General features: G+C 57.5%; 46 protein-coding genes and 1 pseudogene (2 of these 47 running past the window's edge). 27 read left to right on the top strand and 20 right to left on the bottom strand.

The genetic code is table 11. The features are described 5' to 3' along the window. Window positions 1-221, bottom strand: the start of a protein-coding gene (gene artP, locus AB8W27_RS13395; RefSeq protein WP_007768702.1) for an arginine ABC transporter ATP-binding protein ArtP. Its footprint begins 508 nt before the window's first position; only the first 221 of its 729 coding nucleotides appear in the window; its start codon is at window positions 219-221; its stop codon lies beyond the left edge, outside the window. A 203-nt stretch (window positions 222-424) separates the two neighbouring features. Then, the gene (locus AB8W27_RS13390) at window positions 425-952 is read right to left on the bottom strand and encodes a lipoprotein (RefSeq protein ID WP_007768704.1); all 528 of its coding nucleotides are present in this window, start codon (window positions 950-952) and stop codon (window positions 425-427) included. 128 nt (window positions 953-1,080) lie between these two features. Here AB8W27_RS13390 and AB8W27_RS13385 point away from each other — a divergent pair, with 128 nt between their 5' ends. Both AB8W27_RS13385 and AB8W27_RS13380 read left to right on the top strand, forming a co-directional pair. Beyond that, window positions 1,081-1,404 carry a heavy metal-binding domain-containing protein gene (locus tag AB8W27_RS13385; protein WP_004386731.1) on the top strand — a complete coding sequence of 108 codons (324 nt, stop codon included), beginning with the start codon at window positions 1,081-1,083 and terminating at the stop codon, window positions 1,402-1,404. Further along, window positions 1,401-2,231, top strand: a complete 831-nt coding sequence (locus tag AB8W27_RS13380) for an N-acetylmuramoyl-L-alanine amidase (protein ID WP_041923382.1) — start codon at window positions 1,401-1,403, stop codon at window positions 2,229-2,231. Before AB8W27_RS13385 ends, AB8W27_RS13380 begins: the two co-directional genes overlap by 4 nt. A 64-nt stretch (window positions 2,232-2,295) precedes the next feature. Here AB8W27_RS13380 and AB8W27_RS13375 read toward each other — a convergent pair whose 3' ends face one another. The 6 genes from AB8W27_RS13375 to AB8W27_RS13350 all read right to left on the bottom strand — a co-directional run bounded on the left by AB8W27_RS13375 (window position 2,296) and on the right by AB8W27_RS13350 (window position 10,137). Further along, window positions 2,296-3,312, bottom strand: a complete 1,017-nt coding sequence (locus AB8W27_RS13375; protein WP_041923383.1) for an NAD(P)-dependent oxidoreductase — start codon at window positions 3,310-3,312, stop codon at window positions 2,296-2,298. Between the two features lie 129 nt (window positions 3,313-3,441). Beyond that, a complete protein-coding gene (ltaE, locus tag AB8W27_RS13370; RefSeq protein WP_015740688.1) occupies window positions 3,442-4,449 on the bottom strand; it encodes a low-specificity L-threonine aldolase in 1,008 nt (335 codons plus the stop codon). 34 nt (window positions 4,450-4,483) lie between these two features. After that, window positions 4,484-6,202, bottom strand: coding sequence for a ubiquinone-dependent pyruvate dehydrogenase (poxB, locus tag AB8W27_RS13365; RefSeq protein ID WP_041923384.1), 1,719 nt, complete (start codon window positions 6,200-6,202; stop codon window positions 4,484-4,486). 263 nt (window positions 6,203-6,465) lie between these two features. Next, on the bottom strand, window positions 6,466-7,434 hold the full coding sequence (gene hcr, locus AB8W27_RS13360; RefSeq protein WP_015740690.1) for an NADH oxidoreductase: 969 nt from the start codon (window positions 7,432-7,434) through the stop codon (window positions 6,466-6,468). Window positions 7,435-7,444: 10 nt separating this feature from the next. Beyond that, on the bottom strand, window positions 7,445-9,097 hold the full coding sequence (hcp, locus tag AB8W27_RS13355; RefSeq protein WP_015740691.1) for a hydroxylamine reductase: 1,653 nt from the start codon (window positions 9,095-9,097) through the stop codon (window positions 7,445-7,447). A 140-nt stretch (window positions 9,098-9,237) separates the two neighbouring features. After that, a complete protein-coding gene (locus tag AB8W27_RS13350; RefSeq protein WP_007768724.1) occupies window positions 9,238-10,137 on the bottom strand; it encodes a lysine exporter LysO family protein in 900 nt (299 codons plus the stop codon). 278 nt (window positions 10,138-10,415) lie between these two features. Between AB8W27_RS13350 and AB8W27_RS13345 the strand changes: the two genes are divergently transcribed. Beyond that, window positions 10,416-12,074 carry an ATP-dependent endonuclease gene (locus AB8W27_RS13345; protein ID WP_015740692.1) on the top strand — a complete coding sequence of 553 codons (1,659 nt, stop codon included), beginning with the start codon at window positions 10,416-10,418 and terminating at the stop codon, window positions 12,072-12,074. Between the two features lie 199 nt (window positions 12,075-12,273). On the opposite strand, the gene AB8W27_RS13340 is transcribed toward AB8W27_RS13345, so the two are convergent. Next, window positions 12,274-13,227: a VirK/YbjX family protein gene (locus tag AB8W27_RS13340; RefSeq protein ID WP_041923385.1), complete on the bottom strand. Its 954-nt coding sequence runs from the start codon at window positions 13,225-13,227 to the stop codon at window positions 12,274-12,276. Window positions 13,228-13,387: 160 nt separating this feature from the next. Here AB8W27_RS13340 and macA point away from each other — a divergent pair, with 160 nt between their 5' ends. Next, window positions 13,388-14,500 carry a macrolide transporter subunit MacA gene (gene macA / locus AB8W27_RS13335; protein WP_015740694.1) on the top strand — a complete coding sequence of 371 codons (1,113 nt, stop codon included), beginning with the start codon at window positions 13,388-13,390 and terminating at the stop codon, window positions 14,498-14,500. Beyond that, entirely contained in the window at window positions 14,497-16,440 is a 1,944-nt protein-coding gene (gene macB, locus AB8W27_RS13330; RefSeq protein ID WP_015740695.1) for a macrolide ABC transporter ATP-binding protein/permease MacB, read from the top strand. The genes macA and macB overlap by 4 nt, the downstream gene beginning before the upstream one ends. Window positions 16,441-16,504: 64 nt before the next feature. Here the strand turns inward: macB and cspD are convergent, their stop codons facing one another. Beyond that, a complete protein-coding gene (gene cspD, locus AB8W27_RS13325) occupies window positions 16,505-16,735 on the bottom strand; it encodes a cold shock-like protein CspD (protein WP_007768736.1) in 231 nt (76 codons plus the stop codon). A 325-nt stretch (window positions 16,736-17,060) separates the two neighbouring features. Between cspD and clpS the strand changes: the two genes are divergently transcribed. Both clpS and clpA read left to right on the top strand, forming a co-directional pair. After that, on the top strand, window positions 17,061-17,381 hold the full coding sequence (gene clpS / locus AB8W27_RS13320) for an ATP-dependent Clp protease adapter ClpS (protein ID WP_004387936.1): 321 nt from the start codon (window positions 17,061-17,063) through the stop codon (window positions 17,379-17,381). Window positions 17,382-17,409: 28 nt separating this feature from the next. Then, window positions 17,410-19,683: an ATP-dependent Clp protease ATP-binding subunit ClpA gene (gene clpA, locus AB8W27_RS13315; RefSeq protein ID WP_007768740.1), complete on the top strand. Its 2,274-nt coding sequence runs from the start codon at window positions 17,410-17,412 to the stop codon at window positions 19,681-19,683. Window positions 19,684-19,856: 173 nt separating this feature from the next. On the opposite strand, the gene infA is transcribed toward clpA, so the two are convergent. The 5 genes from infA to trxB form a co-directional block, all read right to left on the bottom strand. Continuing rightward, window positions 19,857-20,075, bottom strand: a complete 219-nt coding sequence (gene infA / locus AB8W27_RS13310) for a translation initiation factor IF-1 (RefSeq protein ID WP_001040187.1) — start codon at window positions 20,073-20,075, stop codon at window positions 19,857-19,859. A gap of 275 nt (window positions 20,076-20,350) precedes the next feature. Further along, the gene (gene aat, locus AB8W27_RS13305) at window positions 20,351-21,055 is read right to left on the bottom strand and encodes a leucyl/phenylalanyl-tRNA--protein transferase (RefSeq protein WP_041923386.1); all 705 of its coding nucleotides are present in this window, start codon (window positions 21,053-21,055) and stop codon (window positions 20,351-20,353) included. 37 nt (window positions 21,056-21,092) lie between these two features. Then, a complete protein-coding gene (cydC, locus tag AB8W27_RS13300; protein WP_015740700.1) occupies window positions 21,093-22,826 on the bottom strand; it encodes a cysteine/glutathione ABC transporter ATP-binding protein/permease CydC in 1,734 nt (577 codons plus the stop codon). Then, a complete protein-coding gene (gene cydD / locus AB8W27_RS13295) occupies window positions 22,827-24,593 on the bottom strand; it encodes a cysteine/glutathione ABC transporter permease/ATP-binding protein CydD (RefSeq protein ID WP_015740701.1) in 1,767 nt (588 codons plus the stop codon). It abuts the gene before it with no gap. A gap of 115 nt (window positions 24,594-24,708) precedes the next feature. Beyond that, window positions 24,709-25,677: a thioredoxin-disulfide reductase gene (gene trxB, locus AB8W27_RS13290; RefSeq protein WP_015740702.1), complete on the bottom strand. Its 969-nt coding sequence runs from the start codon at window positions 25,675-25,677 to the stop codon at window positions 24,709-24,711. Between the two features lie 469 nt (window positions 25,678-26,146). Between trxB and lrp the strand changes: the two genes are divergently transcribed. The 6 genes from lrp (at window position 26,147) to AB8W27_RS13260 (ending at window position 35,833) form a co-directional block, all read left to right on the top strand. Further along, window positions 26,147-26,641: a leucine-responsive transcriptional regulator Lrp gene (lrp, locus tag AB8W27_RS13285; protein ID WP_002439523.1), complete on the top strand. Its 495-nt coding sequence runs from the start codon at window positions 26,147-26,149 to the stop codon at window positions 26,639-26,641. Between the two features lie 119 nt (window positions 26,642-26,760). Beyond that, window positions 26,761-30,840 (top strand): DNA translocase FtsK, encoded by a 4,080-nt coding sequence (gene ftsK, locus AB8W27_RS13280; protein WP_041923387.1) that lies wholly within the window; start codon window positions 26,761-26,763, stop codon window positions 30,838-30,840. Between the two features lie 189 nt (window positions 30,841-31,029). Beyond that, entirely contained in the window at window positions 31,030-31,644 is a 615-nt protein-coding gene (gene lolA, locus AB8W27_RS13275; RefSeq protein ID WP_015740705.1) for an outer membrane lipoprotein chaperone LolA, read from the top strand. A 12-nt stretch (window positions 31,645-31,656) separates the two neighbouring features. Then, a complete protein-coding gene (gene rarA / locus AB8W27_RS13270; RefSeq protein ID WP_015740706.1) occupies window positions 31,657-33,000 on the top strand; it encodes a replication-associated recombination protein RarA in 1,344 nt (447 codons plus the stop codon). A gap of 96 nt (window positions 33,001-33,096) precedes the next feature. Further along, window positions 33,097-34,389 (top strand): serine--tRNA ligase, encoded by a 1,293-nt coding sequence (serS, locus tag AB8W27_RS13265; RefSeq protein WP_015740707.1) that lies wholly within the window; start codon window positions 33,097-33,099, stop codon window positions 34,387-34,389. A 295-nt stretch (window positions 34,390-34,684) separates the two neighbouring features. After that, a complete protein-coding gene (locus tag AB8W27_RS13260; RefSeq protein WP_015740708.1) occupies window positions 34,685-35,833 on the top strand; it encodes an MFS transporter in 1,149 nt (382 codons plus the stop codon). 33 nt (window positions 35,834-35,866) lie between these two features. On the opposite strand, the gene pflA is transcribed toward AB8W27_RS13260, so the two are convergent. The 4 genes and pseudogenes from pflA to ycaO form a co-directional block, all read right to left on the bottom strand. Beyond that, window positions 35,867-36,607, bottom strand: coding sequence for a pyruvate formate lyase 1-activating protein (gene pflA, locus AB8W27_RS13255; RefSeq protein ID WP_007768776.1), 741 nt, complete (start codon window positions 36,605-36,607; stop codon window positions 35,867-35,869). A 195-nt stretch (window positions 36,608-36,802) separates the two neighbouring features. Continuing rightward, complete coding sequence (gene pflB / locus AB8W27_RS13250; RefSeq protein ID WP_015740709.1) at window positions 36,803-39,085, bottom strand: formate C-acetyltransferase; 2,283 nt, start codon at window positions 39,083-39,085, stop codon at window positions 36,803-36,805. Between the two features lie 51 nt (window positions 39,086-39,136). Next, window positions 39,137-39,993: pseudogene (gene focA, locus AB8W27_RS13245) on the bottom strand (formate transporter FocA). A 404-nt stretch (window positions 39,994-40,397) separates the two neighbouring features. After that, window positions 40,398-42,161, bottom strand: coding sequence for a 30S ribosomal protein S12 methylthiotransferase accessory factor YcaO (gene ycaO, locus AB8W27_RS13240; RefSeq protein WP_015740712.1), 1,764 nt, complete (start codon window positions 42,159-42,161; stop codon window positions 40,398-40,400). Between the two features lie 141 nt (window positions 42,162-42,302). On the opposite strand from ycaO, the gene AB8W27_RS13235 reads away from it, so the two are divergent. From AB8W27_RS13235 to kdsB, 13 genes are all read left to right on the top strand, one after another. Further along, window positions 42,303-42,995 carry a DUF421 domain-containing protein gene (locus tag AB8W27_RS13235; RefSeq protein ID WP_041924142.1) on the top strand — a complete coding sequence of 231 codons (693 nt, stop codon included), beginning with the start codon at window positions 42,303-42,305 and terminating at the stop codon, window positions 42,993-42,995. Between the two features lie 162 nt (window positions 42,996-43,157). Then, the gene (serC, locus tag AB8W27_RS13230; RefSeq protein ID WP_015740714.1) at window positions 43,158-44,243 is read left to right on the top strand and encodes a 3-phosphoserine/phosphohydroxythreonine transaminase; all 1,086 of its coding nucleotides are present in this window, start codon (window positions 43,158-43,160) and stop codon (window positions 44,241-44,243) included. A 67-nt stretch (window positions 44,244-44,310) separates the two neighbouring features. Next, complete coding sequence (gene aroA / locus AB8W27_RS13225) at window positions 44,311-45,597, top strand: 3-phosphoshikimate 1-carboxyvinyltransferase (RefSeq protein ID WP_015740715.1); 1,287 nt, start codon at window positions 44,311-44,313, stop codon at window positions 45,595-45,597. Window positions 45,598-45,740: 143 nt separating this feature from the next. Further along, window positions 45,741-46,508: a M48 family metallopeptidase gene (locus tag AB8W27_RS13220; RefSeq protein WP_007768798.1), complete on the top strand. Its 768-nt coding sequence runs from the start codon at window positions 45,741-45,743 to the stop codon at window positions 46,506-46,508. Window positions 46,509-46,682: 174 nt separating this feature from the next. Further along, window positions 46,683-47,369, top strand: coding sequence for a (d)CMP kinase (gene cmk, locus AB8W27_RS13215; protein WP_015740716.1), 687 nt, complete (start codon window positions 46,683-46,685; stop codon window positions 47,367-47,369). 116 nt (window positions 47,370-47,485) lie between these two features. Continuing rightward, the gene (rpsA, locus tag AB8W27_RS13210) at window positions 47,486-49,159 is read left to right on the top strand and encodes a 30S ribosomal protein S1 (protein ID WP_007768803.1); all 1,674 of its coding nucleotides are present in this window, start codon (window positions 47,486-47,488) and stop codon (window positions 49,157-49,159) included. A gap of 114 nt (window positions 49,160-49,273) precedes the next feature. Continuing rightward, on the top strand, window positions 49,274-49,558 hold the full coding sequence (gene ihfB, locus AB8W27_RS13205; RefSeq protein ID WP_004387353.1) for an integration host factor subunit beta: 285 nt from the start codon (window positions 49,274-49,276) through the stop codon (window positions 49,556-49,558). 205 nt (window positions 49,559-49,763) lie between these two features. Continuing rightward, a complete protein-coding gene (locus AB8W27_RS13200; protein WP_015740717.1) occupies window positions 49,764-52,022 on the top strand; it encodes a ComEC family protein in 2,259 nt (752 codons plus the stop codon). Window positions 52,023-52,058: 36 nt separating this feature from the next. After that, a complete protein-coding gene (msbA, locus tag AB8W27_RS13195; RefSeq protein WP_015740718.1) occupies window positions 52,059-53,807 on the top strand; it encodes a lipid A ABC transporter ATP-binding protein/permease MsbA in 1,749 nt (582 codons plus the stop codon). Continuing rightward, the gene (gene lpxK / locus AB8W27_RS13190; RefSeq protein ID WP_015740719.1) at window positions 53,804-54,781 is read left to right on the top strand and encodes a tetraacyldisaccharide 4'-kinase; all 978 of its coding nucleotides are present in this window, start codon (window positions 53,804-53,806) and stop codon (window positions 54,779-54,781) included. Before msbA ends, lpxK begins: the two co-directional genes overlap by 4 nt. 34 nt (window positions 54,782-54,815) lie before the next feature. Further along, window positions 54,816-56,075: a winged helix-turn-helix domain-containing protein gene (locus AB8W27_RS13185; RefSeq protein WP_015740720.1), complete on the top strand. Its 1,260-nt coding sequence runs from the start codon at window positions 54,816-54,818 to the stop codon at window positions 56,073-56,075. A gap of 25 nt (window positions 56,076-56,100) precedes the next feature. Further along, the gene (gene ycaR / locus AB8W27_RS13180; protein WP_007707496.1) at window positions 56,101-56,283 is read left to right on the top strand and encodes a protein YcaR; all 183 of its coding nucleotides are present in this window, start codon (window positions 56,101-56,103) and stop codon (window positions 56,281-56,283) included. After that, window positions 56,280-57,026: a 3-deoxy-manno-octulosonate cytidylyltransferase gene (gene kdsB, locus AB8W27_RS13175; protein WP_015740721.1), complete on the top strand. Its 747-nt coding sequence runs from the start codon at window positions 56,280-56,282 to the stop codon at window positions 57,024-57,026. Before ycaR ends, kdsB begins: the two co-directional genes overlap by 4 nt. Window positions 57,027-57,051: 25 nt before the next feature. On the opposite strand, the gene AB8W27_RS13170 is transcribed toward kdsB, so the two are convergent. Then, entirely contained in the window at window positions 57,052-57,543 is a 492-nt protein-coding gene (locus AB8W27_RS13170; protein WP_007768824.1) for an Lrp/AsnC family transcriptional regulator, read from the bottom strand. A 126-nt stretch (window positions 57,544-57,669) separates the two neighbouring features. Here AB8W27_RS13170 and AB8W27_RS13165 point away from each other — a divergent pair, with 126 nt between their 5' ends. Next, window positions 57,670-57,671: a 2-nt sliver of a DUF2000 domain-containing protein gene (locus tag AB8W27_RS13165; protein ID WP_041923389.1), read on the top strand. The gene runs 421 nt beyond the window's last position; just 2 of its 423 coding nucleotides fall inside the window; only part of the start codon is in view: it crosses the right edge, with 2 bases visible at window positions 57,670-57,671; the stop codon falls past the right edge of the window.

Here is a 57,671-nt window from a genome sequence, read left to right as displayed (position 1 = left end):
TCGCCCGGCGCCTTCGCGAAATCAAACTGGTTGCCCGCAATGCTGAGCTGCCCGGAACGCGGCATCTCCAGCAAATTGAGTACCCGCAGCAGCGAGCTCTTACCCGCGCCGCTTGGGCCAAGCAACACCAGCGTTTCGCCCTCGGGGCAGCTGAGCGTGATGTCAAACAGCGCCTGATGCGCGCCGTAGAAGCAGTTTATGCCGTTTAGTTGAATACTCATGCGTAGCAGTTGAATAGCAATTGAGACCGCGAATAGTACCGTTGGCAGAATAGTTATGCAATATTAGTGCGTTAAAACTTAATATTCTCCACGTTTACGGCACAAAACCAGCACGATATAGCGGAGTGGGGGTGGGGCAAGAATAAATGTCGGCCAGATGGCGCTAAGCCAGACGGTTTATCGCACGCGCCACCCCGTCTCGCTTAGTGGCGCTCCAGCGACTGGCGCAGCGTGCCCGCAGGCGCGTGTACGGTGCCGCCAAGGTAGCGCACATCGTCCACCGTCCAGCACTGGCCTTCGCGCACCATCAGCACTTCATCCAGCCAGGCGGTGTCGCCGCGGCGCTGCTCGACGCGCAGCGGAATATTGCGCGCGTCCGTGTTCGGAATACGCGAGGCGCTGGCGACGCGCACGCTGTCAGGCGTTTCAGTGCGGCTTGAGAACGGATCGGTGCGTAAGAATCCGTTCCCGGGGTGGTTCTCACGGTTCGATTTGTCCAGCAGCTGATAGAGCGAATCGCTTAAATAGGGGCGCAGAGACGTCAGGTTCGTCAGTCCCTGGCTGCGCTGTTCGATGCGATGCTGGTAGAACTGTTCCGCCACGGTATCAGGGCCGCCTTCCACGCACGGGCCGCTGCGCGAGCCGATATCCTTAAAGGCGGGCGTGACGGTCGTACAGGCGCTCAGCAGCAGGGCGCACGGAATAACCAGAGTCAGAACTGAATGGCGCATTTTTTATTTCCTTATTCCGATAAGCAGGACTACGTTTCTTGTCACAGGACTTTTTTAGCATAGCGTATCGCGACCGAATTGCGTCTGGTATCGTCTGCTAACGCATTGATAGCCAAAAGGAGAGAACCATGCAGTTTTCCACCACGCCAACCCTGGAAGGACAAGTCATTGTTGAGTATTGCGGCGTCGTCACCGGCGAGGCGATCCTCGGCGCGAATATCTTTCGCGATTTCTTCGCGGGCATCCGCGACATCGTCGGGGGCCGTTCGGGCGCGTATGAAAAAGAGCTGCGCAAGGCGCGTGAAATCGCGTTTCGCGAGCTGGGCGACCAGGCGGCGTCGCTTGGCGCTGATGCCGTCGTTGGGATTGACATCGATTATGAAACCGTCGGCAAAGACGGCAGCATGCTGATGGTAAGCGTTTCCGGCACGGCGGTGAAAACCCGTCGATGAGGCTGCGTTGCTGGCCGCTATTACTGGCGGCATTGCTCGCGGGCTGCGCGGGCGAAAAAGGGATTGTCGATCGCGGCGACTATCAGGTGGATACGCGCCGCGCGGCGCAGGCGGCGTATCCGCGCATCAAAGTGCTGGTAATCCACTACACCGCCGATGATTTTGACACTTCACTTGCCACGCTGACTGACCGTCACGTCAGCTCGCACTATCTGATCCCGGCGAACCCGCCGCAGAAAAGCGGCAAACCGGTTATCTGGCAACTGGTGCCGGAGCGCGAACTGGCGTGGCATGCGGGCGTCAGCTTCTGGCGCGGGGCCACGCGTTTAAACGACACCTCCGTGGGCATTGAACTGGAAAACTACGGCTACCGGAAAATCGACGGCCAGAAGCAGTACTTCCCGTTCAGCCCGCCGCAGATAGCGGTGCTGAGCCATCTGGCGCGCGACATCATCCGGCGCTACCAGATAGCCCCGCAGAACGTCGTGGCGCATGCGGATATCGCGCCGCAGCGTAAAGACGATCCGGGGCCGCTGTTCCCCTGGCGGGCGCTGGCGGCGCAGGGCATCGGCGCATGGCCGGATGAACAGCGCGTGGCGTTTTATCTCGCCGGGCGTAACCCTTATGCGCCGGTCGATGAAACGACGCTGCTGGATCTGCTGACGCGCTACGGCTATGAGGTGACGCCGCAGATGAGCGAGGCGCAGCGCACACGCGTGATTCAGGCGTTCCAGATGCACTTCCGGCCCGCGCGCTACGACGGCCTGCCGGACGCGCAAAGCGAGGCCATCGCCGAGGCGCTGCTGGAGAAATATGGTCAGGGGTAAAATTACCAGGGTTAAACATGAAAAACGCCGCATAATGCGGCGTTAATTTTTGGCGGGTAGGGCGTTACCCGCGATGCAGCGTACCGTGGTCGCGCAGCCAGTACGCGGTGCGTTCGATGCCTTCATCCAGCGACACCACCGGTTTATAGCCCAGTTCGCTTTCGGCGCGGCTGATATCCAGCGTGAAATCGAAATTCAGCTTGGAGACGCCGTAATGCGTCAGCGCCGGCTCTTTGTGCGAATGTTTGCCGAGCCGCTCCAGGCTTCTTGCCATGATATCCAGCATCGGATAGGGCACCGAGCGGATACGGCACGACATCCCCAGTTCATCAATCAGCTTCTGCACGATGCTTTTCAGCGGGCGCGCTTCGCCGTTGGTGATGTTATAAGCGCGGCCTGACGGCAGGGCGTCACAGGCGCTGCTGCTGGCAAGCCACATCGCGTGCACCGCGTTTTCGTGATAGGTCATATCGACCAGCGCTTCGCCGCCGCGCGGCAGCAGTACGCTGCCATAGTGGCGCATCATCTGCACCAGGCGCGGGAAAAAGACTTTATCATGCGGCCCGAACAGGCTTTGCGGACGCAGAATGGTAAAGCGCGTCTGCGGGTTGGCCTGGGCCAGCAGCTGGATAACCTCTTCGCTGGCGGCTTTGCTGCGCGCAAAAGCGTTGGCCAGCCGGTGCGGACGGAAATCTTCGCGGATATCGCGATGGTGGTGATAATCGAAATAGAGCGCGGGCGAGGAGATATGCACGAAATTGCGCACGCCCCAGGCGACAGCCCATTCGCCGAGACGGCGGGTGGCGCGCACGTTAGCGAGATCGAACGCCTCCTGCGGGCCCCAGGGCGAGGTAAAGCTGGAACAGTGCCAGAGGGTATCGATACCGGCCAGCATCGCTTTCGCCTGCGACGAGACCAGCTCGGTTAAATCGGCCTGGATAAACTCCGCGCCCATTTTCTCAAGCAGTCTGCCCATCGCCTCGTTGCGCCCGGTGGCTCTGACCTGAACGCCCTGATGACGTAAATATTCGACCGCGTTTCGGCCTAAACCGCTGGTGGCGCCCGTGACCAGTACCTTCATATCGATCCACTGTGCTGTAACGTTTAGCCGCGCATTCTTCCGTGAAATCAGCGCTGATGCAATGGGAACAACGTAACAATGCGCGTTAGCGCAGCTGAATATTCCCCTCGCCGCAGCGCTGAAAACGCGTTATGCCGCCTGCTGTAAGAATTCCCGCCAGTACGCCACGAGGGTTTCAAGCTGCGCGCGGTTGACGTCAAGATGCATGACCAGGCGCGTCACCGGGGCGGCGCTAATCAGCACGTCGCGCGATTTCATGAACGCGCCAAGGGCGGCCACCTGCGCCGGCGGCACGCTGATAAACAGCATATTGGTGTCGTGGCGGCGCACGTCGGCGCCCGCATCGCGCAGCGCCGCCGCAAGCCAGGCGGCGTTATCGTGGTCTTCTTGCAGTCGCGCGACATTATGCTCCAGCGCATACAGCCCCGCTGCCGCGAGAATACCCGCCTGGCGCATACCGCCGCCGGTCATTTTTCGCCAGCGTGTCGCGCGCTTAATATAGTCATGGCTGCCGAGCAGCAACGAGCCTACCGGCGCGCCAAGCCCTTTAGAGAGACAAATCGTGAAGGTGTCGCAATACTGCGCGATATCTTTCAGCTCGCAGCCATAGGCCACTACGGCGTTGAAGATACGCGCGCCATCCACGTGCAGCGCCAGACCGCGCTCGCGGGTAAAGTTCCACGCCTGCTGTAAGTAGTCGCGCGGCAGCACTTTGCCGTTATGGGTATTTTCAAGGCTCAGCAGACGGGTGCGGGCGAAGTGAACATCGTCGGGTTTGATTTTCGCCGCCACTTTATCCAGCGGCAGCGTGCCGTCGCCGTTGGCTTCAATCGGCTGCGGCTGAATGCTGCCCAGCACCGCCGCGCCGCCCGCTTCGTACAGATAATTATGCGCGAGCTGGCCGACGATATACTCTTCGCCGCGTTCGCAGTGGCTCAGCAGCGCCACCAGGTTGGCCTGGGTGCCTGTCGGCAAAAACAGCGCCGCCTCTTTACCGCTTAAACGCGCGGCATAGTCCTGAAGCGCGTTGACGGTCGGGTCGTCGCCATAAACATCATCCCCGGTGGGGGCTGCCATCATGCGCTCCAGCATTGCTTTGCCGGGGCGCGTGACGGTATCGCTGCGTAAATCGATCACGGCATATCCTTTTCAGTGAACAGAAACGTCTCTTTTACCGGAACCAGTTGGTTTTCGCCAGATCGATAACTTCATCCCCACGGCCATTAATGATGGCGCGCAGCATATAAAGGCTGAAACCTTTGGCCTGCTCCATCTTGATTTGCGGCGGCATCGCCAGCTCTTCTTTGGCGACGGTGACATCCACCACCACCGGGCCGTCGGTGCTGAAGGCGCGCGAAAGGGCGTCGTCCAGCTCGCTCGCTTTCTCGACGCGAATGCCCGGAATGCCGCAGGCTTCCGCGATGCGCGCGTAGTTGGTGTCATGCAGATCGGTGCCGTCGGTCAGATAGCCGCCCGCTTTCATTTCCATCGCCACAAAGCCCAGCACGCTGTTATTAAAGACGATGACTTTAACCGGCAGCTTCAGTTGCACCAGCGAAAGCAGATCGCCCATCAGCATGCTAAAGCCGCCGTCGCCGCACATCGCCACCACCTGACGCCCCGGCGCGCTGGCCTGAGCGCCTATCGCCTGCGGCATGGCGTTCGCCATGGAGCCATGGTTAAACGAGCCGAGCAGGCGGCGTTGACCGTTCATCTCCAGATAACGCGCGGCCCATACCGTTGGCGTGCCGACATCGCAGGTGAAAATAGCGTCCGGCGCGGCGAAGTGGCTAATCTGACGGGCCAGATATTGCGGATGCAGGGCTTTTTCGCCCGGCTGCGCCAGATCATCCAGCCCCTTGCGCGCGTCGCGGTAATCTTCCAGCGCTTTATCCAGGAAGTGGCGGTCAGTTTTCTCTTCCAGCAGCGGCAGCAGGGCGGCGAGCGTGGCTTTCACATCGCCCACCAGCGCCATATCTACTTTGCAGTGCGCGCCGATGCTGCCGGGGTTGATATCTATCTGAATGATTTTGGCGTGAGCCGGGTAGAACGCGCGGTAGGGGAAGCGGGTGCCAAGGAGGATCAGCGTGTCGGCGTTCATCATGGTGTGGTAGCCGGAGGAGAAGCCGATTAGCCCGGTCATGCCCACATCGTACGGGTTGTCGTACTCGACATGCTCTTTGCCGCGCAGGGCGTGGACGATGGGCGCTTTCAGCGTGCGGGCGAATTCCAGTAGCTCCTGATGCGCGCCCGCGCAGCCGCTGCCGCACATCAGCGCGATGTTATCGGAGTAGCGCAGCAGCTGGGCGAGCTTTTTCAGTTCGTCCTGCGGCGGCACGATGACCGGCTGCGGCGCGTGATACCAGCCGGGGCTGGCCTCTTCCGGCGCGGGTTTCAGCGCCACGTCGCCGGGCAGGACAATCACCGAGACGCCGCGCTCCAGCACCGCTTTACGCAGCGCGATGGCCAGCACCTGCGGGATCTGCTCCGGGCTCGACACCAGCTCGCAATAGTGGCTGCATTCGCGAAACAGTTCCTGCGGGTGCGTCTCCTGGAAATAGCCGCTGCCGATTTCACTGGAGGGAATGTGCGCGGCGATAGCCAGCACGGGGACATTGTTGCGGTGGCAGTCAAACAGGCCGTTGATAAGGTGCAGGTTCCCAGGCCCGCAGGAGCCCGCGCAGACCGCCAGTTCGCCGGTCAGCTGCGCTTCCGCGCCTGCCGCGAACGCCGCGACCTCTTCATGGCGGGTGGACATCCACTCGATAGTGCCCATGCGGTTTAAGCTGTCGCTAAGGCCATTGAGCGAGTCACCCGTCACCCCCCAGATGCGTTTCACGCCCGCCTGCTCCAGGGTTTTTGCGATATAGGACGCCACGGTATGTTTCATTTTCCCTCCTTTGTGAAAAGTCAGTGATAACGGTTACAAGCGTAGTCCAGATTTACCGACAGGCAGGGGGGGCCGTTGCGTTTATCAGCAGGATGCAGTGAAAGAGGGGGAGGCCGAAGAGGGGGGTTGATAGTGGTCTGAGAAGGGTGGGGGCGCTCACGCTTACCCACCCTACAGACGTCATCGCATCGATTTTACGTAGGGCGGGTAAGCCACGCGCACCCACCACGCCCATATCACAAACCCGCTACCGGAAAATCACATCACGCCAGAACCAGATCGCCTGCCGGATGGCACGAACACGCCAGCACGTAACCGTCGGCGATCTCCTGTTCCGTCAGCGTCATGGTGCTGGTCACGCTGTACTCGCCGGAGAGCACCTGCGTTTTACAGCAGCCGCACACGCCTGCGCGGCATGCGGCGTTGACCGGCACCTGATTGCTCTCAAGCGCCGCCAGCAGCGTGGTGCCGACCGCACCGTAAAACTCGCGCGCCGGGGTAAGCGTGGTGAACTTAAGCCCGCTCGTCGCGGCTTCAGCCACCGGCGTGAAAAACTGCTCTTTATAAAAGCGCGTCACGCCGAGCGCTTTCACTTCCTGCTCCACGAAATCCATATACGGCGCGGGGCCGCACAACATCACGGTACGGCGGGCGAAATCCGGCACCGCCATCAGCATCTCGCGGGTCAGACGACCCTGCAAAAAGCCCGGCGCGTCGCCGTTTTCCGCCACCAGGGTTACCGGATAATCGCGCCACTCGTCGGCGAAAATCACATCCTGCGGCGTGCGCACGTTATAAATCACCTGTACGTCCGCCTGAGGGCGATATTTCGCCAGCCAGCGGCGCATCGACATCACCGGCGTCACGCCGCAACCGCCCGCCAGCAGCAGAAAGCGGTCCTGCGCTTTATCGGCGCAGGTAAAGTCGCCCTGCGCGTCAGACAGCCACAGGTAATCGCCGCGTTTGACTTCGCGCGTCAGCCAGCCTGAGCCTTCGCCATTGTCGATGCGGCGCACCGTCAGCGTAATCAACGGGCTCACACCGGGCGTTGAAGAAATCGTATACGCGCGCAGGGTATCGGCGCTGTTGCGAATGCTCACCAGCGCATACTGCCCCGCCTGATACGGATAGAAATCGTGGCACAGCAGCGAAAGCGTCCAGACATCTGGTGTCTCCTGCCGGATATGGTGCACCTGCATCCGCCACGGGCATTGTGGGGTCGGCATCGTCATCGTTTCCTCCTTACGCGCCTAACAGCTCGCGCATATCCTGCTCAACGGTGGTCACCTGGCGCAGGCCGAATTTCTCATTCAGCACCGCCAGCAGATCCGGCGTCAGGAAGCCAGGCGCGGTCGGACCGGTAACGATATTGGTCACGCCGAGCGACAGCAGCGTCAGCAGGATCACAATCGCTTTTTGTTCAAACCACGACAGCACCAGCGACAGCGGCAGATCGTTGACGCCGCAGCCCAGTTTTTCCGCCAGCGTCACCGCGAGAATAATGGCGGAGTAGGCGTCGTTACACTGACCGGCGTCCACCAGACGCGGCAGGCCTTCGATCGCGCCGAAGTCGAGCTTGTTAAAGCGGTATTTGCCGCAGGCGAGCGTCAGGATCAGGCAGTCCTGCGGCACCTGGGTGGCGAAATCGGTAAAGTAACTGCGTTCGCCGCGCGCGCCGTCGCAGCCGCCGACCAGGAAGATGTGACGCAGTTTTTCGCGGCTCACCAGATCGATCAGCGTGTCGGCGGCGCCGAGCAGCGTCTGACGGCCGAAGCCGACGGTGATGAGGTGTTCGATTTCGCTGTACGGGAAGCCCGCCATCTGCTGCGCCTGGGTAATGACCGGCCCGAAGTCGTCGCCTTCAAGATGGCTTACGCCCGGCCAGCCGACGATGCTACGGGTCCAGATACGATCGTCGTAACTGCCGACGGTCGGGTCGATAATACAGTTGGAGGTCATCACAATGGGACCAGGGAAGCGCGCAAACTCTACCTGCTGATTCTGCCAGCCGCTGCCATAGTTGCCGACCAGGTGCTTAAATTTGCGCAGCTCCGGGTAGCCGTGCGCCGGCAGCATTTCGCCGTGGGTGTAAACATTTACGCCGGTGCCTTCGGTCTGTTCCAGCAGGTTATAAAGATCTTGCAGATCGTGGCCGGAAATCAGAATGCATTTCCCCGCCACGGCTTTGACGTTGACCTGCGTCGGGGTCGGGTGGCCATATTTGTTGGTTTCGCCCGCATCCAGAATGCTCATCACGCTGAAGTTCATCTGGCCGATTTCCATCGCGCATTCCAGCAGCGCGTTCATGTCCGCAGGCCAGGTGCCGAGCCACGCCATGATGTTATGGTAGCGGGCATAAATGTCGTTATCGTACTGATCGAGCACATGCGCGTGCTCCATATAGGCCGCGGCGCCTTTCAGGCCGTAGAGGCAGAGCAGACGCAGACCGAGAATATTCTCGCCAATCACCGCTTTGTCGATATTTGGCGCGAACGCGGCGGCCTGGCGCTGTAAATCGCCGAGATCGTCGCTTATCAGCGCCAGCGACGCCATCGGATTATCGACCTGCGCGTTTGGGTCAATAGCCTGGCACTGGGTTTTCAGCGCCTCGCGCAGGGCGATGGCCTCGCGGGCGTAACCCACGATGCGCGGAGAATCGAAGTTAACGTTGGTCAGGGTAGAGAAAAACGCGCGGGGCGCGAAGCTGTCTACATGGTGATCGATGATGCCAAGCTCGCGTGCTTTGACCGCCCAGGCGGAAAGCCCCTGCAAAGCCGCAATCAGCAGATCCTGAAGGTCGGAGGTTTCGGCGGTTTTCCCGCACATCCCTTGCGCATACGCGCAGCCGTTGCCTGCCGGAGTACGAATCGTTTGTTCACATTGCACGCAAAACATGATGACACCTTAAAGTTATATTTAATATGCATGTTTAAGGTTAGGCTTCGGCACGAAGGGTGAAAAGCGATTTTTAAGGAACTTGAAGAGAGATTGATATAACGCAATTTTGGCGGCAGAAGCCTACCGCCAAAGGAGTATCAGGCGGCGAAAAACGCCATCAGCACCGGCACCAGCAGGCTCAGAATAAACCCGTGCACGATAGCCGCAGGCACCAGCTCCAGACCGCCGCTGCGTTGCAGTACCGGCAGCGTGAAATCCATTGATGTCGCCCCGCAGATACCGAGCGCGGTAGAGCGGCTGCGGCGCACCAGCGCCGGGATCAGCATAATCGCGATAAGCTCGCGGCCCAGATCGTTAAAGAATGCGGCGCTGCCGATAACCGGCCCGAAAGATTCCGTCATCAGAATGCCGGAGAGTGAATACCAGCCGAAGCCGGACGCCATCGCAAGCCCCGCGCGCAGCGGCAGCCCGAGCAGCAGCGCATTCACGGCGCCTGCGATTAGCGAACTGACCAGCACCACTATCGCCACCATCATCCCGCGGCGATTCAGCACTATCTGTTTCAGCGTCATGCCGTTGTTGCGAAGCTGAATGCCTATCAGGAACAGCAGGAAAATTAAGGTGTATTCGCTGGCTTCGGTGGCGTGTTTGAGAAAAGCAAGGCCAGTCAGACCCAGCAGAAAACCGAGCACCACCACGCCGCAAAGCTTGAGGGATTCCAGCGCCATCGCGAGACGTGACGGCAGTTTCTCCTGGCGATGCTGATGTCGCCAGGGGATCGCGCGCTCAAGCCACAGGAGGGCGGCGATATTGCACAGCATAATGACCGTAATGCTGACGGCGGAATAGTGCAAAATCGCCAGCAGATTTGCCGACAGGTTATCCAGAAACGCGAGGCTGATGCCCATAAAGAAAAGAATGATATACACGAGCCAGCTCAATAACTGATTGATAAGCCGTAACGCGCCTGCGCTGCGCAGGGGAATGAGATAGCCGAGAATAAGCGGCGCTAAGATAATTAACAGTCCTGAGAACATGAGGCGTGCGGTTCCTGAAATTACTGAAAGAGCGGAATAATAAGCGTGCCGCCACACCCTACAGAATTCACCCTGGCGAGTAAAGCCACGGTTATTAGCCTTATTTCATTGTGTTAGCGCATCATGAAAGCCATTTATGACCTGTCCTGACCATCACCTTTTTTATTATTTCGAGACGCCTCGCAACGCGGATTTTCCGTCCCGCCACGCTCTGTTAAGGCTCTGATTGAATAGCTATACTGCCGACACGCAGCCAAACAGATGCAGCCGGAGGAGAGATGTTTCTTGAGCGCGTGGAAGTCGCCGGGTTTCGCGGAATTAACCGCTTATCGTTAACGCTTGAACATAATAATGTACTGATCGGCGAAAACGCGTGGGGGAAATCAAGCCTGCTGGATGCGCTTACGCTGCTGCTGAACCCGGGCGATACGCTCTATTCTTTTACGCGCAATGATTTCTGGTTCCCGCCGGGCGATATTCACGGGCGCGAACGTCATCTGCACCTCATTCTGATTTTCCGCGAGACGGAGCCGGGCGATTTTCAGCGCCGTCGTTTTCGCGGCCTGCGCGCGCTGATGACGCCGGGCGGTGATGGCTACCAGCGGATTTTCTACCGGCTGGAGGGCGAGCTTAACGACGATAACAGCGTGCTTACGCTGCGCAGCTTCCTTAATGCGCAGGGCGAGGCGATCGCGCTGGACGATATTGACGCACAGGCGCGTCAGCTCATTCGGTTGAACCCGGTGCTGCGCCTGCGTGACGCCCGTTTTATGCGCCGCCTGCACGACAGCGCCATCATCGCGACGCCCCAGATGGAAGTGACCGCGCGCGAGCTGGAGTTTCTGACCCGTGAACTGGTTTCCCGCCCGCAAAACCTGACGGACGAGCAGATCCGCCAGGGGCTGTCGGCCATGGTGCAACTGCTGGAGCACTACTTTTCCGAGCAGGGCACAGCAGGTCCGCGCTATCGCCTGATGCGCCGTCACTCGCATGACGAACAGCGCAGCTGGCGCTATCTCGACATCATCAACCGTATGATTGATAAGCCCGGCGGGCGGGCCTACAGGGTGATCCTGCTTGGGCTGTTTTCGACACTTTTGCAGGCCAAAGGCAACGTGCGGCTCGATAAATACGCCAGGCCGCTACTGCTGGTGGAAGATCCGGAGACGCGGCTGCACCCCATTATGCTGTCGGTGGCCTGGCAGTTGCTGAACCTGTTGCCGCTGCAAAAGCTGACCACCACCAATTCCGGCGAGCTGCTGTCGATGACGCCGGTCGAGCATGTGTGCAGATTGGTGCGCGCTTCCGGCAAGGTGGCGGCGTGGCGGCTTGGGCCCGGCGGCATGAATGCCGAAGACAGCCGGCGCATCGCGTTTCATATCCGCTTTAACCGGCCATCGGCGCTGTTCGCGCGCTGCTGGTTGCTGGTGGAGGGGGAAACCGAAGTCTGGATGATGAACGAACTGGCGCGTCAGTGCGGTTACCACTTCGAGGCTGAAGGCATCAAAGTCATTGAGTTTGCCCAGTCGGGGTTGAAACCGCTGATTAAATTCGCCCGCCGGATGGGCATTGAATGGCATGTGCTGGTGGATGGCGACGATGCCGGGCGCAAATATGCCGCGACGGTGAAGGGGATTGTGAATAACGACAGCGAACAGATGCGCCAGCATCTCACCGAGCTTCCCGCGCTGGACATGGAACATTTTATGTATCGCGGAGGGTTTGACGCCGTGTTTTACCGCGTCGCGCAACTGCCGGAAACCATGCATATGAATATGCGGCGGGTCATCGTTAAAGCGATTCATCGCTCGTCGAAACCCGATCTCGCGATTGAAGTGGCGATGGAAGCCGCCCGCCGTGGGATGGACGCCGTGCCGCCATTGCTGCGCAAAATGTTCTCGCGCGTGCTGTGGCTCGCCCGCGGACGGGCGGATTAGCTTCCGTCCTCGCCCCCGTTTTACTGGGACAACCGTGGCATTGCGTAGGACGGGTAAGCAACGCGCAACCGCCGGTTTACCCGGGCAACCACGGCATCCCGTAGGGCGGGTAAGCAACGCGCACCCGCCGGTTTACTCGGGTAACCACGGCATCCCGTAGGGTGGGTAAGCAATGCGCAACCGCCAGTCCGCCCGCAGATTACCTCTCATTAAACCGCGCGGCGATTTGCGCGGTCATGCTGTCCAGCAGTTCATAACGGCGGCGATACTCCGCCCGTTTTTTGCTCGCAATCTCTTCAGGCGATTTGCGGGCGATCTGCAACGGCATATGGTAAAGCCCCTGCGTATCCTTATAGCCGCCGAGCGATTCCCAGAAGCTGTCGTAGTCGGCGTGCAGTTTGTCCTTTTTCTTCTTCGCGTAGCGCCAGCTACGGTAGATATGCGTCTCATTGCTGACAGCGAGTATCTGACTTACCGCAAAACGCTGCGCCAGCAGGCAAACCGCTTCCAGCAGCAGGCGCTTAGGAAACAGACCGTGGCAGGCTTTAGTCGCCACCTGAATCTGATCGTGCTCAACCCAGGCTTTGGCGCCCTGTAAGCCGCCGATAAACAGCGCAGATTCACCGTCCACCTCGCAGAGCGTAAAGGTCATTTCAGCAAGCGCGACGCCCGCGGCGTCACGGAAAATCGCCGTCGTTTCGCCTTCTTTATCCAGATCCGCGACGGCGGCAAGATCCACATGATACTGCGCGTCGTTTTTCCCGGTGAGCAGGGCAAGCGTGACGCCTTTACGCGTCAGATGTCCCTGCATCAGCGCGTCGGGCAGAAGGCGGGCGATATGCTGGTAATGATATTCCAGCGCCGCCAGCGCCGTTTTACGCGAGATATTGACCGACAGCCACGGCCGGTGCAGACGGCACGGCAGGCCTGGCTGCGCATAGAGCAACGCGTCGAGCATCGGCTGGCGCGCGAGTACCGCAAGCCAGCGACGGGTCGCAAAAGGGGTCGCCAGCGAGCGCAGAATAAATTTCCGGCGATAGGCTGGGTTCTGCCAGGCAAGGCCCGGCGTTTTCTGGCCTGTCGCGAGCAGACGAAAGAGTTGCCAGGCGTTGTAGGCTGGCGGCTGAATGGATATTTCGGCAAGTGCGGACATAACCTGGTCTCGTGATGAAGTCTCAGGCTATGGGAACAAACTATCACTCAACGCAATATCAACGCCGTGGTTTATTTGTTGGCCGCATAGGGTTTGGTTGAGAATGCGTTTAGAATAGGAGAGCACACTCTGTTTACTCGTCCGAAACGTCAGGAAAGATATGAAGCTTAAGGGAAGGATCAAGAAGCGCTACGTGGTGCTGGTTCTGGTTATCGTTATCGGCGCGGTCTGGCTCTGGAAGACACTGAATGCGCCTCTGCCCCGTTATCAGACCATGCTGGTGCGCAAAGGAGATTTGCAACAAAGCGTGCTCGCGACCGGCAAGCTCGACGCGCTGCGTAAAGTGGATGTCGGCGCGCAGGTGAGCGGCCAGCTCAAAACGTTATCGGTCAATATCGGCGATAAAGTGAAAAAAGATCAGCTTCTCGGCGTTATCGATCCTGAGCAGGCTGAAAACCAGATTAAAGAAGTGGAAGCGACGTTAATGGAGTTGCGCGCCCAGCGACGCCAGGCCGAGGCGGAGATGAAACTCGCCCGCGTCACGCTTTCTCGCCAGCAGCAGCTTGCCCGCACGCAGGCGATTTCGCGCCAGGATCTCGATACAGCCGCGACCGAGCTTGCGGTGAAAGAGGCGCAGATCGGCACTATCGATGCGCAGATCAAGCGCAATCAGGCCTCGCTCAGCACAGCCAACACTAACCTCGATTACACCCGCATCACCGCGCCCATTGCCGGTGAAGTGACGCAGATAACCACGCTGCAGGGCCAGACGGTCATCGCCGCGCAGCAGGCGCCTAACATCCTGACGCTCGCCGATCTCAGCACCATGCTGGTGAAGGCGCAGGTCTCCGAAGCAGATATCATCCACCTGAAACCGGGCCAGAAAGCCTGGTTTACCGTGCTTGGCGATCCGCTGACCCGCTACGAAGGGCGGCTAAAAGATATTCTTCCGACGCCTGAGAAAATCAACGACGCCATTTTTTACTATGCCCGTTTTGAAGTGCCCAACCCGCAGGGCGTGCTGCGCCTGGATATGACCGCGCAGGTGCATATTCAGCTCGGCGGCGTCGACGATGTGCTGACCATTCCGCTGGCGGCGCTGGGCGAGCCGGTAGGCGATAACCGCTATAAGGTGACGCTGCTGCGTAACGGCGAAACCCGCGAGCGCGAAGTGACTATCGGCGCGCGTAACGACACGCAGGTTGAAGTGGTGCAGGGGCTTGCAGAAGGTGATGAAGTGGTTATTGGTCGCGCGAGCGGGAGCGATCAATGACGGCGCTGCTTGAGCTGCGCGATATTCGCCGTAGCTATCCGTCGGGCGAAACGGAGGTCGAGGTCTTAAAAGGCGTCACGCTGACCATCAATGCCGGTGAAATGGTGGCGATTGTCGGCGCGTCCGGCTCCGGCAAATCGACGCTGATGAATATTCTCGGCTGTCTCGATAAGCCGAGCAGCGGCAGCTACAAGGTGGCGGGCGTGGATGTGGCGACGCTTGGCGACGACGCGCTCGCCCGTCTGCGGCGCGAGCATTTCGGCTTTATTTTCCAGCGCTACCATCTGCTCTCGCACCTGACGGCCGCGCAGAATGTTGAAGTGCCTGCTATTTATGCCGGCACCGGGCGGGCCGCGCGTCAGGCGCGGGCGCGCGAATTACTGGCGCGGCTTGGCCTTGAAGCGCGCGTCGAGTATCAGCCCTCGCAACTTTCCGGCGGTCAGCAGCAGCGCGTGTGTATCGCCCGCGCGCTGATGAACGGCGGGCAGGTGATTCTGGCCGACGAACCGACCGGCGCGCTCGACAGCCATTCCGGCGAAGAGGTGATCGCGACCTTAAAACAGCTGCGCGACCGCGGGCACACGGTGATTATCGTCACCCACGATCCTGATGTCGCCGCCCAGGCTGAACGCATTATCGAAATTCGCGACGGGGAGATAATCAGTAACCCGCCGCCGGTCGGGAAACGCGACGTGGCCGGGCTGTCTGCGCAGCCGCACGACGCCCCGGCGTTAGGGCAGTTTATCAATAGCTTTCGTGAAGCGCTGACCATGGCCTGGCTTGCGATGGCGGCCAACAAGATGCGCACGCTGCTGACCATGCTCGGAATTATCATTGGCATCGCGTCAGTCGTTTCTATTGTGGTGGTCGGCGACGCCGCCAAACAGATGGTGCTGGAGGATATTCGCTCCATCGGCACTAACACGATAGATGTCTATCCCGGCAAAGATTTTGGCGATGACGATCCGCAATATCAGCAGGCGTTGCAGTATGACGATCTGCAGGCTATCCAGCGCCAGCCGTGGGTGAGCTCCGCCACGCCGACGGTGTCGCAAAGCCTGCGCCTGCGCTATGGCAACGTGGATGTCGCCGCCAGCGCTAACGGCGTGAGCGGGCAATATTTTAACGTCTACGGCATGACCTTCAGCGAAGGCAACACCTTCAACGACGAGCAGTTGCGCGGCCGCGCGCAGGTGGTGGTTATCGACAGCAACGCGCGCCGCCAGCTCTTTCCCAACAAGGCGAACGTGGTGGGCGAAGTGGTGCTGGTCGGCAATATGCCCGCAACGGTCATCGGCGTGGCGGAAGAGAAGCAGTCGATGTTCGGCAGCAGCAAAATTCTGCGGGTATGGATGCCGTACAGCACGATGTCTGGGCGCATTATGGGGCAGTCGTGGCTGAACTCCATTACGGTGCGGGTAAAAGAGGGCTACGACAGCGGTGAGGCGGAGCAGCAGTTGACGCGTCTCCTGTCGTTGCGCCACGGCAAAAAAGACTTTTTCACCTGGAATATGGACGGCGTGTTGAAAACGGCGGAAAAGACCACACGTACTCTTCAACTGTTTTTAACGCTGGTGGCGGTAATTTCGCTGGTGGTGGGCGGTATCGGGGTGATGAATATCATGCTGGTGTCGGTAACCGAGCGCACGCGAGAGATCGGCATTCGTATGGCGGTCGGCGCGCGTAAGAGCGATGTGCTGCAACAGTTTTTGATTGAGGCGGTGCTGGTCTGCCTGGTGGGCGGCGCGCTCGGCATCGGGCTTTCATTGCTGATCGCGTTTGCTTTACAGCTGATTTTACCAGGCTGGGAAATAGGTTTCTCGCCTGTGGCGCTGTTGACGGCGTTTTTGTGCTCAAGCGCGACGGGGGTGCTGTTCGGCTGGCTGCCCGCCCGCAACGCCGCCAGACTCAATCCTGTTGACGCGCTTGCCCGAGAATAAATAAAAATGCCAGTCCCCGGGACTGGCATTTCAGGAGCAGGATGTACACAATGAAACAGAAGAGTTACGCAACTGCGGGTGCGACTTCTGCTTCAAGAGGGACAATAACGCTGGCATGGTTGCCTTTGGGACCCTGATGCACATCGAACCTCACGACTTGTCCGGCTTTCAGCGTTCTGTAGCCGTCCATCTGGATTGTAGAGTAGTGCGCGAAAATATCTTCGCCGCCGCCTTCAGGGCAGATGAACCCAAACCCTTTGGCGTTATTGAACCATTTAACAGTACCCGTCTCCATGCTTCGACATCCTTCATAAGTCTTATTGAGTAAGATGGATTGAACCGGTGGGTGAGGGGGGCTGTTCAAAACCTCGCCAACTCACGCTTGTACAATTTAGAGAAATCGCACTCTGCGTCAAGCGTTCACGGGGGTCTGGCTGGTGGTATTGAGTCAAAATTTTGAAGCAGTTAACGCTATTTTCATTAATGTGACAGAGCTCGCGAATACCAGTGATAGCTGGTCGCTTACTGAACATTAGGGTAGATTCGGGATGCGTATTACACTCAACCAGAGCGCCGGAAAACACGCTGGCTGTACTGTTTAACCATGATGACGACTGGCAATGAGTAAAGACAAAAGTTGGCTGGATTTTGACCATTTGGCGGAAGATGATCTGCGCGAAGCGCTAAAACCGCCATCCATGTATAAAGTTATATTAATGAACGACGATTACACGCCGATGGAATTTGTTATTGACGTGCTACAAAAGTTCTTTTCTTATGATGTAGAACGTGCGACGCAACTGATGCTCACGGTTCACTATCAGGGGAAAGCCATCTGTGGCGTTTTCACCGCGGAAGTGGCGGAAACCAAAGTGGCGCTGGTGAACAAATATGCGAGGGAGAACGACCATCCGTTGTTGTGTACGCTGGAAAAAGCCTGATTAAGGCAAACTATTGAGGGGGTGCCCTATGCTCAACCAGGAACTGGAACTCAGTTTAAACATGGCTTTCGCCAGAGCGCGCGAGCACCGACATGAGTTTATGACCGTCGAGCATCTGTTACTGGCTCTGCTCAGTAACCCATCGGCACGGGAGGCGCTTGAAGCCTGCTCCGTGGATCTGGTGGCGCTGCGTCAGGAACTCGAAGCCTTCATTGAACAAACCACACCCGTCCTGCCCGCAAGCGAAGAGGAGCGCGACACTCAGCCGACGCTTAGCTTCCAGCGCGTGTTGCAGCGCGCCGTGTTCCATGTCCAGTCCTCCGGCCGTAGCGAAGTGACTGGCGCCAATGTCTTAGTGGCTATCTTCAGCGAACAGGAGTCCCAGGCGGCCTATCTGTTGCGTAAACATGAAGTCAGTCGCCTCGATGTGGTGAATTTCATCTCCCACGGTACCCGTAAAGACGAGCCGGGCCAGGCGCCGGGCAATGACAATCCGGTCAACGAAGAGCAGGCAGGCGGGGAGGAGCGTATGGAAAACTTCACCACCAATCTCAATCAGCTTGCCCGCGTTGGCGGCATCGATCCGCTGATTGGCCGCGATAAAGAGCTTGAGCGCGCGATTCAGGTGCTCTGCCGTCGCCGGAAAAACAACCCGCTGCTGGTGGGCGAGTCCGGCGTCGGGAAAACCGCGATTGCCGAGGGGCTCGCCTGGCGTATCGTGCAGGGCGACGTTCCGGAAGTGATGGCCGACTGCACTATCTACGCGCTGGATATCGGCTCGCTGCTGGCGGGCACCAAATACCGCGGCGATTTTGAAAAACGCTTTAAGGCGCTGCTCAAACAGCTGGAACAGGATAACAACAGCATTCTGTTTATCGATGAAATCCATACCATCATCGGCGCGGGCGCGGCTTCCGGCGGCCAGGTCGATGCGGCAAACCTGATCAAACCGCTGCTCTCCAGCGGCAAAATCCGGGTGATGGGCTCCACGACGTATCAGGAGTTCAGCAACATTTTCGAAAAAGACCGCGCGCTGGCGCGTCGCTTCCAGAAAATCGACATCACCGAGCCGAGCGTTGAGGAAACCGTACAGATCATTAACGGCCTGAAGCCGAAATATGAAGCGCATCACGACGTCCGTTACACCGCGAAAGCAGTACGCGCGGCGGTGGAGCTGGCGGTGAAATATATCAACGACCGCCATCTGCCGGATAAAGCCATTGACGTCATCGACGAAGCGGGCGCGCGTGCGCGTCTGATGCCGGTCAGCAAGCGTAAGAAAACCGTCAATGTGGCGGATATCGAAACTGTGGTTGCCCGTATCGCGCGTATCCCGGAGAAGAGCGTGTCGCAAAGCGATCGCGATACGCTGAAAAATCTGGGCGATCGCCTGAAAATGCTGGTGTTTGGTCAGGATAAAGCCATTGAGGCATTAACCGAAGCCATCAAAATGAGCCGCGCGGGGCTGGGGCATGACCGTAAACCGGTGGGCTCTTTCCTCTTCGCAGGCCCAACCGGCGTTGGGAAAACCGAGGTGACGGTGCAGTTATCAAAAGCGCTGGGGATTGAGCTGCTGCGTTTTGATATGTCCGAGTATATGGAACGCCATACCGTCAGTCGCCTGATCGGCGCGCCTCCGGGCTATGTCGGTTTTGATCAGGGCGGTCTGCTGACCGACGCGGTCATCAAACATCCGCATGCGGTGCTGCTGCTTGATGAAATCGAAAAAGCGCATCCGGACGTCTTTAACCTGCTGCTGCAGGTGATGGACAACGGCACGCTGACCGATAACAACGGGCGCAAAGCGGATTTCCGCAACGTGATTCTGGTGATGACCACCAACGCCGGCGTGCGTGAAACCGAGCGTAAATCGATAGGGCTTATCCGTCAGGACAACAGCACCGACGCGATGGAGGAGATCAAAAAGATCTTCACGCCGGAGTTCCGCAACCGTCTCGACAATATTATCTGGTTCAACCATCTCTCTACCGAGGTGATTCATCAGGTGGTCGACAAGTTCATCGTCGAACTGCAGGCGCAGCTTGACCAGAAAGGCGTCTCCCTGGAAGTTACCCAGGAAGCGCGTGACTGGCTGGCCGAGAAAGGCTATGACCGTGCGATGGGCGCACGCCCCATGACCCGTGTGATTCAGGATAACCTGAAGAAACCGCTGGCCAACGAACTGCTCTTCGGTTCGCTGGTGGATGGCGGTCAGGTCGCCGTCGCGCTGGATAAAGAAGGCGATAAGCTGACGTACAGCTTCCAGAGCGCGCAGAAGCATAAGCCTGAAGCCGCGCACTAAAGCAGTACGCCTGTAAAACACAACGCCGGATAGCGATATCCGGCGTTTTTTTATGGCGTTTTCATGGGGTTTACGTATAAAAAAAGCGCCGCGAAAGGGCGGCGCTTTTTCTCAGGCTGGCGCGGCAAACGGCGGCGCGGCCTGGCTTCTCTTAATAAGAAGCCGGTATAAACTTAGCGACTACGGAAGACAATGCGGCCTTTGCTCAGGTCGTACGGGGTCAGCTCAACAGTCACTTTGTCGCCCGTCAGAATGCGGATGTAGTTTTTGCGCATTTTACCGGAGATATGGGCAGTTACCACGTGACCGTTTTCCAGTTCTACGCGGAACATAGTGTTAGGTAACGTTTCAAGAACGGTACCCTGCATTTCAATATTGTCTTCTTTGGCCATCTAATCCTCTGGGGTATCACTACCATAGTTTGAACCGGCAAGATAATGCCCAAGTTCACCCATTAAGTAAAGTTTTGCGGGCGAAATGCCCGTCGTACCGCTGCGCCTGCTTGTCTCCACGACAAAACCGCGCGGGCAGCGCAAGCATAACGGGGAGCGTGAGATCCAAAGCGTTGCGTTAACGGAGGGTCCCAAAACGGCGGCAGGGTAATGGCAGTCATTTTCTGCGTGCATAAGTATAACACCCTGACAAAAAATGTGCCGAAAACATTCTGCTATCCTGCGGAGGTAAAAAGGGTTTGCGGCACCCAGCCGCGTTTTTCGAACGGCAACTGGCGAAGCTCAGCCAGCTGTTGTAAATAATCGCGGCGCGGGATCTCGACCGCGCCCAGCGAGGCGGTGTGCGGGTTAAGCACCTGGCAGTCGATAAGCCTGCCGCCCTGCGTTAAAAAGTAGTCGCAAAACACCACCAGCGCGGTTTTTGAGGCATTTTCCCGGCGACTGAACATCGACTCGCCGCAAAACAGCGCGCCCTGCGCCACGCCATACATGCCGCCCACCAGTTCATCGTCCTGCCAGACTTCAATCGAGTGCGCATGGCCCAGTTCATGGAGGCGCTGCCAGGCGATAACCACATCGTTGGTTATCCAGGTACCGTCGTCGCGATCGCTGGCGCAGCCCTGAATAACGGCGCTAAAGGCGTGATTCAGCGTCACGCGATAAGGCGAGCGGCGGTGAAAACGCTTCATACTACGGCTGACGTGCAGCCGGTCGGGCCAGAGCACCGCGCGCGGATCCGGCGACCACCATAAAATCGGGTCGCCTGGTGAAAACCACGGAAAAATGCCGTGCTGATAGGCCATCATCAGGCGCGCCGGGCTGAGATCGCCGCCTAATGCCAGTAAGCCGTTGGGTTCACGTAACGCTCCCTCAGGCGAGGGGAAAGCAATCGAATGACGAGAAAGCTGCACCAGACGCATCACAACGGCGCTCCCTGACAACAGTGCCAAATATCAATCAATGATAGTGTACTGAGCGCGCGCGAAACTGATAATAACGTCCCTGCAGCGCCAGTAATTCCTTGTGACTACCTTGTTCAGTAATCTGCCCGCTGTCCATGACAATGATGCGATCGAACGCCGTCAGTCCCTGCAGGCGATGCGTGACCATCAGCAGCGTTTTCTCTGCGGCGACCTCTTTAACAAGTGCCAGTATCTGTCGCTCGGTTTCGGCATCCAGCCCTTCCGTCGGCTCATCCAGTAAAAGCACTGGCGCGTCATGCAGCAGCGCGCGGGCGATGCCGAGACGGCGTAGTTCCCCGCCGGATAGCTGGCGTCCACCTTCGCCAAGCCAGGCGTTCAGCCCGTCGTCTTCCAGCAGTTTTTCAAGCCCTACGCGGGCGAGTACTGCGCCGAGCGCGGCGTCATCGGCCTGCGGCGCGGCGAGCCGGAGATTATCGCGAAGCGTGGCGCTAAAAAGATGCACGCGCTGCGGCACGACGCTCATGGTCGCGCGCAGCGCCGCTTCGTGGTATTCGCTAATGGAAACGCCGCCAAGCGCCACGTCGCCGGAGGTCGGGTCCCAGGCGCGGGTCAAAAGTTGCAGCAGCGTCGACTTCCCGCAGCCGGTGCGCCCAAGGATAGCGATGTGCTCGCCCGGCGCGACATCAAGCGTAATATCGCGCAGCGCAGGCTGAGGCTGGCCCGGAAAGCTGAAGCTCACGTTACGCAGCGACAGCGAGGCCTCGTGCGGAGCGTCTGCGCCCGGCTTAGCAAAAGTGATGTCAGCAGGCTGGTCAATCACCTCGCTCACGCGACGCGCGGAGGCGATAACCTGGCCCAGGTGCTGGAACGCGCCGCCCACCGGCGCCAGCGCTTCAAAGGCGGCCAGCGCGCAGAAGACAAACAGCGCGATAAGCGAGCCGGGTGTGCTGTTGCCCCCAACGCCGCCTGCGGCCAGCCACAGGATCAGCACCACCGTCATGCCGCTTATCAGCATCATCATCGCCTGCGAGAGCGCCGTCAGCCCGGCCTGGCGACGCTGCGCCTCGTGCCAGATCTGCTCGGTCGCATCAAGATTATCGCGATAGCGCCCGGCCGCGCCGAAAATCGACAATTCCGCCTGGCCCTGCAACCAGCCTGTCAGTTGCTGGCGGTAGCTGGCGCGAAGCATCGTCAGCGCTTCGCCCACCGGACGACCGGCGCGATAGAAGAGGGGAGGGAGCAGTAGCAGCGTCGCCAGCATGATCCCGCCGAGCGTCAGCGCCAGCGTCACATCCAGCAGGCTTAAACCGAGCGTCACCACGACAATAACAGCAAGCGCGCCGATCAGCGGTGAAATCACGCGCAGATAGAGGTGATCCAGCGTATCGACATCCGCCACCAGGCGGTTAAGCAATTCGCCCTGACGAAAACGCGCCAGCCCGGACGGAGAGAGCGGCAGCAGGCGACTGAAGGTATAGACGCGCAAGTGCTCCAGCACGCGGAACGTGCCTTCGTGGCTCACCAGGCGCTCAAAGTAACGTCCCGCGGTGCGGATAATCGCGGCACCGCGAACGCCTGCGGCAGGCAGCATATAGTTAAAGCTGTAGAGGCCAGCCATGCCCACCACCGCTGAGGCGGAGAGAAACCAGCCGGAGAGCGTCAACAGGCCGATGCTGGCGAGCAGCGTCACGATAGCCAGCACGACGCCGAGCGACAGCAGCCATTTGTGGCGTTTATAGAGCGCCAGATAGGGTAGTAACCCGCGCATTTAAATCTCCTCCTGACGGTGCGCCAGCAGCGCCGCGAAATAGCCGTCGGCCTCGCTAAGCGTGGCGACGTCGCCGCGCTCCACGATACGCCCGTCGCGCATCACCCAGACTTCATCCCAGGCGGCGATATCATCAATCTGGTGCGTCACCATCAGCGTGGTCTGCGCCAGCGACGCGGTCTCCAGCGCCTGCATCACGCGGCGCTCGCTGCCGGCATCCAGGCTTGCGGAAGGTTCATCGAGCAGCAGCAAACGACACGGCGTTAACAGCGCACGGGCGACCGCCACGCGCTGCGCCTGACCGACGGAGAGGCCGGACGACTGATCGCCGACTGGCGTGTCGACGCCCTGCACCAGCAGCGGTAAGAACTCGCTTACCCACGCTTTATCAAGCGCGGCCTGAAGCTGCGCATCGCTCGCCTCGGGATCGGCCAGTAAGACGTTTTCTTTGAGCGTCCCGGCAGGCAACTGCGGGTTTTGCCCGACCCAGCTTAACTGACGCCGCCAGCTGTCCGGCTCCAGCTCGCGCAGCTCAACACCATTGACGCGCAGCGAGCCTTCATACGGCAGAAACCCGGCCAGCAGATTTAAGAGCGAGCTTTTTCCGGCGCCGCTTTGCCCCACCAGCGCCACGCGTTTACCCGCAGGCAGCGTGAAATTCAGCGGTCCGGCGAGACGTTTCCCCTGCGGAGAGAGGATGGTCAGCCCCTGCGCCTCAAGCGAAATCGGCTCGCAGCCGGGTAACTCCAGCGCGCCTTTCTCAGCATGCTGAATCGGGGTTTCAAGGAAGGTTTTCAGGCTGTCCGCCGCGCCAATAGCCTGCGCTTTGGCATGATAAAAGGTGCCGAGATCGCGCAGCGGCTGGAAGAATTCCGGCGCCAGAATCAGCGCCAGGAAACCGGCGAACAGCGTTACGCCCGTACCGTAATGGCCGAAATTGAGTTCACCCAGGTAAGAGAAGCCGAAATAGACCGCGACCAGCGCGATAGAAAGCGAGGTGAAAAACTCCAGCACGCCGGAGGAGAGAAACGCCAGGCGCAGCACTTCCATCGTGCGCTGGCGGAAATCCTGAGAAGCCGCCTGAATGTTATGCGTTTCCGCCGCGCCGCGGTTGAAAAGGCGCAGGGTTTCCATACCGCGCAGGCGGTCAAGGAAGTTTCCGCTCAGGCGCGCCAGCGCCTGAAAATTGCGGCGGTTGGCATCGGCGGCGCCCATGCCGACCATCGCCATAAACAGCGGAATTAGCGGCGCGGTGCAAAGCAGGATCAGCGCCGCTGCCCAGTTATAAGGGAAAATCGCCAGCACAATCAGCAGCGGCACGCTCGCCGCCAGCGCCATTTGCGGCAGATAGCGGGCGTAGAAATCGTGCATATCGTCGATCTGCTCAAGGATAAGCGTAGCCCAGCTGCCGGCGGGTTTCCCCTGGATCCAGGCAGGCCCGGCCTCCTGTAACCGGTTCATCACCTGCTGACGAATGCGGGCGCGGATATGCTGACCGGCGTGAAACCCGACTTTTTCCCTTAGCCATACCACCCAGGCGCGCAGGACAAAGACCAGAATCAACAGCACAAACGGCAGCAGCTGCGCCTCGCGGGGAATGGCTTTGATTATCAAATCGTTAAGGAGATTGGCCAGCAGCCAGGCCTGCGCGACGATAAGCAAACCGCTCACCACGCCCAGCAGGCGCGACAGGTTAAGCCAGCGGCGGGAGATAACGCTTTGCTGTTTAAGCCAGCGGGTCAGTTCTTGTTGACGGGTTTTATTCATTGCATGCACTGAGCAGTAAAATCCAGAGTGCTCGCCGCAAGGCGAGAGAGCAGGCAATGTTACAACGGGGATAAAAGAAAGGCGACTGATTCGTCGCCTTGTTTAACGTGCGGAATTAACTCTGCTTTTCAGCAAGGCCGTCCAGGTAGCGCTCGGCATCCAGCGCGGCCATACAGCCAGTGCCAGCGGAGGTGATGGCCTGGCGGTAGATATGGTCCATCACATCGCCTGCGGCGAAGACGCCCGGGATGCTGGTCTGGGTGGCGTTGCCGTGAATGCCGGACTGTACTTTGATGTAGCCGTTCTCAAGCTCCAGCTGCCCATCAAAAATCGCGGTGTTCGGGCTGTGGCCGATCGCGACGAACAGGCCTGCAACGTCCAGCGTCTCGACGTTTTCCGGGTTAACCGTATCGCGCAGACGCAGGCCGCTGACGCCCATCTGATCGCCGGTCACTTCTTCCAGCGTGCGGTGGGTATGCAGCACGATGTTGCCGCTTTCCACTTTATCCATCAGGCGTTTTATCAGGATCTTCTCGGCGCGGAACGTGTCGCGGCGATGGATCAGGTGTACTTCAGAGGCGATATTCGCCAGATACAGCGCTTCTTCTACGGCCGTGTTGCCGCCGCCGATAACCGCGACTTTCTGGTTGCGGTAGAAGAATCCGTCACAGGTGGCGCAGGCGGAGACGCCGCGGCCTTTATAGGCTTCTTCAGACGGCAGGCCCAGATAACGCGCGGAGGCGCCGGTGGCGATGATAAGCGCGTCGCAGGTGTATTCGCCGCTGTCGCCGATAAGACGGAACGGACGGTTTTGCAGATCGACCTTGTTGATATGATCGAACAGGATTTCTGTTTCAAACTTCGCGGCATGCTCGTGCATGCGTTCCATCAACAGCGGACCGGTCAGATCGTGCGGGTCGCCCGGCCAGTTTTCCACTTCCGTGGTAGTGGTCAACTGACCGCCTTTTTCCATCCCGGTAATCAGAACCGGCTTCAGGTTGGCGCGCGCCGCGTAGACCGCAGCGGTGTATCCCGCCGGGCCGGAGCCAAGAATTAACAGCTTACTGTGTTTAGCCGTGCCCATGAGATCCTCATTGTTGTTGGCAGACAATGGGCTGGATTGTAGGGAATTTACCGGGCTAAAAAAAGAGTGTGGCAATTTTGTTAACGATTCATGCAATAGCCGCGACCGATAGCGTCATTATTTTTACTGATTAAAAAGCGCGGCGGATAAGGCAGTAAAATGAGGAATAATCGCTGCTCGTTACCACTCTCTGGCACGTTCTACTAAAAATCGATGTTTTGCTTTGACAATCCCCTGCGCTTTTGCGAAAACATTCGAGGAAGAAAAAAGGGTTGGCTTTGGTTGCAGCGCATTCTGGCGCAAGCTTGTGCCAATTTCCGGGCTATTGAAATTCACGCATGGCGTGGACAGACGCCATACGTAATGTCGATAGCTGCCAGTGGGCAACGGTCTTCTAACTGACGCCCTGAACAGTGAAGTGCAACGGGTAATGGCAGGTGTAGGGAAGGAATACAGAGAGACAATAATAATGGTAGATAGCAAGAAGCGCCCTGGCAAAGATCTCGACCGTATCGATCGTAACATTCTTAATGAGCTGCAAAAGGATGGGCGCATTTCTAACGTCGAGCTTTCAAAAAGAGTGGGTCTTTCACCGACGCCGTGCCTTGAGCGCGTTCGTCGTCTGGAACGACAGGGTTTCATTCAGGGCTATACGGCTCTGCTGAACCCGCATTATCTGGATGCCTCACTTCTGGTATTTGTTGAGATTACTCTGAATCGTGGCGCGCCGGATGTGTTTGAGCAGTTCAATTCCGCTGTACAAAAGCTGGAAGAAATTCAGGAGTGCCATCTGGTTTCGGGCGATTTCGACTACCTGTTGAAAACCCGCGTACCGGATATGTCCGCTTACCGTAAGCTGCTGGGCGAAACCCTGCTGCGTCTGCCGGGCGTGAACGACACCCGAACTTACGTCGTGATGGAAGAAGTCAAGCAGAGTAATCGTCTGGTTATTAAGACCCGCTAACACAGAACAGGTGCAAACCGGGCGTAGTTTGATTACACTCCTGTTAATCCATACAGCAGCAGTGGCGGGGTTTCTCGCCACTGCTGTCCGTTTTACCTCATGGACCTGGAGAGCCTGTCTTGAGCCAGGAATACACCGAAGACAAAGAAGTCACACTCACTAAATTAAGCAGCGGGCGACGACTGCTCGAAGCGCTGCTGATCCTCGTGGTGCTGTTTGCCGTCTGGCTGATGGCCGCCCTGCTAAGCTTTAACCCTTCCGATCCGAGCTGGTCACAAACGGCCTGGCATGAGCCTATCCATAATCTGGGCGGCGCGCCCGGGGCCTGGCTTGCGGACACGCTGTTCTTTATTTTCGGCGTGATGGCCTACACCATTCCCGTGATCATGGTGGGCGGCTGCTGGTTTGCCTGGCGTCAGCGCGGTAACGAAGATTACATCGACTATTTCGCCGTAGCGCTGCGCCTTATCGGCGTACTGGCGCTGATCCTCACTTCCTGCGGGCTGGCGGCGATTAACGCCGACGATATCTGGTATTTCGCCTCCGGCGGCGTAATTGGCAGCCTGCTTAGCACTGCGCTTCAGCCGATGCTCAACAGCAGCGGCGGCACCATTGCGCTGCTCTGCGTCTGGGCGGCGGGGCTGACGCTGTTTACCGGCTGGTCCTGGGTCAGCATCGCAGAGAAAATCGGCAGCGTCGTGCTTACCGTGCTGACGTTTGCCAGCAACCGTACCCGCCGTGACGACACCTGGCAGGATGAAGACGACTACGAGGACGATGAAGAGCACGACGAATATGAAGAGGATGAGCGTGAGCCGCAACAGGCGAAAGGGGAATCCCGTCGCGCGCGTATTCTTCGTGGTGCTTTAGCCCGCCGCCAGCGGCTGGCGGACAAATTCAGCAACCCTGTCGCACGCAAAACCGACGCCGCGCTCTTTTCAGGCAAGCGTATGGATGACGCCGACGAGGTGCAATACAGCGTGCGCGGCACCCCTGCGGATGCGGATGACGTCCTGTTCTCTGGCCATAAAGTGACCGAGCCGGACGCGTTTTATGATGAAAACGATCCTCTGCTGAACGGCCACTCGATTGCCGACCCGGCTGCCGTTGCCGCAGCCGCCACGCCTGTAGCGCCTGTCTGGGCCTCGGCGCAAACGGCCATGCCGTCTGAAGCGGTAAATGTACAGGCGCCGGATGTCGCGCCAGAAATAGAATGGCATTCCGCGCCTTCAGCCCCGCAGTCGCATCCGGGCATCGCGCCGGAGCCGGATTACTATGCGCAACCGCCTGTCGCGCAAGCGCCGTTGCAGGAAGAAGCGTACTGGCAGCCCGCGCCGAACAGCGCGCCGGTAGCCCCCGCCTATCAACCTGCGCAACAGCCGCAGCCCTATCAGGCGCAGCAACCGCATCCTGGGGCGTATCAGCCAGCGCCGCATGATCCCTATGCCGAGCCGCAGGCTGAACATTCTGCGCCTGCGCCAGACCCTTATGCGCCGTATGCCTCTTACGCCGCGCCGGAACCGTACGCCCCGGCACAAGAGGCCGCGCCGGTGTATGAACCAGAGCCCGTCGCGCCGCCGGAAGAGGTCAAACCCGCGCGCCCGCCGCTGTATCATTTCGAAGAAGTGGAAGCGCAGCGCGCCCGCGAGCGCGAACAGCTGGCCGCCTGGTATCAGCCGATTCCTGAGCCGGAAGAGCTTACCCGTAAGCCGGAGCCCATACGCGCGCCTGAGCCTGCGCCTGCCGCGCCGTCATTCTCTGCTGCCGATATCGCAGGCGCTGCCGCGTCCGGCCTGAATGTGGCTGCGCAGGGGGCCGCCGCCGCGGCTTCCGTGCACGCTGCGTCGCAGGCAACGTCTGCGGCAGCGCAAACCGCGGCCGTCGCCTTTACGCCGGTGGCAGGCGAGGCGCCGCGTCCACAGGTGAAAGAGGGCATCGGCCCGCAGCTGCCGCGCCCGAACCGCGTTCGCGTGCCGACGCGTCGTGAACTGGCGTCTTATGGCATCAAACTGCCTTCTCAGCGGATGGCGGAAGAGCGCGCCCGCGAAGAGGCGGAACGTCGCATGGCGCAACAGCAGCACGGCGTTTCCGACGAAGAAGCGGATGCGATGTATCAGGATGAGCTGGCGCGTCAGTTCGCCGCATCCCAGCAGCAGCGTTACGGTGAAGAGTACCAGGCGGAGATGAGCCCGGAAGATGAAGACGCCGCTGAGCAGGCGGAGCTGGCGCGCCAGTTTGCCGCATCGCAGCAGCAGCGTTATTCCGCGGCGCAACCGTCTGGCGCTGCGCCATTTGCGCCGGATGAGACAGCGTATTCTCCGACGACGCGGGTAAGCGAGAGCCCGAGCCAGCCGCTCTTTATGCCGGAGCCTGCCGCGCCACAGCCGCACCATCCGGTACCACCGTCTCAGACGCAACACTATCAACAGCCACCGCAACAGCCACCAGCGCATGTTGCGCCTGCGCAAAGCTACGCGCCGCCGCAAGGTTATACGCCGCAGCCTCAGGCGCCGCAGGGTTACGCACAGCCAACGGCCGCGCATCAGCCGCAGCCTGCCGCACCGACCCAGGGCTACCAGCCGCCTTCAGCGCCTGCTCAGTATCAGGCTCCGTCTCCGGCCGCGCCTGTACAGGCTCAACAGCCGGCATCGCCTCGCGACAGCCTGATCCACCCGCTGCTGATGCGTAATGGTGAAGAACTGCCGAAGCATAAACCGTCCACGCCGTTGCCGTCGCTGGATCTGCTGACGTCGCCGCCTGCGGAAGTTGAGCCGGTAGATACCTTCGCCCTGGAGCAGATGGCGCGTCTGGTGGAAGCGCGTCTCGCCGACTTCCGCATTAAAGCCGATGTCGTGAATTACTCGCCAGGCCCCGTCATTACCCGTTTTGAGCTGAACCTGGCGCCGGGCGTTAAAGCCGCGCGCATCTCTAACCTGTCGCGCGACCTGGCGCGTTCGCTCTCGACCGTCGCCGTGCGCGTGGTGGAAGTGATCCCCGGCAAGCCGTATGTCGGTCTTGAGCTGCCGAATAAAAAGCGCCAGACCGTTTACCTGCGCGAAGTGCTGGACTGCGCGAAATTCCGCGACAACCCGTCGCCGCTGAGCGTGGTGCTGGGTAAAGATATCGCCGGCGATCCGGTCGTGGCGGATCTTGCGAAAATGCCGCACCTGCTGGTGGCCGGTACGACGGGTTCCGGTAAGTCGGTGGGCGTTAACGCCATGATCCTGAGCATGCTCTACAAAGCGACGCCGGAAGACGTGCGCTTTATCATGATCGACCCGAAAATGCTGGAGCTGTCGGTGTATGAAGGCATTCCGCATCTTCTGACCGAAGTGGTCACCGACATGAAAGACGCCGCCAACGCGCTGCGCTGGAGCGTGAATGAAATGGAGCGCCGCTACAAGCTGATGTCGGCGCTCGGCGTGCGTAACCTCGCCGGTTACAACGAGAAGATTGCTGAAGCTAAACGTATGGGCCGTCCAATTCCGGATCCTTACTGGAAACCGGGCGACAGCATGGACGCCACCCATCCGGTGCTGGAAAAACTGCCGTATATCGTGGTTCTGGTCGATGAGTTTGCCGATCTGATGATGACGGTCGGTAAAAAAGTCGAAGAGCTGATCGCGCGTCTCGCGCAGAAAGCGCGTGCGGCGGGTATTCACCTGGTGCTGGCGACACAGCGTCCGTCCGTGGATGTCATCACCGGCCTGATTAAAGCCAACATCCCGACGCGAATCGCGTTTACCGTATCCAGTAAAATCGACTCGCGCACCATTCTCGATCAGGGCGGCGCGGAATCGCTGCTGGGGATGGGGGATATGCTGTACTCCGGCCCGAACTCCTCCATGCCGGTGCGTGTTCACGGCGCCTTCGTGCGTGATGAAGAAGTTCATGCTGTTGTGCAAGACTGGAAAGCGCGCGGCCGTCCGCAATATGTCGACGGCATTACCTCCGACAGCGAAAGCGAGGGCGGTGGCGGCGGCTTTGACGGCGGCGAAGAGCTGGATCCGCTGTTCGATCAGGCCGTCTCGTTCGTGGTGGAAAAACGTAAAGCGTCGATTTCCGGCGTACAGCGTCAGTTCCGCATCGGTTACAACCGCGCGGCGCGCATTATTGAACAGATGGAAATGCAGGGCATCGTCAGCGAGCAGGGCCATAACGGCAACCGCGAAGTGCTGGCGCCGCCGCCGTTCGAGTAACCGTTCTTTTCCCTGCGCACGCGTCGTCTGGCAGCGTGTGCAGGGCATCACGCCCATCATGATTCTGAAAAGATGGGTAAATTACCAAAAAATCAGGTTTTTCTTCTGTCGAAAATGTCAGCCTTATGGCTACAGTTAGGGACAGTAAGCGATCCCGTACCGGGGTCGGTCGTATTCTGAGGGATAACAATGAAAAAAATCGCCGTTACCTGTGCTTTGCTTTCCGCGTTTGCCGTATCGTCCGTCTGGGCGGATGCCGCAGGCGATTTGAAAAGCCGCCTCGATAAAGTCAGCAGCTTCCACGCCAGCTTCACCCAGAAAGTGACCGATGGCAGCGGGGCCGCTGTGCAGGAAGGCCAGGGCGATCTGTGGGTTAAACGTCCGAATCTTTTCAACTGGCATATGACGCAGCCGGATGAAAGCGTACTGATTTCCGACGGTAAAACGCTGTGGTTCTACAACCCGTTTGTTGAGCAGGCGAGCGCTACCTGGCTGAAAGACGCCACCAGCAATACGCCGTTTATGCTGATTGCGCGTAACCAGAGCAGCGACTGGCAGCAGTACAACATTAAACAGAACGGTGATGATTTCGTGCTGATGCCGAAAGCCAGCAGCGGCAACCTGAAGCAGTTCACCATTAACGTGAGCCGCGACGGCACCATCAATCAGTTCAGCGCCGTCGAGCAGGACGATCAGCGCAGTAACTATGAGCTCAAATCCCAGCAGAATGGCGCGGTGGATATGAGCAAATTTACCTTTACGCCGCCGCAGGGCGTAACGGTGGACGACCAGCGTAATAAGTAAGTAGAGGTCCGGGTGGGCAATCTTTCGCTCGATTTTTCCGAAAATACCTTTCAGCCTCTGGCCGCGCGTATGCGGCCAGAAAATCTGGCGCAGTATATCGGGCAGCAGCATCTGCTGGCGCCCGGTAAGCCGCTGCCCCGCGCTATCGAGGCCGGGCATCTTCACTCCATGATCCTCTGGGGCCCGCCGGGCACCGGTAAAACCACGCTTGCCGAAGTCATCGGGCGCTACGCGAACGCCGATGTGGAGCGTATTTCGGCGGTGACATCCGGCGTGAAAGAGATTCGTGAAGCCATCGAGCGCGCCCGTCAGAACCGCAACGCGGGCCGCCGCACAATTTTGTTCGTCGACGAAGTGCATCGCTTCAACAAAAGCCAGCAGGACGCCTTCCTGCCGCATATCGAAGACGGCACCATTACGTTTATTGGCGCGACCACGGAAAATCCGTCGTTTGAGCTGAACTCGGCGCTACTTTCCCGCGCACGCGTCTACCTGCTGAAATCCCTGACGGTTGAGGATATCGAACAGGTGCTGACGCAGGCGATGAATGACCGTGAGCGCGGCTACGGTGGCCAGGATATCGTATTGCCGGATGAAACCCGACTCGCCATTGCGGAGCTGGTCAACGGCGATGCGCGACGCGCGCTCAATACGCTGGAAATGATGGCCGATATGGCGCCGACCGACGACAGCGGCAAACGGGTGCTGAAACCCGAACTCCTGACGGAAATCGCTGGCGAGCGCAGCGCCCGCTTTGATAATAAAGGCGACCGTTTTTACGATTTGATTTCCGCGCTGCATAAGTCGGTGCGCGGCTCCGCACCCGATGCGGCGCTCTACTGGTATGCGCGTATTATTAGCGCAGGCGGCGATCCTCTTTATGTGGCGCGTCGTTGCCTGGCGATCGCCTCCGAGGATGTGGGCAATGCCGATCCGCGTGCCATGCAGGTGGCGATTTCCGCATGGGACTGCTTTACGCGCGTCGGCCCGGCGGAAGGCGAAAGGGCGATTGCCCAGGCGATTGTCTATCTTGCCTGCGCGCCGAAGAGCAACGCGGTGTATACCGCTTTCAAGGCCGCGCTTAGAGACGCGCGTGACCGCCCGGATTACGATGTGCCGGAACATCTGCGCAACGCCCCGACGAAGCTCATGAAGGAAATGGGCTACGGGCAGGAGTACCGTTATGCGCATGACGAACCCAACGCCTACGCGGCTGGCGAAGACTATTTCCCTGCGGAAATGGCACAAACACGCTACTATCACCCCACCAACAGAGGTCTTGAAGGCAAGATTGGCGAAAAGCTAGCCTGGCTTGCTGAGCAGGATCAGAAAAGCCCCACAAAACGCTACCGCTAACGCGATCGTTGCGGTAAGGTTAATCGTTGAATACCCGTGCGATCGCAGGCTGCGGTCGCCTTTCCCTTTTCTTTTTTCGATAAGCACAGGATAAGCATGCTCGATCCCAATCTGCTGCGTACCGAGCCAGACGCAGTCGCAGAAAAACTGGCACGCCGGGGCTTTAAGCTGGATGTAGATAAGCTGGTCGCTCTTGAAGAGCGTCGTAAGGTTCTGCAGGTAAAAACTGAAAATCTGCAGGCTGAACGTAACTCGCGATCGAAATCCATCGGCCAGGCGAAAGCGCGTGGGGAGGATATTGAGCCGCTTCGTCTGGAAGTGAACAAACTCGGCGAAGAGCTTGATACGGCGAAAAACGAGCTGGATGCGCTGCTGGCTGAAATCCGCGATATCGCGCTGACCCTGCCTAACCTGCCGGATGATGACGTACCGCTGGGCAAAGACGACAGTGAAAATGTGGAAGTCAGCCGCTGGGGCACGCCGCGTAAATTTGATTTCGAAATCCGCGATCACGTGACGCTTGGCGAAACGCTGGGCGGCATGGATTTTGCGAGCGCCGTGAAGCTGACCGGCTCTCGTTTTGTGGTGATGAAAGGGCAGATTGCCCGTCTGCACCGCGCGCTGTCGCAGTTTATGCTGGATCTACATACCGAAGAGCATGGCTATAGCGAAAACTATGTGCCGTATCTGGTGAACCACGATACGCTCTACGGCACCGGCCAGCTGCCGAAGTTCGCAGGCGATCTGTTCCATACACGTCCGCTGGAAGAAGAAGCCGACAGCAGCAACTACGCCCTGATCCCGACGGCGGAAGTGCCGCTGACGAACCTCGTGCGCGATGAGATCATCGACGAAGAGACGCTGCCTGTCAAAATGACCGCGCATACGCCGTGCTTCCGTTCTGAAGCGGGTTCTTATGGCCGCGACACCCGTGGTCTTATCCGTATGCACCAGTTCGACAAAGTAGAAATGGTGCAGATTGTACGCCCGGAAGATTCCATGCAGGCGCTGGAAGAGATGACAGGTCATGCAGAGAAAGTACTGCAACTTCTGGGCCTGCCGTATCGTAAAGTGCTGTTGTGCTCTGGCGATATGGGCTTTGGCGCGCGTAAAACCTACGACCTGGAAGTCTGGCTTCCGGCGCAGGATACGTATCGCGAAATTTCCTCTTGCTCCAACATGTGGGATTTCCAGGCTCGTCGTATGCAGGCGCGCTGCCGTAGCAAGTCAGATAAAAAGACCCGTCTGGTGCACACGCTGAACGGTTCTGGTCTGGCGGTAGGCCGTACGCTGGTCGCTGTGCTGGAGAACTATCAGCAGGCGGATGGCCGTATCGAAATCCCTGAAGTACTGCGTCCGTATATGAAAGGGCTTGAGTTCATCGGTTAAGGTGAATCGTCCGTTGTTTTAAAAGCGCCTGCGGGCGCTTTTTTCGTTTTGACCCCGCCTTTTTTTATCAGAATTATTGATAAATTTTTTCATCGATATCCGCGGAGTATTATTCAGCTAACTTATTATTCTTTATAGATAAAGATAAGCAAAAAGCGTCGGCGCCGGAGCGGATAAATGAAGGCTGTTCATCGATGGTCTGTTTCGGCCTGATAAGACGATTTCTGGCAGATTGACTTTGCCGTGGCTGGTGGCATGATGCGCACGAATTCTTACCTTCCTCACGGTTTTATCCATGTCTATCTATACCCGGCCAGTGGTGCTTTTGCTCTGTGGCCTTCTTCTGCTGACCCTGGCGATAGCGGTGTTAAACACGCTGGTACCGCTGTGGCTTGCCCATGACAATTTACCGACCTGGCAGGTTGGTATGGTCGGCTCATCCTACTTTACCGGCAACCTGCTGGGCACGCTGATTACCGGCACGCTTATCAAGCGCTATGGATTTAACCGCAGTTACTACATCGCCTCGCTGATTTTCGCCGCTGGCTGCGCAGGGCTTGGCGTGACGCTCGGCTTCTGGAGCTGGCTTGCGTGGCGTTTTATCGCCGGTGTCGGCTGCGCCATGATTTGGGTGGTCGTGGAGAGCGCGCTGATGTGCAGCGGCACGGCGCGCAACCGCGGGCGTCTGCTGGCGGCGTATATGATGGTCTATTACCTGGGCACCGTCGCCGGGCAACTGATGGTCAGCAAACTGCCGACCGACCTGATGAGCGTTCTGCCGTGGGTGACAGGCATGGTAATAGCGGCCATTCTGCCGCTGCTCTTTACGCGTATCGTGAACAGCAGTAGCGAGCATCAGGAGAAAACGCACGTCTGGCCGATGTTTAAGCTGCGTCAGGCGCGTCTTGGCGTTAACGGCTGCATTATCTCTGGCATCGTGCTGGGCTCGCTGTATGGCCTGATGCCGCTGTATCTCAACCATCAGGGCGTGAGCGACTCCGGGATCGGCTTCTGGATGGCGGTGATGGTCAGCGCCGGGATTATCGGGCAGTGGCCAATCGGTAAACTGGCCGATCGCTTCGGGCGCCTGCTGGTGCTGCGCGTGCAGGTGTTCGTCGTGATTGTGGGCTGTATGGCGATGCTGGCGCAGGCCGCGATGGCGCCAGCGCTGTTTGTGCTCGGTGCTGCGGGTTTTACGCTTTATCCGGTTGCTATGGCCTGGGCCTGCGAAAAGGTTGAGCATCATCAGCTGGTGGCCATGAATCAGGCGCTGCTGCTGAGCTATACCATCGGCAGTCTGTTGGGGCCGACCTTTACCGCCATGCTCATGCAGAGCTATTCAGACAGCCTGCTGTTCGTAATGATTGCCAGCGTGTCGTTTGTCTACCTGATGATGCTGATGCGCAAAGCCGGACATCATCCTACACCGGTTGCACACGCCTGATAACAAAACGCCCGCATCATGCGGGCGTTGTTTTTAGTACATCACTTTGTGGCCGTACTGCTCCAGAATCCCTTTAACGCGCTCCATCGTTTCCTTTTTCGGTGGTTTCACGCCATCAAGCTTATACTCTTCGCCCATCGCTACCCATTTGTGCTTGCCTAACTCATGGTAGGGCAGCAGTTCGATTTTCTCGACGTTGCCCATATCACGGGTAAATTCGCCCAGGCGATGTGCGGAATCATCATCATCAGACCAGCCAGGAACGACGACATAGCGGATCCAGGTTTTGATGCCTTTGGCTGAAATATATTTGGCGAACTCCAGCGTGCGGTGGTTGGATACGCCAACCAGGTTCTGGTGGATCTCATCGTTCATCTGCTTGAGATCGAGCATCACCAAATCGGTGACTTCCAGCAGCTCATCAATCACCGGATCGTAGCGACGCACGAAACCGTTGGTATCGAGGCAGGTGTGAATACCTTCTTTCTTACAGGCGCGGAACCAGTCGCGCACGAATTCCGCTTGCAGTATCGCCTCGCCGCCGGACGCCGTGACACCGCCGCCGGACGCGTTCATGAAATGCCGGTAGGTCACGACCTCTTTCATTAACTCTTCAACCGTAATTTCTTTGCCACCGTGTGTGTCCCAGGTGTCGCGGTTATGGCAATAGAGGCAGCGCATCAGGCAGCCCTGAAAGAAGGTAATAAAGCGGATCCCCGGCCCGTCGACGGTGCCACAGGATTCATAGGAGTGAATGCGACCAATAACTGACATTGCGGTGTTATCTCCAGTTCAGGCCCGATACAACAGGGCCGGGTGAGCGCGGTCTGTGCCGCGTCGAGTCTTTTTTGCGAGATAACTGAAGTATAGTCAGTCGCCTTGCAGAAAAGGCTAATACCGGGGTGGGTTATAAGAAAGGCCCCACAAACGTGGAGCCTTCATTTTACGCATTTTCAGTCAGAGCGGGTATTACATTGTCTGAGTGAAAGTACGGGTGATGACGTCCTGCTGCTGCTCTTTGGTCAGCGAGTTGAAGCGCACCGCGTAGCCAGACACGCGAATGGTCAGCTGCGGATATTTCTCAGGATGTTCCATCGCATCCAGCAGCATTTCACGGTTCATGACGTTCACGTTCAGGTGCTGACCGCCTTCGATGGACGCTTCATGGTGGAAGTAACCATCCATCAGGCCCGCCAGGTTGGTTTTACGCACTTCGTCGTCTTTACCCAGCGCGTTCGGCACGATAGAGAAGGTATAAGAGATACCATCTTTCGCGTAGGCGAACGGCAGTTTAGCAACGGAGGTCAGAGAGGCAACAGCGCCTTTCTGGTCACGGCCGTGCATCGGGTTAGCACCCGGGCCGAACGGTGCGCCAGCGCGGCGGCCATCCGGGGTGTTACCGGTTTTCTTACCATAAACTACGTTAGAGGTAATGGTCAGCACGGACTGGGTCGGGATAGCGTTGCGGTAGGTTTTCAGCTGCTGAATTTTCTTCATGAAACGTTCAACCAGGTCAACCGCCAGGTCATCCACGCGAGCGTCGTTGTTACCGAACTGCGGGTATTCGCCTTCGATTTCGAAGTCGATTGCCAGACCATCTTCATCACGAATCGGTTTAACTTTCGCGTATTTAATGGCAGACAGGGAGTCAGCCGCAACAGACAGACCGGCGATACCACACGCCATGGTGCGGATAACGTCGCGATCGTGCAGCGCCATCAGCGAGGCTTCATAGCTGTATTTGTCATGCATGTAGTGGATGATGTTCAGGGCGGTGACGTACTGTTTCGCCAGCCAGTCCATGAAGTGATCCATACGTTCCATGACTTCGTCAAAGTTCAGCAGATCGCCTTTGATCGGTGCAGATTTCGGACCTACCTGCATTTTCAGTTTTTCATCAACGCCGCCGTTGATAGCGTACAGCATGGTTTTCGCGAGGTTAGCGCGAGCACCGAAGAACTGCATTTGCTTACCAACCACCATCGGGCTTACGCAGCAGGCGATAGCGTAGTCGTCGTTGTTGAAGTCCGGACGCATCAGGTCATCGTTCTCGTACTGCAGAGAAGAGGTGTCGATGGAAACTTTCGCCGCGAATTTTTTGAAGTTCAGCGGCAGTTTTTCGGACCACAGGATAGTGATGTTCGGCTCCGGAGACGGCCCCATGGTGTACAGGGTGTTCAGGAAGCGGAAGCTGTTTTTGGTCACCAGCGTACGGCCGTCAACGCCCATACCGCCAACGGATTCGGTCGCCCAAATCGGGTCGCCGGAGAACAGCTCATCATATTCCGGGGTACGCAGGAAGCGCACCATACGCAGTTTCATGACCAGGTGATCGATCAGTTCCTGGGCTTCCTGCTCGTTGAGTTTGCCAGCTTTCAGGTCGCGTTCGATGTACACGTCAAGGAACGTGGAGACGCGGCCGAAGGACATCGCTGCGCCGTTCTGGGATTTCACAGCAGCCAGATAGCCGAAGTAAGTCCACTGTACGGCTTCCTGAGCGTTAGTCGCCGGACCGGAGATATCGCAGCCATATTTCGCTGCCATCTCTTTGATTTGACCCAGCGCGCGGTGCTGTTCAGCAATCTCTTCGCGCAGACGGATAGTCGCTTCCAGGTTTACACCGTTTTCCAGATCAGACTGCAGGGAAACAAACTGCGCGTATTTGTCTTTTATCAGGAAGTCGATACCGTACAGCGCAACGCGGCGATAGTCACCGATGATACGGCCACGGCCGTAAGCATCCGGCAGACCGGTCAGCACGCCGGATTTACGGCAGTTCAGGATATCTTTGGTGTAAACGTCGAATACACCCTGGTTATGGGTTTTACGGTATTCGGTGAAGATTTTTTTCAGTTGCGGATCGAGCTCGCGGTTGTACGCTTTGCAGGAACCTTCAACCATTTTGATGCCGCCAAACGGAATAATGGCGCGTTTCAGCGGAGCTTCAGTCTGCAGGCCAACAATTTTTTCGAGCGTCTTGTTGATATAACCTGCGTCATGCGAGGTGATGGTGGACGCCACGGAAGTGTCAAAGTCTACTGGCGCATGAGTGCGGTTCTCCAGTTTGACGCCTTCCATAACTTTGTCCCACAGTGAAGTGGTGGCTTCTGTTGCGCCAGCCAAGAAGGATTCATCACCCTCGTATGGCGTGTAGTTTTTCTGGATAAAGTCGCGGACGTTGACTTCATTCTGCCAGTCGCCTTTCGCGAAACCTTCCCAGGCTGTGGCTAACTTTTCATTAAGCTCGGACATGTAACACCTACCTTCTTAAGTGGATTTTTTATTTACTGCCTGGAACAACTATCAGCGATGGTCGTCGCCACGCAGGTAAATGACCCAGTATGTCAATCCGACAAGTAACCCCCACCAATAATATTACCTATGGTTACCGGTATCAGGTTATCGATGATGAAATTCATCACGGTCAGATGAGAAAATTGGTCTGGCGAAGCGTGGATCGCGCTCCAGAACTCCGGGCTGCCAAAGTGACGAATCACTATCCCCATCGGGATCATAAACATGTTGGCGATACTGTGTTCGAAACCGCTGGCCACAAACATGCCGACCGGCAGAATCATAATAAAGGCCTTATCGATAAGGCTGCGTCCTGAGTAACTCATCCAGACGGCCAGACACACCATCAGGTTAGCCAGGATGCCGAGGCAAACCGCCTCAATAAACGTATGTTCAACTTTATGCGACGCGGTCTGCAGGACGTTGAGTCCCCAGCCGCCGTTGGCGGTCATATACTCGCCAGAAAGCCACATCAGTAAAACAAAGAGCAGGGCGCCAATCAGGTTGCCGATATAAACATTCAGCCAGTTGCGCGTCAGTTGACCCCAGGTGATGCGACCGCTGGCTTTAGCGACCACAATCAGCACCGTTGAAGTAAAAAGATCGGCGCCGCAAATGACGCAAAGAATCAGACCGAGTGAGAAACAGATGCCGCCAATCAATTTTGTAATGCCGAAAGGCATTGCGGCAGCGCCGGTGGTGGCGGTGATATAGAAAACAAAAGCAATGGAAATGAATACGCCAGCCGTAATTGCCAGATAAAACGTCTTTAACGGATGTTTGGTGGCTTTGTACACACCCGCTTCTTCGGCAACTTTCGCCATCGCAGCGGGGAGTAAGGAGTCAAAAGGGTTGTCAGCTTTCACACTAACTCTCTCTTTATTTATTCGGCGAGTTGATACTAACAAAGCATGATGTAGTAAAATTTGATATGGATCATATCTCGCCAGGTTTGCAGGACTGAAAGGCGTCTGGTTTTTACGCAATTTCAGCTTAACTTTTTGATTATCCAATAAAAAATAAATTTTAAAAATTATTAAAAGTTTTGAAAAAAAAGCTTTTTACCTCTCCCTCTAAGGTGTTAACCATTATGACTTTTTGACTAAAAAAGGTAACAAATAAGCCTGGTGGATATATTGCATATTCACCAATATTTAACTCATTATTTACAATTAAATTTTTAGCCAGACAAATAAAAACGGGGCCGTAAACGTGCCCCGTCATATTTGCTAAACATAAGTGTGAAGCAGGTTAATTGATATGCGTTATATCAATTTCCTTGCCAAAACTTAGCCTTGGCGCGCTGAAGCTTCTCATAGGCCGTCAGCAGCGACTGGTGCGCCGGGAAAGCTTTCAGATCGCTGTCGACCGGCTGCAGGCCGTAGAAAGGCGCTTCGCCGCTGATGGCCGCGCTGGCGGCTTCCACTGCTTCTGCGCCATACATACGTACAAACGCGTTCAGGTATTGCAGCGGCTCGCGCTCTTCTTCCTGCGCCAGCAGCAGCAGCGTCTGCAGGCAGCGATAGTAGTTGGCGCGCTCAGCGCTGAAGACCGAGGCGTTAAATTCCATGGTCCATTCGGTCCAGATCAGCGCCTGCTCCAGATCGCCGCCAGCCAGCGCCAGCATCGCTTTCAGTTCGCCGATGCGCAGGGTATACCAGCCATTGTCTTTACCGGTCGCCAGCCCCAGCAGCTCACGCACGCGGGTAAAATCGTCATGGCCTTCTTCGTCAAGCTGGGCGATAAGGTTCAGGTAATCTTCTTTTTCCCACTCGCTGCCCGGCAGAGCCAGCAGGGTTTCGCGCAGATGGCTGCCCATACTATTGTTGGCGAGCAGCAGATCTTCCGCCGGGTAGATATCGGACATGCCCGGCACCAGAATACGGCAGGCGTAAACGCCCAGATGCTCGTAATCGGCGATGTACACTTCTTTATCTTCAGCGTTGAAGATCGCCATCAGGGTGGCGAACTCTTCTTCCGTGGTGCCGGCGAAGCTCCAGTCCACAAACGGGTAATCGGCGTCCTGCTTGAACATATCCCAGGAGATCAGACCGCTGGAGTCGATAAAGTGCGTCTCAAGGTTCGCGTGCTCGGCTACTTCTTCGTCATCGAAGGTGGGCGGCGTAAACACGTCGAGATCTTTCAGGCCCCGGCCCTGGAGCAATTCAGTAACGGTACGTTCCAGCGCTACGCCGAAATCAGGATGCGCGCCGAAAGAGGCAAAGCAAGTGCCGTTGGTCGGGTTAAACAGCACGACGCAGATAACCGGGTACTGGCCGCCCAGCGACCCGTCGTAAGCAAAAATCGGGAAGCCTTCAGCTTCAAGGGTATTGATAGCCTCGACCACGCCAGGATAGCGCGCCAGCACCTCCTGGGGGATCTCCGGCAGGCTGATGCTCTCGGCAATAATGCGGTTCTTGATGTGACGTTCAAAGACTTCGGAAAGTCCCTGAACGCGGGCTTCATTGCGGGTGTTGCCTGCAGACATACCGTTGGATACATACAGGTTGCCCACGATGTTCATCGGAATATAGACGGTTTGCTCGTCCGACTGACGGGTAAATGGCAGGGCGCAGATGCCGCGCTCTTCATTACCGGACTGCAGGTCAATCAGCATGCTGGCGGTCAGCTCGTTCTCCGGATCGTAAAACGCGCGCAGGCGGGCATCGAGAATGCCTTCCGGCAGCGCGTCGCTCTGCGGGATCGGGAACCATTTTTCGTTCGGATAATGTACGAACGGGCCGTTGGCGATCGTATCGCCCAGCCAGAAATCGGCGAAGAAGTAGTTAGTGGAGAGACGCTCAAAATATTCGCCCAGCGCGGAAGCCAGCGCGGCTTTTTTGGTAGCGCCTTTGCCGTTGGTAAAACACAGCGCGCACTCTTTGTCGCGAATATGTACGGACCAGACGTTCGGCACCGGGTTCAGCCAGGAGGCTTCTTCAATATTAAAGCCCAGATCGGTGAGTTTCTGCTGGAAGCGAGCGATGGAGTCTTCCAGAGCGGCATCTTTGCCGGGGATGAAGGTTTGAGTCATGGGATCCACTTTTGTCGTACGCAAAGCGCGCAATGATACGGATTTTAGCCCGTATACGCCATCGTCCCGCCCGACGCAGCAAAAATAAATCTTACGGCTATGCTTAATGAAGATAACTCCCTGTTATGGCGTAAGAAAAATATGAAAGCTTTCGATTTGCAACGGATGGCGCTTGACAAGTTTCCTCTTGAATTTCTGGGTGAAGTCGCGCTGCGCAGCCTTTATACCTTTATTCTGGTCTTTCTGTTTCTCAAAATTACCGGGCGACGCGGCGTGCGTCAGATGTCGCTCTTTGAAGTGCTGATCATTCTGACGCTTGGCTCAGCGGCGGGGGACGTAGCGTTTTATGACGACGTGCCGCTGCTGCCGGTGCTGGTGGTCTTCGTTACGCTTGGCGTGCTCTATCGTTTGGTGATGTGGCTGATGTCCTGTAGCGAAAAGCTTGAGGATCTGCTGGAAGGCAAGCCGCGCATTATTATCGAAGATGGCGAACTGGCCTGGGAAAAACTCAACCGGGAGAACATGACGGAATTCGAGTTTTTTATGGAATTACGCACCCAGGGCGTCGAGCATCTGGGCCAGGTGCGGCTCGCCATCCTTGAGGCCAATGGTCAAATCAGCATCTATTACTTTCCCGATAAACTGGTGCGCCCCGGATTGTCGATTCTGCCGGAGTATTGCAGCGAGCGTTTTGAACACATTCCGGAAACCGGCGATTACGCCTGCATCCGTTGCAGTGAAGTGGTGACGTTTGACGCGGGCGTGAAACCGGCCTGCCCGCGCTGTAAAAACCATATATGGGTGAAGGCAAGCACCGCGACCCGCGTCACCTGACAGCAAATTCCACCGCCAGCAGGCGCTGCGCTGGCGGATTGTGTTGTGTGATTTGGCGCACATTCCCCCCGGCGCCAGGATTAGCCGTTGCAGCCCTGTCAACGGAATGATAAAACCGATAGCCACAGGAAAAACTTATTGCTTTTAGCGTGGTGAGGGGAAATGGCTCAGGTCTACAATTTTAGTTCTGGCCCGGCGATGCTGCCGGCGGATGTGTTACGAGTGGCTCAGGAAGAGTTGCGTGACTGGCAGGGGTTAGGCACCTCTGTGATGGAAATCAGCCACCGCAGCAAAGAATTTATTCAGGTGGCTGAACAGGCGGAACAGGATTTTCGCGATCTGCTGGAGATCCCCTCAAATTATAAAGTTTTATTCTGCCACGGCGGCGGACGCGGGCAGTTCTCCGCACTTCCGCTGAACCTGCTGGGCGACAAAACCACCGCAGACTATGTTGATGGCGGCTACTGGGCGGCAAGCGCCGTTAAAGAAGCCAAAAAATACCTGACGCCGAACGTGATCGACGCGAAAATCACCGTCGATGGCAAACGCGGCATCAAGCCGATGAGTGAATGGCAGCTCTCTGCGGACGCGGCTTACATGCACTACTGCCCGAATGAAACTATCGACGGCGTCGCGATTAACGATACGCCTGATTTTGGCGACGCCATCGTCACTGCGGATTTCTCCTCCACCATTCTTTCTCACCCGATTGATGTCAGCCGTTACGGCGTTATCTACGCGGGCGCCCAGAAAAACATTGGCCCGGCGGGCCTGACGCTGGTTATCGTGCGCGAGGATCTCCTCGGCAAGGCGCATGCCGCTTGTCCGTCGATTCTGGATTACAGCGTGCTGAACGAGAACGACTCCATGTTCAACACGCCGCCGACGTTTGCCTGGTATCTGGCGGGCCTGGTCTTCAAATGGCTCAAAGCCAAAGGCGGCGTGGCGGCGATGGATAAGATCAATCAGCAAAAAGCGGATCTACTTTATGGCGTGATTGATAACAGCGATTTCTACCGCAATGATGTGGCGACCGCTAACCGTTCACGTATGAACGTGCCGTTCCAGCTCGCCGACAGCAACCTGGATAAACTGTTCCTCGAAGAATCTTTCGCCGCGGGTCTGCATGCGTTGAAAGGCCACCGCGTGGTAGGCGGCATGCGCGCCTCCATTTACAACGCGATGCCGCTCGAAGGGGTTCAGGCCCTGACCGACTTTATGGTTGATTTCGAACGCCGCCACGGCTAATCCTCCCGTTACGTTTCGCCCCGCGGCTGCCGTGGGGTTTTTATTCTGTTTTATTGAGACTTTTTCCATGCAGGAATCCCTGACCTTACAACCCATCGCGCGCGTGGATGGCACCATCAACCTTCCAGGCTCCAAGAGCGTTTCCAACCGGGCGCTGCTGCTGGCCGCACTGGCGAAAGGCACCACCACGCTCACTAACCTGTTAGACAGCGATGACGTGCGCCACATGCTCAATGCGCTGAAAGCGCTCGGCGTTAATTATTCGCTTTCAGAGGATCGCACCCGCTGTGAAATTCAGGGGCAGGGCGGGCCGTTCAATACGCTCGTGGAGCTGGAGCTGTTTTTAGGCAACGCGGGCACCGCGATGCGTCCACTGGCGGCGGCGCTGTGCCTTGGCACAAACAACGTGGTGCTGACCGGCGAGCCGCGCATGAAAGAGCGCCCGATTGGACATCTGGTGGACGCGCTGCGTCAGGGCGGCGCGGACATCATCTATCTGGAGCAGGAAAACTATCCGCCGCTGCATCTGAAAGGCGGGTTTTCAGGCGGCAATGTGACCGTTGACGGCAGCGTCTCCAGCCAGTTTCTGACCGCGCTGTTAATGGCGGCGCCGCTGGCGCCGGCCAACACCGCCATCGACATCAAAGGCGAGCTGGTGTCAAAGCCCTATATTGATATCACGCTGCACCTGATGAAAACCTTCGGGGTTGAGGTCGAAAACCAGAACTACCAGCGTTTCGTTATCCAGGGCGGCCAGCAGTATCAGTCGCCTGGCCATTACCTGGTGGAGGGCGACGCGTCTTCCGCTTCTTATTTCCTTGCGGCGGCGGCCATTAAAGGCGGCACCGTGAAGGTCACGGGTATCGGGCGCAACAGCGTGCAGGGCGATATTCGCTTTGCCGATGTGCTGGAGAAAATGGGCGCGCAGATCGTCTGGGGCGACGATTTCATCAGCTGCACCCGCGGCGAGCTGAACGCGATTGATATGGATATGAACCATATTCCCGACGCGGCGATGACCATTGCCACCGCAGCGCTGTTCGCTCAGGGCACGACCACGCTTCGCAATATCTACAACTGGCGCGTGAAGGAAACAGACCGTCTGGCGGCGATGGCGACCGAACTGCGCAAAGTTGGCGCCACGGTCGAAGAGGGGCATGACTTCATCACCGTGACGCCGCCTGCGCAGTTGCAGTTTGCGGATATCGGCACCTATAACGATCACCGCATGGCGATGTGCTTCTCGCTGGTGGCGCTCTCCGACACGCCGGTCACGATCCTTGACCCGAAATGCACCGCTAAAACCTTCCCCGATTACTTCGCGCAACTCGCGCGCATCAGCCACTCCGCCTGACCGCGCTTGCGCCCCGTATCACAAGTACGGGGCGTCGGCTAGCCGTTATTTTTCGGATAAGCGCCCGTGTTTCAATAATGTTAATCTGCCGCCGGGTTAATTGACCCGCAGCTTTTTTACGTTGAATCCATGGACGATTTATTATGAAAAACAATAAAGTACTTTTAAGTTGCCTCGTTGCGGCGGCGCTGGTGTCTGGCTGTAAAAATATGGGCGCGCTTAACGGCGACGCGCTGGCGAAATCCGGTATGTCTGCCTATCAGGCCGCCACGCTCAGCGATGCGGACGTTAAAAAACTGTCCGATCAGGCTTGTGCTGAAATGGACAAGCAAAACCCGGTTGTTCCAGCGTCCAGCAAATACACTAAACGCCTGAATAAAATCGCGAAGGCGCTCGGCAATAACATCAACGGCACGCCGGTAAACTACAAGGTTTACCAGACCCCGGAAGTTAACGCCTGGGCGATGGCGAACGGCTGTATCCGCGTTTACAGCGGTCTGATGGACATGATGACCGACAACGAAGTGGAAGCGGTGCTGGGCCATGAAATGGGTCACGTGGCGTTAGGCCATACCCGTAAAGCCATGCAGACTGCTTACGCGACCGTTGCGGCGCGCGATGCGGTATCCGCTACCAGCGCCGTGGGCGCGCAGCTCTCTGACTCTGAACTGGGCGAAATGGCGCAGGGCGTTATCAACTCCGCGTTCTCCCGCAGCCAGGAGTCCGAAGCAGACGACTTCTCTTATGACCTGCTGAAGAAACGTAAAATCAGCACCAAAGGCCTCGTGACCAGCTTCGAGAAACTGGCGAAACTGGATGCCGGCTCTGAGAAATCGATGTTTGATTCTCACCCGCCTTCAGCGGAACGCGCTCAACACATCCGCGATCGCATCGCTGCAGACAAGAAATAATCCTCCTCTCCCGGACTGGCGGCGAGCCGGTCCGGGCATCTGCGCCCAATTCTTCTACACTCAGCCACAATGGCGGCGATATTTTGCCGGAAAGATAACAGTCTGCGGTGATGAGGCGTATAATGCGCCGCGTTCACGTTGCAGGCCTGCCATTTGTTATTGAAGGAGAAAAAGATGACGGCATCCGTCCCGGTAATCACAATCGATGGCCCAAGCGGCGCAGGCAAAGGCACGCTCTGTAAAGCGATGGCTGAAACCCTGCAATGGCATTTGCTGGATTCCGGCGCCATCTATCGGGTTCTCGCGCTGGCCGCCCTGCATCATCATGTCGATGTCGCTTCTGAAGAAGCGCTCGTTCCGCTGGCCGCCCACCTGGATGTACGATTCGTCGCGCAACAGGGCGAGCTGGAAGTTATCCTTGAAGGCGAAGACGTCAGCGCCGAGATCCGCACGCAGGACGTGGCGAACGCCGCCTCGCAGATCGCCGCGTTCCCGCGCGTACGCGAAGCGCTGCTGCGCCGTCAGCGCGCGTTTCGTGAAGCGCCCGGCCTGATTGCTGACGGGCGCGACATGGGAACGGTCGTTTTCCCTGATGCGCCAGTGAAAATCTTCCTTGACGCTTCCTCGGAAGAACGCGCCCATCGCCGCATGCTACAGTTGCAGGAAAAGGGCTTTAGTGTTAACTTTGTACGCCTTTTGGCCGAGATAAAAGAGCGCGACGATCGCGATCGTAACCGGCCAGTAGCGCCGTTAGTGCCTGCGCACGATGCTCTGGTGCTGGATTCGACCAGCCTTAGCATCGAAGAGGTGATTGAAAAGGCGCTCGATTACGCCCGTGAAAAACTGGCGCTCGCGAAATAACGCGACCTTATTCTGAAGTACCCACTGCAACGGATTGTGAGTGGGCATGTTAAACAACCCCACCCGGAAGTGAAGCCAGGTGGACGTTAAATTGAAGAATCCTGAAGATTATCAATATGACTGAATCTTTTGCTCAACTATTTGAAGAATCCCTTAAAACAATCGAAACCCGCCCGGGTTCCATCGTTCGTGGCGTTGTTGTCTCTATCGACAAAGACGTAGTTCTGGTTGATGCGGGTCTGAAATCTGAATCTGCGATCCCTGCAGAACAGTTCAAGAACGCGGCTGGCGAACTGGAAATCCAGGTTGGCGACGAAGTTGACGTTGCTCTCGATGCAGTGGAAGACGGCTTCGGTGAAACCCTGCTGTCCCGTGAGAAAGCTAAGCGTCACGAAGCCTGGATCACGCTGGAAAAAGCTTACGAAGATGCTGAAACTGTTACCGGTGTTATCAACGGCAAAGTTAAAGGCGGCTTCACTGTTGAGCTGAACGGTATTCGTGCGTTCCTGCCGGGTTCCCTGGTTGACGTACGTCCGGTCCGTGACACCCTGCACCTCGAAGGCAAAGAGCTTGAATTCAAAGTAATCAAGCTGGATCAGAAGCGCAACAACGTTGTTGTTTCTCGTCGTGCCGTTATCGAGTCTGAGAACAGCGCAGAGCGCGATCAGCTGCTGGAAAACCTGCAGGAAGGCATGGAAGTTAAAGGTATCGTTAAGAACCTCACTGACTACGGTGCATTCGTTGATCTGGGCGGCGTAGACGGCCTGCTGCACATCACTGATATGGCCTGGAAACGCGTTAAGCATCCGAGCGAAATCGTGAACGTGGGCGACGAAATCACTGTTAAAGTGCTGAAGTTCGACCGCGAGCGTACCCGTGTCTCCCTGGGCCTGAAACAGCTGGGCGAAGATCCGTGGGTAGCTATCGCTAAACGTTACCCGGAAGGCACCCGCCTGACTGGTCGCGTAACCAACCTGACCGACTACGGCTGCTTCGTTGAAATCGAAGAAGGCGTTGAAGGCCTGGTACACGTTTCCGAAATGGACTGGACCAACAAAAACATCCATCCGTCCAAAGTCGTTAACGTCGGTGACGTGGTAGAAGTTATGGTTCTGGATATCGACGAAGAACGTCGTCGTATCTCCCTGGGCCTGAAACAGTGCAAAGCCAACCCGTGGCAGCAGTTCGCTGAGACCCACAACAAAGGCGATCGCGTTGAAGGTAAAATCAAGTCTATCACTGACTTCGGTATCTTCATCGGCCTGGACGGCGGCATCGACGGTCTGGTTCACCTGTCTGACATCTCCTGGAACGTGGCTGGCGAAGAAGCCGTTCGCGAGTACAAAAAAGGCGACGAAATCGCTGCCGTTGTACTGCAGGTTGACGCAGAGCGTGAGCGTATCTCTCTGGGCGTTAAACAGCTCGCAGAAGATCCGTTCAACAACTACGTTGCACTGAACAAGAAAGGTGCAATCGTTACTGGTAAAGTAACCGCAGTTGATGCGAAAGGTGCTACAGTTGAATTGGCAGACGGCGTTGAAGGCTACCTGCGCGCTTCTGAAGCTTCCCGTGACCGCGTAGAAGACGCGACTCTGGTTCTGAGCGTTGGCGACGACGTTGAAGCTAAATTCACCGGCGTTGATCGTAAGAACCGCGTAGTAAGCCTGTCTGTTCGTGCGAAAGACGAAGCTGACGAGAAAGATGCAATCGCTTCTGTTAACAACAAACAGGAAGAAAGCAACTTCTCTAACGCCATGGCTGAAGCATTCAAAGCAGCTAAAGGCGAGTAATTGCCTTGACAGATTACAGGTTCCGGCCTGTAATCAGACACTAAGGGCGGCTTTGGCCGCCCTTGTTCGATGATAGCTGTAAGACAATTTTCCTGAATGGAAACCGGAGGAAACATGACCAAGTCAGAATTAATCGAAAGACTTGCAAGCCAGCACTCACATATCCCGGCGAAAGCGGTGGAAGATGCGGTTAAAGAGATGCTGGAACATATGGCCTCTACTCTTGCCCAGGGCGAGCGTATTGAAATCCGGGGTTTCGGCAGTTTCTCCTTACACTATCGCGCACCACGCACCGGGCGTAACCCGAAAACAGGTGATAAAGTCGAGCTGGAAGGTAAATACGTTCCGCACTTTAAACCGGGTAAAGAACTACGCGACCGCGCCAATATTTACGGTTAAGTTTTTATGACTTAACCTTGCAGAGAGCGGTACCTTCGGGTGCCGTTTTTTGTTGATGGCACACTGTTTTGCGAGCCGTCTCGACACTTTTTCTGCAATGGCCGTAACGCCTTAAATTCCTTTCTGCACATCTCGTAATTCTGTTCGTTTCCCCCTGACAATGCACTCTGCTGGCCGCACACTCCTTCGTAACAAGGAGGTGCTTGTGATCCCGTTGCCCGCGTTGAGCTTGTGCGTTATAGCAGGTCTGTCACCGCTACTATTCTTACCCACGCTGCCATCGGTGCCGCAGATAGCCCTGTTCACGCTCATGTCGTCGCTGGCGCTTTTTCTGCGACACCCTGCTGTGCGGTTAGCGGCACTGACGGTGCTCTTTCTCTGCTGGGGACTGCTTGCTGCCCGGCAGGCTACGCAGTCCTATACCTTGCTGACAGGAAAACAGCGCCAGGTTGAAGCGGTTATTACCAGCACTGACGGCGCGACGGAACACCATATAAAAATTATCAGCGTAAATGGTGAACGCTTGTTTCTGCCCCCCGGCGCGGTACTGCGAGGCTCATATTTACCGCAAAAGGTATGCGCCGGGCAGCGCTGGCGGATGACGATACGCCTGCGCCCCGTTCACGGGCAGCTTAACGAGGGCGGGTTTGACAGCCAGCGTTATGCCCTGTCTCAGCATCAACCGCTAACCGGGCGGATTATGGCTGCGCAGTTACTTCATGATGAGTGCAGCTTTCGGGCGCGTTATCTGAACTCTTTCAGCCAGCACATGGCGGCATTTAGCTGGCGGCCGGTGATTCTGGCGCTCGGTTTCGGCGAGCGTGTCGCGCTGACGAATGATGTCAAAATGCTGTTGCGGGAAACCGGCACCGCTCACTTAATGGCAATTTCTGGATTACATATCGGTTTTGCGGGCACGCTGGGGTGGGCGCTCGCGCGCTTGCTGCAATTGCTATTGCCCGCAAGGCGAATCGGCTACCGCTTTCCCTTACTGGCGATGCTGGTCACGGCGGCGCTCTATACCTGGCTTTCCGGAAGTAACCCGCCAGCCGTCAGAACGCTGGTGGCCATCTCGGCCTGGTGTGCGCTGCGCCTCTGCGGCAGACAATGGACGCCCTGGCAGGTCTGGGTTTGCTGCGTAGCGGCCATTCTCTTCTGCGACCCTGTGGCGATATTATCGGAAAGCCTCTGGCTCTCGGCGTTTGCGGTGGGCGCGCTCATTTTCTGGTATCAGTGGATGCCGTTACGCGCAGAAGGGAAATGGCGCCTTTTGAAAAGCCTGCTGCATTTGCAATGCGGTATGACGCTTCTTCTGCTGCCGCTTCAGCTCTTGCTGTTTCATGGCATCAGCCTGACCTCCCTGCTGGCGAATCTTGTCGCGGTGCCTGTCGTCACTTTCATCGCCGTACCGCTGGTGCTGGCAGCTATGATTTTGGATCTGGCGCAGCTAACGTGGCTGGAGGCGGGGGCGGGGTTACTGGCCGACAGGGCGCTGGCGGCGCTTTTCTGGTTGTTGCGCCAGTTGCCTCCCGGCTGGCTTAGCCTGGACCAGCGCTATCAGTGGCTCACGCTCGCGCCGTGGATCATGGTTATTGCGTGGAGAGCTGGCTGGCACCGTATTTCACCAGTCACGTGTAGTATTTTACTTGGCCTACTCACGTGGCCGTTCTGGCAAAAACCGGCAGATGATGCGTGGCGGCTGCATATGCTGGATATCGGACATGGCCTGGCTATCGTCATTGAACGCCACGGCAGAGCCATACTTTATGACAGCGGCAACGCCTGGCCGGGTGGCGACAGCGCGCAACAGACCATCATTCCCTGGCTGCGATGGCAACATCTCAAACCCGAGGGCGTCATTATCAGCCATGAGCATCTCGACCATCGCGGCGGACTGGAGAGCCTGATGCATGCATGGCCTGATATGTGGATCCGCAGCACGCTTCACTGGGCAGGCCACATTTCTTGCGTTAAGGGCGCGCACTGGCGCTGGCAGGGTCTGCTTTTTACCGTTCACTGGCCGCCTGCAGATTATGATGATCAAGGCAATAACCGCTCCTGTGTCGTGAAAGTGGATGACGGCGAGCACAGCGTCCTGTTGACGGGTGATATTGAAGCCCCCGCAGAGTTGGCTATGCTCAAAAAGCAGTGGCGTCACTTGCAGGCGGATATCCTTCAGGTGCCTCACCACGGCAGCCGTACCTCATCCACGCCAACCTTGTTATCGGTGGTGAATGGCAAAGCGGCGCTGGCGTCGGCGTCGCGCTACAACGCCTGGCGATTACCCTCTGTAAAAGTGGTGAAGCGTTATCAGAAGCAGCGATATCAGTGGGTTGATACGGCACACGCCGGGCAGATTTCTGTCTCTTTTTCGCCAGGGCAATGGAAAATCGAGGGGTTAAGAGAACAGATTTCGCCCCGCTGGTACCATGAGTGGTTTGGCTCACCTGCTGAATACAGGTAGAATATGCGGCTATTTCAACGAAAGCTGGTTTTTTGAATGCATAACGATAAAGATCTCTCCACGTGGCAGACCTTCCGCCGACTCTGGCCGGTGATTGCGCCCTTTAAAACGGGTCTGATTGTGGCTGGGGTAGCGTTAATACTCAACGCGGCCAGCGATACCTATATGCTATCGCTACTTAAACCATTACTGGATGATGGTTTTGGTAAAACCGATCGCTCAGTGCTGCTATGGATGCCGCTGGTGGTCATAGGGCTGATGGTTCTGCGTGGTATCACCAGCTACGTTTCCAGTTATTGCATCTCCTGGGTCTCCGGGAAAGTCGTCATGACGATGCGCCGCCGCTTGTTTAATCATATGATGGGGATGCCCGTCTCCTTCTTTGATAAGCAATCCACCGGTACGTTGCTCTCCCGTATTACCTACGATTCCGAGCAAGTCGCCTCGTCCTCTTCCAGCGCGCTTATTACCGTGGTGCGTGAAGGGGCGTCGATCATCGGCCTGTTCATCATGATGTTCTATTACAGCTGGCAGCTGTCGGTGATCCTGATCGTACTGGCGCCCATTGTGTCGATTGCGATCCGCGTTGTGTCAAAACGCTTTCGCAGCATCAGTAAAAACATGCAGAACACCATGGGACAGGTGACGACCAGCGCCGAGCAGATGCTCAAGGGCCATAAAGAAGTGCTGATTTTCGGCGGCCAGCAGGTTGAAGGCGAACGCTTCGCGAAAGTCAGCAACAAGATGCGTCTGCAGGGCATGAAAATGGTCTCGGCATCTTCGATTTCCGACCCGATTATTCAGCTCATTGCTTCTCTGGCGCTGGCGTTCGTGCTCTATGCGGCAAGCTTCCCGAGCGTCATGCAAACGCTGACGGCAGGCACTATCACCGTCGTGTTCTCCTCCATGATTGCGCTGATGCGTCCGCTGAAATCGCTCACCAACGTAAACGCTCAGTTCCAGCGCGGGATGGCGGCCTGTCAGACGCTGTTTGCTATTCTGGACAGCGAGCAGGAAAAAGACGAAGGCACGCGTGTTGTCGAACGCGCCCAGGGTAATCTGGAATTCCGTGATGTTACCTTCACGTATCCGGGCCGTGAAATTCCGGCGCTGCGCGATATCAACCTGTCTATCCCTGCCGGGAAGACGGTCGCGCTGGTAGGTCGTTCGGGCTCCGGGAAATCGACGCTCGCAAGTCTTATCACGCGTTTTTACGATATCGACAGCGGCGAGATCCTGCTGGATGGCCACGACCTTCGCGACTACACGCTCTCGTCGCTGCGTAATCAGGTCGCGCTGGTCTCCCAGAACGTACATCTGTTTAACGACACCATCGCGAATAACATTGCCTACGCGCGCACGGATGTTTACAGCCGCGAAGCGATCGAAAAAGCGGCCCGTATGGCTTATGCGATGGACTTCATCAATAAGATGGATAACGGGCTGGATACGGTCATCGGCGAAAACGGCGTACTGCTTTCCGGCGGTCAGCGTCAGCGTATCGCGATTGCCCGCGCGCTGCTGCGCGACAGCCCGATCCTTATTCTTGATGAGGCGACCTCAGCGCTGGATACCGAGTCAGAACGCGCTATCCAGGCGGCGCTGGATGAACTGCAAAAGAACCGCACATCGCTGGTTATCGCGCATCGTCTCTCTACTATCGAGCAGGCGGACGAAATTGTGGTTATCGAAGACGGCCGCATCGTGGAGCGCGGCAATCATGCTGAGCTCCTCACGCAGCACGGCGTTTATGCGCAGCTTCATAAAATGCAGTTTGGTCAATGATAGAGCGCATCTGGTCTGGCCGTTCACCGTTATGGGTGCTTCTGCTGCCGCTTTCCTGGCTGTATGGCCTGGTGAGCGGCGCGATTCGCCTGAGTTATCGGCTGGGCTTACGTAAAGCCTGGCGTGCGCCGGTGCCTGTGGTCATCGTGGGCAATCTTACCGCAGGCGGTAACGGAAAAACGCCGGTCGTGGTCTGGCTGGTTGAACAGCTGCATCAGCGGGGCGTGCGCGCAGGCGTGGTTTCCCGCGGTTACGGCGGGAAAGCGGCGCATTACCCGTTAGTGCTTAGCGACGCCACGACGCCCGCAGAGGCAGGCGACGAGCCGGTGCTGATCTACCAGCGTACCGGCGCGCCCGTTGCCGTCTCGGCAAACCGCGCGCAAGCGGTCCAGGCGCTGATTGCGAACGCCGGCCCGCAAATCATCATTACCGATGACGGTCTTCAGCACTACGCGCTGGCGCGGGATAAAGAAATTGTTGTGGTCGATGGCGTACGCCGTTTCGGCAACGGCTGGTGGCTTCCTGCAGGCCCGATGCGCGAGCGCGCATCCAGGCTCAAGCAGGTCGACGCTGTCATTACGAACGGTGGAGAGGCGCGGCCCGGCGAAATCGCCATGCAGTTGCAGCCAGGGCTCGCGGTTAACCTGCGCAGCGGCGAGAGGCGGCCGGTCAATATGCTGGAGAATGTGGTCGCGATGGCAGGTATCGGCCATCCGCCGCGCTTTTTCGCCACGCTTGAGAAATGCGGCCTGACGCCGGTTAAAACGGTAAATCTTGCTGACCATCAGGCGCTGCGCGAAGCCGATGTGCTGGCGCTGATGCACGAAGGCCAGACCCTGCTGATGACTGAAAAAGACGCGGTGAAATGCCGCGCCTTCGCTCATGATGACTGGTGGTATCTGCCGGTCGACGCGACGCTTGCGCAGCCGCAAGCCGATCGGTTACTGAAGGAAATTCTCGCGCTGGTGCGTTAAGCAGGTGCGCCAGCCATAGCGTACGGGAGCGGATATGTCTGGAGTGTATCTTTCTTGGCGCGCGGCGCGCCACCTTCATCTTGCCGCGCAGGGGCTGCTGAAAAAGCCGACGCGGCGCGCGCGTCCTGCCGATATTCTCTCCACTATCACCCGCATGTCTCTCCTGCAAATCGATACGATCAATATCGTTGCCCGCAGTCCGTATCTGGTGCTTTTCAGCCGTCTCGGCAGCTATCCCGGACGCTGGCTGGATGAGGCGCTGGCGCGCGGCGAACTGATGGAGTACTGGGCGCACGAAGCCTGTTTTCTGCCGCGCAGCGATTTCCCGCTCTTTCGCCACCGTATGCTCAGCCCTGAAAAGATGGGCTGGAAATACCGGGCCGCGTGGATGGAAGAACACGCGCAGGAAATCGGCGAACTGATGGCGTTTATCGAACGTAACGGCCCCGTACGTTCGGCGGATTTTGAGCATCCGCGTAAAGGCGCCAGCGGCTGGTGGGAATGGAAGCCGCATAAAAAGCATCTCGAAGGGCTGTTTACCGCGGGGCAGGTGATGGTGGTGGAGCGGCGTAACTTTCAGCGTGTCTACGATCTGACCACGCGCGTGTTGCCCGACTGGGACGACAGCCTGCACCTCATCGATAAAGCGCAGGCCGAGGCGCATATGCTTGCCAACAGCGCGCGCAGCCTCGGGATCTTTCGCAGCGCCTGGCTTGCCGATTACTACCGGTTGCGCCATGTCGCCATCGGCCCGCTATTGCAGGCGTGGCAGGAAGAGGGCCTGGTGATACCGGTTGAGGTTGAAACACTCGGGCCGATGTGGCTGCATCATTCGCTCGCGCCGCTACTGGAGCAGGCCGCGGCAGACAAACTCACCGCTACACACAGCGCGGTCCTTTCGCCATTCGACCCGGTGGTCTGGGACCGCCGCCGCGCGGAAGATTTCTTTAACTTCTCCTACCGCCTTGAATGTTATACGCCAGCGCCAAAACGCAAATATGGCTACTTCGTTCTGCCTTTGCTGCACAAAGGCGCGCTGGCAGGAAGGATGGATGCCAAAATGCACCGTCAACAAGGCGTGCTTGAGATCATCGCGCTGTACGGCGAAGAGGGCGTCTCGTTTACCGCTGGGGTTATCGCCGGGCTGCGGCTGGCTATCAACGATTTCGCCGCCTGGCAGGGCGCCACACAGGTGGTTTTTCGCCAGTTGCCCGGCCCGCTTGTGCAAGCGTGGGGCGAGGGCTGGGAAATTGACCCCGCGCCGGAAACGCATGTGATATCCTCAAAAGATTAATACCACCGGTCCATCAGGAGGAACCATGGATCACCGTTTACTCGAAATCATCGCCTGTCCGGTTTGCAACGGCAAACTCTACTTCAATCAGGAAAAGCAGGAGCTTATTTGCAAGGCCGACCGCCTGGCTTTCCCACTGCGCGACGGCATTCCGGTGCTGCTGGAAACTGAAGCCCGCTCGCTTGCTGCCGAAGAGACCAACCCATGAGTTTCGTGGTCATTATTCCGGCCCGTTACGCGTCGACGCGTCTGCCGGGCAAACCGCTGGTCGATATCAATGGCAAGCCGATGATCGTGCATGTGCTGGAGCGCGCGCGTGAATCGGGGGCGGCGCGTATCATCGTCGCAACCGATCACCCGGACGTCGCCCGCGCGATTGAAGCGGCAGGCGGCGAGGTCTGCATGACCCGCGCCGATCATCAGTCCGGTACGGAACGTCTGGCGGAAGTCGTGGAGAAATGCGGTTTCGATGACGACACGGTTATTGTCAACGTTCAGGGCGACGAGCCGATGATCCCGCCGGCGATTATTCGTCAGGTGGCGGAGAACCTGGCGGGCTCGCAGGCAGGGATGGCGACGCTGGCGGTGCCGGTCCATGACGCTCAGGAAGCGTTCAACCCCAACGCGGTAAAAGTGGTTATGGATGCGCAGGGTTACGCACTCTATTTTTCACGCGCCACGATCCCGTGGGATCGCGACCGTTTCGCGCAGTCGCGCGATACCATCGGCGATAGCTTCCTGCGCCATATCGGCATCTACGGCTACCGTGCCGGGTTTATCCGCCGCTATGTCACCTGGCCCGCCAGCCCGCTTGAGCAGATTGAAATGCTGGAGCAGTTGCGCGTTCTGTGGCACGGCGAGAAAATCCATGTGGCTGTTGCCGCCGTGGTGCCTGGCACCGGCGTGGATACGCCCGACGATCTTGAGCGCGTACGCGCCGAAATGCGTTAACAGAAAACCGGCCCAGGCCGGTTTTTTAATGGCGTCCGGCTGCTGGCGAGCTGACCGGCAGCGTCTGGAACGGTTTTATTTCTTTTAGCACGAACATACTCTGCATCTCTTTTATGCCCGGCAGACGGCGCAGCACCGACATGGCGAACTCCGCATAGGCATCAAGATCGCGCGACACCACCTGCAACAGAAAGTCGGCGTCCCCGCCAATGCTGTAACAGGCCACCACGTTTTCCAGTTCCATGACCTCCTGTTCAAAGCGCCGCGCCTGGGCTTCACTATGGCTGTCGATGCTGACGCGCACGAAAACCATCACGCCAAGCCCGATTTTACGGCGGTCCAGCGCGGCGTGATAGCCGAGGATCACTTTATCTTCTTCCAGCTTTTTCACTTTACGCCAGCAGGGCGAGGGCGAGAGATTAACGGCCTCCGCCAGCGCCTGATTAGTGGTGCGCGCATCCTGCTGCAACAGCGTCAGCAGGGTGATATCAGTGGGTGTCAGCGTATCTTCAGACATTATTTTTCTCATTCCAGATTTTAAAGGGTAATTTTACCCTTTTAGTGCGCATTATGAAGCAATAAAGGTCATTTTTCTCCGCCATTGTCGGGCAGACTGATTACATCAACTGACAGGGAGAAAAACAT

Origin of the sequence: Cronobacter turicensis (assembly GCF_041222865.1) — a bacterium.
Taxonomy (GTDB): Bacteria; Pseudomonadota; Gammaproteobacteria; order Enterobacterales; family Enterobacteriaceae; genus Cronobacter; species Cronobacter turicensis.
This window is presented reverse-complemented; position numbering and strand designations above follow the sequence as displayed.

What these genes read in the sequence shown, in the direction of transcription:
- AB8W27_RS13390 (WP_007768704.1), bottom strand. Translation starts at nt 952, where the DNA reads ATGCGCCATTCAGTTCTGACTCTGGTTATTCCGTGCGCCCTGCTGCTG.
- AB8W27_RS13385 (WP_004386731.1), top strand. Translation starts at nt 1,081, where the DNA reads ATGCAGTTTTCCACCACGCCAACCCTGGAAGGACAAGTCATTGTTGAG.
- AB8W27_RS13380 (WP_041923382.1), top strand. Translation starts at nt 1,401, where the DNA reads ATGAGGCTGCGTTGCTGGCCGCTATTACTGGCGGCATTGCTCGCGGGC.
- AB8W27_RS13375 (WP_041923383.1), bottom strand. Translation starts at nt 3,312, where the DNA reads ATGAAGGTACTGGTCACGGGCGCCACCAGCGGTTTAGGCCGAAACGCG.
- poxB (WP_041923384.1), bottom strand. Translation starts at nt 6,202, where the DNA reads ATGAAACATACCGTGGCGTCCTATATCGCAAAAACCCTGGAGCAGGCG.
- hcr (WP_015740690.1), bottom strand. Translation starts at nt 7,434, where the DNA reads ATGACGATGCCGACCCCACAATGCCCGTGGCGGATGCAGGTGCACCAT.
- hcp (WP_015740691.1), bottom strand. Translation starts at nt 9,097, where the DNA reads ATGTTTTGCGTGCAATGTGAACAAACGATTCGTACTCCGGCAGGCAAC.
- AB8W27_RS13350 (WP_007768724.1), bottom strand. Translation starts at nt 10,137, where the DNA reads ATGTTCTCAGGACTGTTAATTATCTTAGCGCCGCTTATTCTCGGCTAT.
- AB8W27_RS13345 (WP_015740692.1), top strand. Translation starts at nt 10,416, where the DNA reads ATGTTTCTTGAGCGCGTGGAAGTCGCCGGGTTTCGCGGAATTAACCGC.
- AB8W27_RS13340 (WP_041923385.1), bottom strand. Translation starts at nt 13,227, where the DNA reads ATGTCCGCACTTGCCGAAATATCCATTCAGCCGCCAGCCTACAACGCC.
- macA (WP_015740694.1), top strand. Translation starts at nt 13,388, where the DNA reads ATGAAGCTTAAGGGAAGGATCAAGAAGCGCTACGTGGTGCTGGTTCTG.
- macB (WP_015740695.1), top strand. Translation starts at nt 14,497, where the DNA reads ATGACGGCGCTGCTTGAGCTGCGCGATATTCGCCGTAGCTATCCGTCG.
- cspD (WP_007768736.1), bottom strand. Translation starts at nt 16,735, where the DNA reads ATGGAGACGGGTACTGTTAAATGGTTCAATAACGCCAAAGGGTTTGGG.
- clpS (WP_004387936.1), top strand. Translation starts at nt 17,061, where the DNA reads ATGAGTAAAGACAAAAGTTGGCTGGATTTTGACCATTTGGCGGAAGAT.
- clpA (WP_007768740.1), top strand. Translation starts at nt 17,410, where the DNA reads ATGCTCAACCAGGAACTGGAACTCAGTTTAAACATGGCTTTCGCCAGA.
- infA (WP_001040187.1), bottom strand. Translation starts at nt 20,075, where the DNA reads ATGGCCAAAGAAGACAATATTGAAATGCAGGGTACCGTTCTTGAAACG.
- aat (WP_041923386.1), bottom strand. Translation starts at nt 21,055, where the DNA reads ATGCGTCTGGTGCAGCTTTCTCGTCATTCGATTGCTTTCCCCTCGCCT.
- cydC (WP_015740700.1), bottom strand. Translation starts at nt 22,826, where the DNA reads ATGCGCGGGTTACTACCCTATCTGGCGCTCTATAAACGCCACAAATGG.
- cydD (WP_015740701.1), bottom strand. Translation starts at nt 24,593, where the DNA reads ATGAATAAAACCCGTCAACAAGAACTGACCCGCTGGCTTAAACAGCAA.
- trxB (WP_015740702.1), bottom strand. Translation starts at nt 25,677, where the DNA reads ATGGGCACGGCTAAACACAGTAAGCTGTTAATTCTTGGCTCCGGCCCG.
- lrp (WP_002439523.1), top strand. Translation starts at nt 26,147, where the DNA reads ATGGTAGATAGCAAGAAGCGCCCTGGCAAAGATCTCGACCGTATCGAT.
- lolA (WP_015740705.1), top strand. Translation starts at nt 31,030, where the DNA reads ATGAAAAAAATCGCCGTTACCTGTGCTTTGCTTTCCGCGTTTGCCGTA.
- serS (WP_015740707.1), top strand. Translation starts at nt 33,097, where the DNA reads ATGCTCGATCCCAATCTGCTGCGTACCGAGCCAGACGCAGTCGCAGAA.
- AB8W27_RS13260 (WP_015740708.1), top strand. Translation starts at nt 34,685, where the DNA reads ATGTCTATCTATACCCGGCCAGTGGTGCTTTTGCTCTGTGGCCTTCTT.
- pflA (WP_007768776.1), bottom strand. Translation starts at nt 36,607, where the DNA reads ATGTCAGTTATTGGTCGCATTCACTCCTATGAATCCTGTGGCACCGTC.
- pflB (WP_015740709.1), bottom strand. Translation starts at nt 39,085, where the DNA reads ATGTCCGAGCTTAATGAAAAGTTAGCCACAGCCTGGGAAGGTTTCGCG.
- ycaO (WP_015740712.1), bottom strand. Translation starts at nt 42,161, where the DNA reads ATGACTCAAACCTTCATCCCCGGCAAAGATGCCGCTCTGGAAGACTCC.
- AB8W27_RS13235 (WP_041924142.1), top strand. Translation starts at nt 42,303, where the DNA reads ATGAAAGCTTTCGATTTGCAACGGATGGCGCTTGACAAGTTTCCTCTT.
- serC (WP_015740714.1), top strand. Translation starts at nt 43,158, where the DNA reads ATGGCTCAGGTCTACAATTTTAGTTCTGGCCCGGCGATGCTGCCGGCG.
- aroA (WP_015740715.1), top strand. Translation starts at nt 44,311, where the DNA reads ATGCAGGAATCCCTGACCTTACAACCCATCGCGCGCGTGGATGGCACC.
- AB8W27_RS13220 (WP_007768798.1), top strand. Translation starts at nt 45,741, where the DNA reads ATGAAAAACAATAAAGTACTTTTAAGTTGCCTCGTTGCGGCGGCGCTG.
- cmk (WP_015740716.1), top strand. Translation starts at nt 46,683, where the DNA reads ATGACGGCATCCGTCCCGGTAATCACAATCGATGGCCCAAGCGGCGCA.
- rpsA (WP_007768803.1), top strand. Translation starts at nt 47,486, where the DNA reads ATGACTGAATCTTTTGCTCAACTATTTGAAGAATCCCTTAAAACAATC.
- ihfB (WP_004387353.1), top strand. Translation starts at nt 49,274, where the DNA reads ATGACCAAGTCAGAATTAATCGAAAGACTTGCAAGCCAGCACTCACAT.
- msbA (WP_015740718.1), top strand. Translation starts at nt 52,059, where the DNA reads ATGCATAACGATAAAGATCTCTCCACGTGGCAGACCTTCCGCCGACTC.
- lpxK (WP_015740719.1), top strand. Translation starts at nt 53,804, where the DNA reads ATGATAGAGCGCATCTGGTCTGGCCGTTCACCGTTATGGGTGCTTCTG.
- AB8W27_RS13185 (WP_015740720.1), top strand. Translation starts at nt 54,816, where the DNA reads ATGTCTGGAGTGTATCTTTCTTGGCGCGCGGCGCGCCACCTTCATCTT.
- ycaR (WP_007707496.1), top strand. Translation starts at nt 56,101, where the DNA reads ATGGATCACCGTTTACTCGAAATCATCGCCTGTCCGGTTTGCAACGGC.
- kdsB (WP_015740721.1), top strand. Translation starts at nt 56,280, where the DNA reads ATGAGTTTCGTGGTCATTATTCCGGCCCGTTACGCGTCGACGCGTCTG.
- AB8W27_RS13170 (WP_007768824.1), bottom strand. Translation starts at nt 57,543, where the DNA reads ATGTCTGAAGATACGCTGACACCCACTGATATCACCCTGCTGACGCTG.